The sequence below is a fragment of the Mycetocola zhujimingii genome (assembly GCF_003065425.1).
Classification (GTDB): Bacteria; Actinomycetota; Actinomycetes; order Actinomycetales; family Microbacteriaceae; genus Mycetocola_A; species Mycetocola_A zhujimingii.
Window position 1 is genome coordinate 229,026 of record NZ_CP026949.1, and the last position, 55,201, is coordinate 284,226.

Sequence of the window (55,201 nt, forward strand, 5' to 3'; positions counted from 1 at the left end):
ACCACCACGACCGTGACCACGGGCTGGACGCTCGACGAGACGTCCAACACGTGGGTCAAGGCCGAGCCGGTGACCACGGTGAAGGAAACCGTGCGGGACGCGACAGAGGGAGAATGCACTGTCGAGACTCCTCCGACGTCGGTGACACCGCCGGTCGAGGACACTCCTCCGACGCCCGCTTCGCCTCCGGTCGTTCCTCCAGCAGCGGTCACGCCTCCGGTAACTGTGCCGACGACCGCACCGGTCGACGACACCACCACCGTGTCTGACTCGCTCCCGGCCACCGGTTCCGACACGGCTTGGGCGATCCCGCTCGCGGGAGGCCTGCTCCTTGCCGGTGCCGCGCTGATGCTCGTGCGTCGTACACGCCGCGCCTAAGCACACAACTGAACGACAGGAACGGCCCGGGGAGCGAAAGCTCTCCGGGCCGTTCTGCGTTTGTGTAGTGCGTTACTTCTGCTGACGCGCCTTCTCGTCGGCGAGGGCGCGCTGCCCGGCCTTCTTGTCGTTGATGCGGCTGTTCTCGGCACGCACTTCGGCCTGGGTGGCGCGCTCGGCCACGAGCCATGCCGGGGGAGCCTCAAGCAGCGCGGTGATCTCGGCCGTCGTGAGTGCGGCGTCGTTCATCTCGGCGCGAGCGAGACCGGACACAGAGACGCCGAGCTTGCGCGCGACCTCGATGCGGGGGTGCGGGCCGTTCTTGCGGAGCTCGACGAGCCACTCCGGCGGTGAGGCGAGAAGCTCATTGAGCTGTTCGCGGGTGACCGGGTTTGACCGGAATTCCTCGGGCGTTGCCGGCAGGTAGACGCCCAGCTTCTTAGCGGCCGTCTCCGGCTTCATCGTTTGGGGGGTCTTGTTCGTTGCCATGTTCCCAGCTTAACCGCCAACCGCCAGGGTGGAGCGCGGGAGGAGGCATCCGTAATACCCTGAACAGACCGCCGCACGCCGATGCGGTGGGGATGGAAGAGGACCGATGGATGCTGCCGAGACGCCAGAACCGTCGTTCACCATAGCTTTTGTGCCTGGGGTGACGCTCGCCAAGTGGGCAACCGTCTGGCAGGAACGCCGCAAAGATCTTCCGCTCGCCTTCGCGCCAACCGCCGAAACGGATGCCGTGAGCGTGCTTCACGAGAGAACCGCCGACGTCAGTTTCGTGCGGATGCCGGTGGACGACACCGATCTCAGCCTGATCCCGCTGTACAGCGAGATCGCCGTCGTCGTTGTGCCCAAGGATCACGGCATCGCGAAGCTCGAATCGGTGACGGTGGCCGACCTTGCCGATGAACACCTGCTGCAGGACCCGGACGACGTGCCCGAGTGGCGTGACGTCGCGACCGAGCTGAGCGACGGAACCCGTCGGCCGTTGCCGGAGATGCGGTCGGTCGAGGACGCGATCGAGCTTGTTGCCGCCGGAGTTGGAATTGTCATCGTGCCGCAGTCCGTCGCGCGGTTGTACGGACGGAAGGATGTCGTCGCTCGCCCCGTGACAGACGTCGCCGAGACCCGGATCGGGCTGGCGTGGCTCGCCGAGGAGACGACCCCGGATATCGAGGACTTCGTCGGTGTGGTTCGGGGGAGGACCGCGCGGTCGTCTCGCGCCCCGCAGGAGGAGCCGGAGAAGGCTCCTCCGAAGGAGCGCAAGCCGCAGCAGAAGCCCAAGGCGAAGCCGTTTACCCCGCGCCAGGGCCGGGCCCCGAAGAAGCTGGGCAAGGGCCGCAACCGGGGTCGCGGCGGACGCTCCTAACCAGCGCTAGGCAACCGTCGTGCCGAAAGCCAGCCCCAGCAGGTAGGTGATCGCGGCGGCTCCATAGCCGATCGCGAGCTGACGCAACGCGCGCTTGAGCGGCGACGCTCCGGACAGCACGCCGACGATGGCGCCGGTCATCAGCAGCGCGATGCCAACGAGGACAGCGGCAACAGCAACGGCGGCGAGACCCGTCAGCCCGAACAGGTACGGGAGCACGGGGATGATCGCGCCAGAGGCGAAGAACAGGAAGCTCGAGAGCGCGGCGCCCCGTGCGGAGCCGATCGAGTCGCCCGGCTGGGCAGACAGGGTGCCGGTGTCGAGCCCGACATGCACGCAGTCGAGGTTGTTGAGCACCTCGTGCGCATGCTCAGCGGCCTGCTGGGGTGCCATCCCGCGCACCCGATAGACATACTGCAGCTCGTTCGCGTTGACGTCGAGCTGGGGGAGCACCTGTCTGGCGGACGGGTCAGGCGTCGTCGAGTCAAGCAGTTCGCGCTGCGAGCGGACGGAGACATACTCACCAGCGGCCATCGACAGTGCACCGGCGAGTAACCCGGCAACACCCGCGGCGAGCACGACACCGGTGCCGACGCCGGTCGCGCTCATGCCGAGCACGAGTGCGAGGTTGGAGACCAGGCCGTCGTTCGCTCCGAAGACAGCGGCGCGGAACGTTCCCGACATGTTGTTGCGGCCCCGGGCCGCCAGCCCGCGCACGATTTCGGTGTGCAGTCGTTCGTCAGCCGCCATCGCGTCTGTGGCATCGGCATCCGCTTCATAGGGCGATCGCGACTCGGTGCGCTGCATCAGGGCGAGTACGAAGACCGAGCCGAAGCGTTTCGCGAAGAAGCCGAGCAGTCTGGTGCGAAGCGCCGTGCGGGTTGGTTCGTTTGCGTGCTCGCCGAGCAGGTCGATCCAGTGGGCTTCGTGGCGGCGCTCGGCTTCGACGAGGCCGAGAAGGATCGCCTTCTCCTCGCCGGTGCGACGACTGGCGAGTTCACTGTAGACGGATGCTTCGGCGCGTTCGTCGGCAAGGTACTGCCGCCATCGTTTGATATCGGATGCCGTCGGTGCGTTGCGGGGTTCGGTCACGGTAGTGCTCCTGAATCGGGTGACCGACGATTCCAGGGTGCGGAAACTTCGGCCATCGTTGAGATGTGGCCGAAGGTCTCGCTCGCCCGCAGTGTGCGGGTGGGCTGCCGGGTCGAAAGACCAGTGTGTCGACAGACCGCGTCGCCGTTTCTGGAGTGAAGCGGCGGTGGGAACTACTCCCCTTCGCTGGGAGAGAGTCTACCCCAGCGAGTTCTGCGGGATCGGGGTTGGCGGGGCATCACCCCGGCGCACTTTCAACGTACGCTCATAGGTATGGCACGAAGCAAGAAGAAGCGGCCGAGCATCAGGGAATCCGGCGGCTTCACCAACTGGCTCAACAATTCGCTGCGGCCGTACATCGGGCCGCCACCTCTCGGCCCATACAACGAAGAGCCGCTGCCCCCTGCCTCTGGTTCCGCCTGTCCGCTCTGCGGTCGACCTATGTCTGAGCACGTCGTCGACCGCAGCGGTGAGCGCACCCAGCTGTACTGTCCGACCCGTCAGGACGAGTCGACCAGCACGTAGAACATGCAGAACGGATGCCATCCCGCTTGCGTGCGGGATGGCATCCGTTTCTGAAGTGGTGGCGTCTGAAGCGCCGCCCGGTCAGTCCGTGGAGGGGCCCTCGTCGTTCCGGTGATCGATCGCCGCGGTGAGGCGTTCGAGCTGTGCGGCGAAGCCCTCGAGTTCGTCAACCTCCCACTCCGTCAGGAGCGCGTGGGTGATCGACTTGCCGGAAGGATTGACGGCGCGCATGCGGCGCACGCCCTCCTCGGTGAGTACGAGGAACCGCGCGCGGCCGTCGGAGGGATCGGTGCGCGTTTCGACCAGCCCGAGTTCTTCGAGCTGGCGGATGTGCCTGCTCACGACACTGCGGTCAACGACGAGACGTTCCGCGGCGACGCCCGCCTGGACGGAGCCGCAGTGTTCGATCAGTCGAAGAAGCTGAAAGCCCGCCGGGGGAAGGCTCGGGTCGATCGCAGTTGCCGCGTTCTTCAGGACGAGCTGAAGTCGACGTGACAGGGCACCCATGCTGACTTCCACTGCCCCGATGGCCGCGGAGTGCCTGCCGGGCTCGGGGGTCCCGCCAGTCAGGCTGTCGGTCATCTCGACTGCACCGGCGTCGTGGTGTCGTCGTCGTCCGCCCTGGCCGCGGTAATCGGACCGGTGACCGGATGCGAGAGGCCCACGGGTGGCAGCGCCACACTCGCCGTCGAGACATCGATGAGGATGTCACTGGCGTCGTCACGGTCGTGCGACTTACCGACGGGCTGCTTCTTCAACTGCACGGCGTTGAGCTTACCGAGCGGGGCGTTCGGAATGAAGATCGTCGCGATGAGTGTGACGAGGGTGAGCGGAACCGCGCAGAGGAAGACGAAGCCAACTCCACTGCCGTATGCACTCTCGACGACGGTCTGCAGCACTTCGGGCAGCTGGTTGATCTGTGGAATCGTGCCGCTGCCGAGGTACGTTCCGGCGAGAGCCTGGTCTGCCGGCGCGAGGGCAGCGATGTTCTCCTTGATGCTCTGCGCGACGACGGTGCCGAGCACCGAGCCGAGTACGGAGACGCCGACGGTGCCGCCGAGGCTGCGGAAGAAGGTGACGGCGCTCGTGGCGACGCCGAGGTTGCGAACCTCGATCGTGTTCTGAACCACGAGGACGAGGTTCTGCATCAGCATGCCGAGACCGGCGCCCAGAACTGCCATGTAGATGCCGACGAGGACGAGGTTGGTGTCGTAATGGAGAGTGCCGAGGAGGACAGAGCCGATGACAGTGAGAACCGCGCCCGTCACCATGATTGCCTTCCACTTGCCGCGACGGCTGATCATGCCACCGAAGATCGTCGAGGAGATGAGCAGGCCGGCCATCATCGGGATGGTGAGCAGGCCGGACTCCGTCGGAGTGGCTCCCCGGGCGAGCTGCATGTACTGCGCGAGGAAGACTGACGTGCCGAACATGGAGACGCCGACCGAGATGCTGGCGATCACGGAGAGCGTGAACGTGCGGTTCTTGAACATGCCGAGAGGGATGATCGGTTCAGCCGACTTGAGCTCAACGATGACAGCGCCGACCAGCAGGATGACCGACCCGAGCACCATCAGGAGGCTGGGTACTGAAATCCAGTCGAACTGTGTGCCGGCGAGCGAGACCCAGATCAGGAGGAGCGAAACGCCTGCGGCGATGAGGATCGCGCCGAGGTAGTCGATGTGAACCTTGCGCTTCGGCTGCTTGGGCAGGTGGAGCGTGCGCTGCAGGAGGACGATTGCAACGATCGCAATGGGCAACGCGATGAAGAAGTTCCAGCGCCAGCCGAGGGCATCCGTCACCAGACCGCCGAGGAGCGGGCCGCCGACCGTGCCAACGGCCATGACGCCGCCGAAGAGGCCGGCGTACTTGCCACGGTCGCGGGGGCTGATGATGTCGGCCATGATGATCTGGCTGAGCGCGGCGAGCCCGCCGCCGCCGAGGCCCTGAAGCACTCGGAAGAGAATGAGGGTGTCGGTGTTCTGGGAGAAACCGGCCGCCGCTGAACCAATGACGAAGAGGCCGAGCGAGAGCTGGATGAGCAGCTTGCGGTTGAAGAGATCAGCGAACTTTCCCCACAGCGGGGTGGAGACGGTCGTTGCCAGGAGGGTCGAGGTCACGACCCAGGTGTAAGCCGACTGATCGCCCTTGAGCTCAGAGATGATGAGGGGGAGGGATGTCGCGACGACAGTTCCGGCGAGGATCGACACGAACATGCCCAGAAGCAGGCCCGAGAGGGCTTCGAGTACCTGACGGTGGGTCATGGTGCCGTCGGCGGAAGCGGTCCGTTGTGGTTTTTTCGGTGCGGATGACCGTGAAGCTCGAGGCATGTGACTCCTGATGACGCGGAAAAGCTTTGTTGACAAACATCAACTATAACATTGACAAACGTCAACTATAACCCCGGCTAAGGGTTCTGTCACCTTGCAGCGGGTGCGTCGATTGGCGCCGAGCCGCCGGGTCATGTAGTCTCTAATACGGCCTGCGGAGCGAGAGATTGTCTCCCGGCCAAGCCCATGCGCCCGTAGCTCAACGGATAGAGCATCTGACTACGGATCAGAAGGTTGGGGGTTCGAATCCCTTCGGGCGCACGGTATGCCCCGGAAAGACGCCGATTACGGCTGTCTCTCCGGGGCTCTTTCGTTGGTGCCCCATCAGCTTGACGCCGGTGTTCCGAAGTTGCTCGGCAGGTGGCACCGTGGCGGCCGTGCTAACGAGTGGGTTGAGGCAGTGGCTCAGCCACCATGTTGCGCTATAGCTGGCCGTACCATTCGAGTCTTTGGGTCGCGCGGCTGTTACACCCGCAGCGTCGCGGTCGCAATGGAGACCCCGGCCTCGCTGAATGAGTCGACGGCGACCCAGTACGGGGTTCCCGCGTTCAGCGAGCCCAGCTGCAGCGTCGTATCGCCGTGCAGATGCCAGGAGCTATAGAGCTTCTCGGGATGCGTTCCGTAGCGCACGTTGTAGCCCTGCGCGCCCGGCACCGGGTCCCAGCGCAGTTCCGCCGTCCGGGCGTCGTCGCGACGCGCGGACACCGCGGGGAGTGCGGGGAGTGGTCCTTCCCCAAGCCCAAAGACCCGGATGCCGCTCACGGCGAAGGGGGCGCCGTAGGGCAGCTCGCCCGCCGTGCAGCGTACGAACCGCGCCATCACGGCCTCCTCGAGAACGACGAGCGCGTGCGGCTGGTCGGCGCGCGCACTGCGGGTGTCGGAGACGACCTGCCACTCCTCGCCGTCCCCGGAGATTTCGATCACGATCTCGGTCGCGTGCTCCGCCGGATCGATCGATCGGTAGTTCGACCGCCAGCGGGCGCCGTCAGTCCTGCGGGGCGCGAAGGCGGCGACGTCCGGGTCCGCGAGATTGACTTGCACGGCCTCGACGCGCTTCAGCGCGCCCAGATCGACCGTGATCCACTCGCCCTGCTCCGCGGTGCTGGCGATCCACCACGTGCGCACATCCTCGTCGGTCGCGAGGCGGGCGGGATGCGCGTCATGCTGCGACGAGGCCGTCGCCGACGCGTTCAGCGAGAGGAGCATCCACTCGGGTGCGATGCGGTCCCATGGATCGATCGCGCCTGTGGGGATGCGACGGGGGTAGTCGGCGAAGTTTTGGTTGCAGAAAAGCACGCCCTCCTCGTCGAAGCCAGCGGGGAATAGGCCGATTCGCCGCTCGAAGGGGTGCGCGACGGAGATACGCATGGTAGCGACGTGCCACCAGTTGCCGTACGCGTCCTGGAACGTGCTGCCGTGCCCTGCTCCGGTGATGAAGCCGCCCGGCTTCGAGGAGAACGGGCTGCTGCTCGCATACTCGAAGGGTCCGAGCGGGCTCGTCGCCGTCACGTATCCGTCGGCATAGGTGTTGAACTCGGTCCCCGGGGCGGAGTACTGCAGGTAGTAGGTGCCATCGTGCTTGGTCATCCACGCCCCTTCGAGGTATGGCGCGTCCCCGATGGCCTCGGTGACATCCTTCCCGTCGAAGATGCGCTGCAAGGGACGATAGCTCTCGCCCGCGCGCTCCCACCCGCGCCGCGAGGTGTCGCTGACGATCAGTGCGGCGGCGGCGCCCACTGGACCCAGAGTCTTGGGGTCGAGCTGCACGCCGTAGATAGGCGTCTCAGCCGAGCACCCCCAGTACAGATACAGTGCCCCGTCGTGGTCCGGGAACAAGCTCGGATCCCAGAAGTCGAAGGAGCCGGCCGTGACCTGCTCAAAATCGTCCGCGAGCGGGTCGCGGCTGCGGAAAAAGGGGCACGGCTCTCCCTTGCGGGAGGCGCTGATGTAAAGTTCGTCGCCGATCGCGCGCACATCGGGCGCGTAGTCGAACGCGGGCAGCTTCTCCGTGGCCCGGAAGTGCCAGTCGACGAGATCGTCGGAGTACCAGAACCCGCGTGACATCGACACGAACATGAAATAGCGACCGCGATGCAGCACGACCGAGGGATCGGCGCCCTCTCGGAACACGACCCGGGCATCCGGATCGCCGTCGGGCACTACCTCCTGATAGCGGTAGGCCAGATCGACGGGGTTGCAGACGAGACGACCGCGGGCGCCGAGGACGGCGTCATCGAGCACGAGCGGCCTCCTGGTCCGCGGAGCCGGAGCCGGAGCCGGTGTCGGAGTCGGGGACCGGCGCATGATCCCGGACGAATTCCCGGACTATGTCCTCGATGGAGTCGACCGGATGCAGACCAAGTCCGGCGGCCCGCTCGGCGCGAAAGAGCGAGGGCCAACTGCCGACGATCGCCTCGATTTGCGGATCATGCGACCACTCGATGAGCCGGCTCGCGTCGTGCCCCGTCACGCGGTCGAGTGCCTCGGCCATCGCCCGGGGCGTCGTCGTAAGGGAGGGAAGGTTCATCGCGGTGCGGCTGCCCCATTTCGCGTCGGGCGTCTCCGCGGCACGGACGATACCGTCGATCGTCCGCTGCGGCGACGACAGCGCCACGGGCGTGTCCGACGGTACCGGGCACAGCGCCGTCTGCCCGGAGACAGGTTCGCGGATGATGCTGGACAGGAAGCTCGAGGCCGCCCCATTCGGGACGCCCGGGCGGACCGAGACGGTCATCAGACGAACGGTGCGCGCGCGCACAAAGCCGCGCCGGCCGTAGTCAGCGACCAGCTGCTCGCCGATGAACTTCTGGATCCCGTAGCTCGACGCTGGCGTCGGAAGCGAGCGATCGTGGATCTCACCAAGCGGTGCACCATCGGCATCGGTGCCGAACACGGCGAGCGAGCTGGTGAACACGAGCACCGGGGCGTTGCCCCGCGCTCGGGCCCACTCCAGCACCTGTCGTGTGCCGTCGAGGTTGGTGCGCATGCCGAGGTCGAAATCCGCCTCGGCGGCGCCGCTCACGACGCCGGCAAGATGGAAGATCGCATCTGCGTCGGGCAGCCGGTGGAGGTTCTCGGCCATGTCGCCCGTGAACGACCGCACGCGGGTCTCGTCGGCGAGGGGGCCGCGCGGCGCGGCGAGGTCAACGAGCAGCAGCTCCTCGACCTCGCGGCGCTCCTCTCCGCCGAGAGCGAGACCCTCGGCGAGGAGTCTCGTGGCGAGGAGTGAGCCGAGGAAGCCGGCACCGCCCGTGATCATCAGCCTCATCGCAGACCGCCCGCGGCGAGGACGACGCCCATCCGGTGCGCTGCGAGCTCGGGGTCGGGGTACAAGCCGAGCTCGTCGCCCAGTCGGAAGAGCTCGGTCAGGTGCTGCAGGGAGCGCAGACCTTCCCGGCCAGTCACCATGCGGAAGTGGTCCTGGTGGCCGGACAGCCAAGCAGTGAACACGGTGCCCACCTTGTAACGATCGGCGGGTGCCTCGAACATCTTCACCGCGAACGGGATCGTCGAGTTCATGATGCGGGCGAAGCCCTCCTCGTTCCCCGCATCGAGCGCTGCGAAGGCGGTGGACGCTGCGGGGGCGATCGGGTCGAGCACGCCGAGGAGGCCGTGGCTGTGGTGCGCGCCGTCGCCCAGGATGAGGTCGGTGTAGCCGTAGTCGTCGCCCGTGAAGACCTTGACGCTCGCCGGCAGCCGGCGGCGGAACTCCTTCTCGAGCTCTTCGTCGAGCAGGCTGAACTTGATCCCTTCCAGCCGCGACTCATTGTCGCGTGCCATCGTCACGACGACGTCCATGGCATCCTCGACGCCGCGGTGACCCCAGTACCCGTCGAGGGTTGGGTCGAAGCCCGTGCCGAGCCAGTGGACGATCGCGGGGCGGTCGGCGTGCGCGAGCACCCGGCGGTAAACTTCGAGGTAATCGTCGGCGCTCCGTGCCGCTCCGACCAGCGCGTGGCTCGCCCGGATCACGGCCGGGGCTCCCTGGCTCTGCACCCAGTCGACCTGCTCGGTATACGCGTCCACGATCGCATCCAGCGTCGGAGCGGCGTCCGACAGCTGATCGGTTCCGGCTCCGGCGACGACCGCGGCGCCCGCCTCGCGCGCCGCGGCGACACCCAGACAGATGAGTTCCTTGGCCTGGTTCCAGTCCAGACCGCCGGGGCCACGCTCGGTCGTGTCCATCGCCTCAGCGATGCCGATCCCGTAGCTGAACAGGTGCTGGCGGAAGGTGATCGTCGCTTCCCAGTCGATCGGAGGCGCGATGCCGGGTTGGTAGTCGGCCCGAGCATCTGCGACGACGTGCGCGGCGGCGAGTACGGTGCGCGATGAGAACGGGGTCGGGTGCCGGGCATACTCCACGGGTGCATGCATCGTGTGATCGGCGAGGGTGCCGTTGGCGGTGGGAAGTCGGACGATGGTGGGCATGTCTGGGGCTCCTAATGACGAAGGGGGATGTTCGGGGTCACGACCACGCAGCCGCCCGCGTGTTCTCGGTCCGATTCGCTGCCGATGACGCCGGCTCGCTTGAGCTGCGCGATCCGCTCTGGCTCGCCGCCGGCGTCGGTGAGCACGTCGTCGTTGTGCACACCGGCCTTCGGCAGCATGTACCGCAGGCTGGCTGGGGCCTCCGACAGCGAGAGGGGCATCCCCACGAAACTCACGGGTCCGATCTCCGCAGTTTTGCCCTCGCGGATCAGACCGTTGCCGCGCACCTGAGGATCGGCGAAGACGGCCTCGTACTCGTGCACGGGGGCGACGAGAACGTCCTCGGCCTCGAACCTTGCCATGATCTCGGCGCGGTCGAGGCGCGAGATTGCGTGGGCGAGCAGGCGATGCGTCTCAAGGGTGTGTTGCTGGAGGCCCTCAATGGTCTGGAAACGCGGATCCTCGACGACCTTAACGGGTAGCCCGCACGCGCGGGCCGCGCGCTGCCACGGCGTGTTGACGTAGAACTCGCCGAGGAGGGCCAGCCAGAGCCCGTCCGCGGTCTCGTAGTAGCCGTACAGGGCAGTGTTGTGCGCGTGGGCGATGCCGGCCGTCGGGCGCGGGTAGCGCTGCCCGGTGTTCAGATAGGTGGTTCCCTCCTGCAGATGCGTGGTGACTGCCGCGTTGAGGAGATTCGGGTCAACGACCTGCCCGTGGCCCGATTGCTCCCGCGCGGCGAGTGCGACCATCATCCCTTGTGCGAACTGCATCGACGCGACGTAGTCGATCATGAAGGTGCCGGTGGAGACGGGGCCGGTCTCATCTGTGCCGGTGAGCGCCATGAGGCCACTGATCGTCTGCGCGGCGAGGTCCTGCCCGCGCGCTGCTCGAGCAGCCCGGCTCCCCGCTCGGTCAACTCGGTCTCTATGCGGCCAGGGGCGACGGCGTTCGCCCGTAGCCTGCGTGGACCGAGCTCCTTCGCGAATGACTTCATTACGCTGAGCGCGGCTGCCTTCGAGGCTGCGTAGTCGATCGAGGACGTGTTCGGCAGATAACCCCGAATCCAAGCGGCCACGACGAGGACCCCACCGTCTCGGAGTGCCCCGGCCGCCGCCTCCAGCGTCAGGAAGAGGGGACATGGGCGTCACTCCTTAACTGGTTCGGTGGCAGGGCGGTGGAGGAGGCGGAGACGCACGGCGGTGATCCTGTTCGTGCCCGTGAGGAGGAGGCGCTCGTCGCCGTTAAGGTACCGGCTCGGGCGCATACCGTTTGAGGACGGGAGAACCTCGCGCGCCTCGTCGATCTCGGTCAAGAAGCCGGGGCGCGTCACATCGATCATGAATCGCTGGCCGATGACGACGAGCTCGTTTGAGTCCAGCACGATGACAACGCCGAAGGGTCGCTCGTCAGCGGGGTGTGCGCCGCGAGCAGCCTCGATGGTCTGGGTCGGTAGAGCGGCCGGTGGGTCGATAGAGACCCCCACGTCGAAGAGCATCCGCGAGTACTGGTGGAACGCGTCGCGCACGGTCAGTGACAGTCCGGCGACCTCGACGGTCTTTTCGGTGTCGCCCGGGGCGAGGGCGAATCCCACGATGCGGCCCTCGCCTTGCGCAGCGATCACCTCCTGCTCAAATCCCCTCAGGAAGATGGTGAGCTGCGCGTGCTGGTTATCGATGAGACCGTCGTCGAGTCCGAAGACGTGGTATCCGATCGCGCCGTAGGAGCCAACCGCCATCGCCATGTCGCCAGCGCGGAACCGGGCCTCGGGGACGAACAGTGGGTTGCCGTTGACGGAGTACTGCTGGAGCACGGGTTCGACGTCAGAAACGTAGATGTCGGGGGCGATGAGGTCCAGTGACGGCGCGAGCGCTCGCCAGAGACCGATCATAGATGCGACGGGCCCACCGCTTGGATACATGCCGGCGACCGGTTGGCCCGGCTGCGGTCCCAGCCAAGCGTTGGTAAAGGCGGGGAGAGGGTGCTCGCGCTTGCCCGCCGCGGCGAGGTCCTCGACGTAGGTCGCGAACCCCCAGGTCATGAAGAGCTCGTCCCCCGAACCGTCCGCGCCGAAGACGTCTTGCCACGATCGATTACCGGCTGCATCAGCCAGCCGCAGCGCCGCGTTCGCGGAGAGCAGCTCCGGTCGATCTCGGAGCTGCTGCAGCACCGATGGTGGAATAGCGGCGGTCCATCGCCGCTCGGCCTCGGGCGAGTGATCACGTCCGGCGCCTAGCAGGCCGACCTCGTTCTCAACCTGGGTCATGACGCAGGTGTACCCCTCGTCGTGCTCGGCGAGGTACCGCATCAGGGCCACGTACGCGGCGCGGTCCGCCTTGCGCAACGCGTTACTGAATACCGACAGCACCGGCTTGGACGTCGACCCGGGGTAGGAGAAGGGGAGCGGGAAGGCAACCGGGCCGAGATGGGCTCGAGGGAACCGCTCTGTGTCCTCCCGCACCCAGCGCGGCGCGTAAACGGAGGTGGCGTTCTTGAAGGCGCCGAACCAGATCAGGATGAGTCGCTGGTCCGACGATCGCGCGAGGCGCAATATTTCGTCGACGATCGTGAAGTCGAACCGCCCTTCTGCAGCTTCGACTTCGTTCCAAGCCACGGAGCAGATGATTGTGCTCGCACCGGATCGCGCCACCCCGTCCCAGATCTCTCGTAGAGATTCGGCCGAGGAGGCGCTGGAGTTGTGCAGTTCCCCGCCGAGGCAGAGGAAGGGCCTGTCGTCGACGAGGAGGGTCTGCCGGTCCGCGTTTCGCACGATTCGGGGTGGCTGATGCTGCGAATTCATAGGGTCGAACCCTTCCGATGGGGGTTGTGGTGTCCGGGGTGAGGCATGAGCGTCACCCCGGACACCAGCTCATCGATTGACGGTGAAACCTTGGCTCTCGCCGTATTCAGCGATCGCATCGGCCCACTCCTCGAGGGCATCCTTGATCTGCACTTCGCCCGTGTACGCGGGGCCCATGTAGTCGGCGAAGATGGTGTTCGCGTAGACCTGGAACGGTAGGTACTGCCACCCTTCACCAACGTTCGCTGACGATTCGGCGAAGACCTTGTTCGCCTGCTGGCCGCCGTAGAACTCGAGCTCGCTCTCGAGGAAGTCAGGGCTGTCGAGTACTTCGCGGCTCGCGGGGTATTGGCCGTTCTCGATGCGGACGTCGAGCCCTTTCAAAAGGTTGGCGTACCGCACGAATCCATAGGCGAGAGTCTTGTTTTCGCTTGCCTCCGTCACCGACATCCCGCTGCCGCCGAGCTCGGAGGTGACGTATTCGCTGTCGTCGAACTGGGGTAGCGGCGCGACGCGCCATTCCCCGCTGCTCTCGGGAAGTCCGGAAAGGAGGCTCCCTGTGATCCACGCACCCATCACCATCGTCGCGATGTTCCCGTTGCCCAGAGCCTGGTACCACTCATCCGAGTAGTCGCGGATGGGTGAGAGCAGATCCTCATCAAGGAGCGTCTGCCAAGTCTCGACGTAACGTTCCGTCCCCTCCTGGTCGAGATCGATCGTGACCTCACTGCCGTCGACCTCGAAGGGGCGCCCGCCGGCGGCCCAGATGTGGCTCAGGGTCTTCAGGGTGTCGGCGTTTTCCGCCAGGATCGAGGCGTCTGGATTGGCCGCTCGGATGGCTCTAGCGGCCTCCACGTACTCGTCCCACGTTTCCGGCACTTCCAGGCCGAGCTCGTCGAAGAGCACCTTATTGTAGACCATAACGCGCGGCCCGGAGTCGGTAGGCAGGCCGTAGACGGCGTCTCCGCTAATGACGGAGCTCCACGGTCCCGGTGGGAAGTTGCTCTCGAGGTCCTGCACGCCGAATGGAGTGAGGTCCGTGAGTGTCCCCGCCGCCACAAACTGGGGGATCGCGTAGTACGACAGCATCGTGACATCGGGTATTCCGGAACCCGCGGACGCAGCATTTTGCAGGGCGGTGAAGTGATCCACTCCCGACCCGACGTTCACCAGCTCTATGTCAACATTGGGGTAGTCCGCCCGGAATGCTTCGACGACGGGTTCGAGCGTGGGATCCCAACCCCAGACGAGTAGCTCGCCGCCCTCCTCGAGGGCAGCGTCGACGGCAGACTCATCTGCCTCTTCAGCGGTTCCGCCGGTGTCGGGCGACGGCGCGCACGAGGCGAGCGTCAGGGTCATGACCACGGCCGCCGCGATAGCGCCGCGACGTCGGAAGAATTTCTGCTTCATTGCGTTAGATCCTTTGACTGGTGTTGGTGGGCAAGGTTGGTATTTCTGAGGTGGGGCTGGGGGTGGAAATCATTCTTTGACCCCGCCGAGGGTGAGACCGGACTGCCAATACCGCTGCAGCAGCAGAAATGCGGCGACGAGCGGCAGGATCGCCAATAGGGATCCGGTGATGACAAGATCGAAGATCGGCGCGGCCCCCTGGATGTTGGCCTGCCCGCTCCACGATTCCAGCCCGAGAGTCAGCGGGTACCACTGGGGGTCGTTGAGCATGATCAGTGGAAGGAAGAAGTTGTTCCATCCCGACACGACGTTGAAGAGCAGCACGGTGACCAGTCCAGGCGCGAGCACAGGCAGCGCAATCTGAAAGAGAATCCGGAACTCTCCGGCACCATCGATCCTTGCGGCCTCTACGAGCTCGTCCGGCACGGACTCTGATGCGTAAATCCACATCAGGTAGAGGCCAAAAGGCTCGATCAGGGCGGGGATGATGACTGCCCACGGCGTATTCGTCAGCCCGACCTCGGCGAACATGAGGAAGGTCGGAACTGCGAGCGCGGTCCCCGGAATGGCGATGGCGCCGAGGATCACGGCGAAGACCGCGCGGCGTCCGAAGAAGGCGAACTTTGCCAGACCCCAACCACCGAGGAGGCCGAGGAGGGTGGCGCCACCCGCGCCAACAACAACATAGAGCAGGGTGTTGCGCAGCCAGAGGACGAAGACACCGTCGTCGTAGGTCAAGGTCCGGCGGATGTTCTCGAACAGGTTGAAGTCACTGCCGAACCACAGCCCAAAGCTGTTGAGCAGGTCGGGCTGCGATTTCGTGGCGCTCACGACCAGCCAGAACAGCGGCAGCAGGCTGTAGATGAGCAGCACGAGCGCGAACACGCTGAGTACGACGCTTTTGCGCACGTGAATCGGTGAGCGCCGCGGCGCAGCGGATCGGGAAGCCACAAAGATGGGCCGCGTCTTTGTTGTCGAGATGCTCATGTCATAACTCGCTTCGTGCCTCGTGCTTGTATGAGGTAAGCGATCACCGAGACGAACACACCCATGACGATCGCGACGGTCGCCGCGTAGGGCTGCTGTTGGCCCTGGAACGCTAGGGAGTAGGCGTACAAATTGGGGGTGAAGTAGCTGCTGACCACGTTGGGGGCTAGTGTCTGCAGAATGCGCGGCTCATTGAATAGCTGGAAGCTCGCGATGATCGAAAAGATGAGTGCGATCACCAGCGCGCTCCGGATCGCGGGTAGCTTGATCGATTTGATAACGCGGAATTGACCTGCCCCATCGATGTGGGCGGCCTCGTATAGCGACATCGGGATCACGCGCAGAGCTGCGTAAAAAATGAGCATGTTGTAGCCGATGAACTGCCACGTCACAATGTTGCCGATCGCGGGAAGGATGAGCCCGGATGAGAACGGATCGGGCAACGTAACGCCGAAAACGTTGCCGAAGTCGTTCACAAGGCCAAAACGAGGCCCGTACATGAAGCCCCACATCAGCGACGCGACAACACCGGGAACCGCGTACGGCAGGAACACGGCGAGCCGGAAAAAGTTTTTGCCGTAGAGCCGTCCGCTGTCGAGAGCAAGAGCGGCAAAGAGCGAAATGCCGAGCATCACGGGCACCTGCACTGCGGAGAAGAGCACCACCCGCCCGACGGCGCTGAGGAACCGGTCGTCTTGGAAGACGCCGATGTAGTTCTCGATGCCGACAAACTGGGTTCCGCCGATGAACTGGAAGCGGAAGAACGACAGGTAGATCGCGTAGACCACCGGGGCGATGAACACGACAAGGAACACCAGCATGAACGGGCCGATGAACCACCACCCGCGCTGAGACGCTCGGTCGCCGGAGCGGCGCTGCGAGGCGCGAGGCAGGAGCGTGGGTGAGCTCGTCATGCGTCGGTCCCCCCGTCGGCGACGATGTTCAAAGCCGAGTGCAGCGGCATCGTCGGCAGCATTGCTCGCGGCACCTTCTCGAGCTGGGAGACGACTTCGGCGAGCAGTGGGAGCACCTCTTGGACGCGCTCGGGGGTGAGCTGCACGGTTGGCCCGGCGATGCTCACAGCGCCGAGCGGCCGGCCGGACTCCCGATCAACAACGGCCTTGGCCACGGCAGAGATGCCAAGCTCATAGCTGTCGTGCACCGAAGCCCAGCCCTGCGACCGAGCACGGCTGAGCGTCTCGAGGATCTGCGAGACGCTCGCGGGAAGGTTCGGCCCGGTCTCGTGGCGCGGCGCCACATGGCGACGCAGGGCGAGGCTCATGGCCTCCTCCTCAGGCAGGCGCGAGAGCCAGGCGACCCCGGTCGCCGTTGAAACGAGCGGCACCTCGGCGGCGTGGTCGGGATCGAACCGCAGACCCGATCGGGCCCCTTGCCGCTTGGCGACCCACACGAGGCGGTCATCCTCGGCGAGGGCCAGACGAACAAGCTGTCCGGTGTCGTCGGCGAGCGATTCCAGAAGCGGGAGGGCAAGACTCGTCAAGGAGTTCGTAGAGAGGAACTGCATCCCGAGAATCGGTAGGGCGAGGGTCAGCTGGTAGTTGCCTGTCATGGCATCTTGCCGCACGTAACCATCGACGATGAGGTTTTGGAGCGTCCGATGTGCGCCGCTTTTGGGCGTCTCGAGCAGTTCGGCGAGATGCATGAGCGGTAGACCTTCGGGCGCCTCCGCGAGTATCGAGAGGACCGCCAGTCCTTTGGAAAGTGCGCCTTGACCGCTCATTGTCCTCGCCATTCTTCCGGGCCTCATTGCTGGCTGTGCAGAACGCTAGCCGAAAATGGAATTAAGTTCTACTGTGAAACCGAGTTTCACTCTGAAACAAAGTTCCGGTTTTACCTCATGCTACGAAACTCTGGCAGCGGGTACCGTCATGGGCGTGGCTCGCCGGAGGACGCTGAAGGCCCACGAAACGGACCGAGGGTATGCGACGGCCGCAAAGAGTGCCGCGGGTATCTCAGTTTTGGGCGGAGGAGCATTCAAAGCTGACGGTGGGTTCCCCCGCTGGTTCGGGAACGACCATCGACGCACCGATAGTTCGGATATTGACTGAGGCGAAGTGACGGTTTCGCGCCACGAGGTGACGTGGACCTGGGCAATCGCAGGTGCGTCATCGGGATGAGCGGGGCGTATCCGGATCTCGGTCATAGGGACACCGTAGCCATCGGCCACTCGCGAGTGACCTGTCCCACTGAATGAAACGCCCACAACCCTTCCCTGTCCAACAGGGCAGGGTTATCAACGACCTTCCATTCCGGGGGAGTCCCACCATGCGCGAAGAGCGTCACTGGTCGGATCGGCGCTGCCGGGGCGCACGGCTGCCCGCCTCCGACGAGAAAGGACGTCATGACGAATCAGACGCCAGAAACCCAGACGACGATTTCCGATGAGATCGCGGCGCTGCACGCTGAGCACTCTGCCCGGGCTCGTAACGCAGGCCGTGTGCTTGCGCCGCACCCACCGCGCAACTTCGCGCCGTATCGCAGCACCGTGCTCCGGCATCCGACCCACGAACTCGTGCGAGCAGATCCGGAAGAGATCGAACTGGTATCGCCCGCTTTTGGTCACACGGATGTGGCCGCGGAGGAGAACGACCTCACGATTCAGCATGCGGGCGAACCGCTCGGTGAACGCATCATTGTGACCGGCCGTGTGATGGACGGAGACGGCCGCCCGGTGCGAAACCAGCTCGTCGAGATCTGGCAGGCGAATGCGTCGGGGCGTTACGTCCACAAGCGCGACCAGCATCCGGCTCCCCTTGACCCGAACTTCACCGGGGTCGGGCGGTTGATCACAGGCGACAACGGCGAGTACCGGCTCACGACCATCAAGCCGGGCGCCTACCCCTGGAAGAACCACCGCAATGCCTGGCGGCCGGCGCACATCCACTTCTCGTTCTTCGGTTCCGCGTTCACGCAGCGGCTGATCACCCAGATGTACTTCCCCGGCGACCCGCTGTTCGGGCTGGATCCGATTTACCAGTCCATCGTCGATCCCGCCGCGAGGGACCGCCTGGTCGCGCGCTATGACCACGACGTCAGCGAACCGGAATGGGCGCTCGGCTATCGCTGGGACGTGGTGCTCACCGGACCCCGATCAACCTGGATGGAACCGGAGGATTCCGATCATGCCTGAAACATCACCAGGCCAGACGCCGTCACAGACGGTCGGCCCGTTCTTCGGTTACGCCCTGCCGTACCCCGGTGGTCCGCAGGTCGCAGCCCCGTGGCACGCCGACGGCATCCGTTTTCACGGCACTGTCTCCGACGGCGCGGGTGATCCCATTCCCGACGCCATCGTCGAAATCTGGCACGCGGATGCCTCGGGGCAGGTGATTTCCGAGCGAGGGAGCCTCGACCGGGACGGTTACACAGTGACAGGTTTCGGTCGCACCGCCGTCGACAGGGCAGGCAACTACAGCTTCTCGACCATCAAACCGGGTCCGACCCGGCCGGATGCCGCGCCCTATATCCTCGTCACGGTCTTTGCCCGCGGCCTGACCCACCACCTGTTCACCCGCGCGTACTTTGGAGACGAGTCCGAACGCAACGACGCTGACCCTCTCCTCGGTCGAGTGGATCCGGCGCGTCGGGACACGTTGATCGCCGCCCGGGATGCCGAGAGGAGCTACCGTTTCGATATACGACTGCAGGGCGACGGCGAAACCGTCTTCCTGAATTTCGATGCGGAGATTCATGGCTGAGCATCCGACTGCGGAGGCGACGGACTGGGGACTGCTTGAACCCCTCGCCGTCACCGCTGCGGTCACATCGGACGACGCCGTCCTCGAGGCTCTCGTGGAGGTGGAGCGCGCTTTGGTTCTTGCGCGTGGCCGCATCATTGGCAAAGACCTCAGCGAGGTGGCCCAGGCGTTGCAGGGCGCGCAGCTCGACCGGGCCGAGTTGATCTCGGGGGCCCGCACGGGCGGTGTGCCCGTCATCCCGCTGGTGATCCAGCTCCGTGCGCTCGCCGAGTCAGCGGTCCCCGGCTCTGGCGCTCACGTCCACCAGGGTGCGACGAGCCAGGACATCCTCGATACCGCTCTGATGCTCGTCGCGAAGAGGGCTCTCGGCGTTGCCCGGGAGCGCCTCCGCACCGCCGGCGAGAGCCTCGTTGCACTGGCCATCGGCGAGCGATACACGATTTCGATCGCCCGAACGCTCGGGCAGCACGCCGCCCAGAGCACGGTGGGGGTGTCTGTCGCCGGCTGGCTCGACGGTATCGCCGCGGCGATGGATGCTTTGGCCGAGGCCGGTTTTCCGGTGCAGCTCGGTGGTGCGGTTGGCACCGGCGAGGACTTCGACCGTGAGGCAGACGTTCCGCACACGGCAGACCGAGTGCGCTCCGCGCTGGCTGAGCAGCTGGGACTCGACGACCCCGAGCGCTCCTGGCACACGGAGCGGAGCCACGTTCTCCGTGTTGCATCGGCCGCTGCCCTTGTCACCACCGCCCTCGGGCGTATCGGACGGGACGTGGCATTTCTTGCGCGCACCGAGATCGGCGAAGCATCGCTCGGCGCGACGGGGGGATCCTCGGCGATGCCGCACAAGCGCAACCCGGTTGATGCCGTGCTTCTCACGGCAAACGGGTTGCGGGTGCCTGGCCTGGTGGCGACCGTGCACTCAGCAGCGCTCGCGCAGGACGCCAGACCGGCGGGGGAGTGGCACGCCGAATGGTCAGCATTTCGTGGTCTCCTGCGGCTTGCCGTCGAGAGTTCGGATGCCGCTGCATCGATGTTCGCGCGCCTCAGCTTTGACCGGTCAGCGGTCGAGGCGAATCGCCTCCTGAGCCCCGATCTCGAGCGGGATGCCGCAGCCACTCGCGTCGCATCCGACCGCATCATCGAGTCGGCCATCGGCCGCTTTCGAGCCGTAGAACGCAAGGAGCAGCGATGACCGTTCCCCGCCTGATCGGCTCGATCACGCCGGCCGCACCCGTAGCCACAGCGAGCGAACTGCTCGTGCTGTTGCCGTCGCTCGGCACAACCACCGCGGTGTGGGACGGCGTCGTTGCGGAACTCTCTCGGGCGTTGCCTCACGTCCGCATTCTCCGCGTCGACCTCCCGGGGCATGGCGCCAGTCCATCGACGCGCGAGCCGTTCGGCATCGCTGACCTCGCCGAGGCGACGCTCCGAATTGTCGACGAACTCGGCGGCGGCCGGTTCCATGTCGCCGGGATCTCACTCGGCGGCACGATCGCCCTCGAGCTCGCCGCGACCCATCCGGAACGGCTGCTGAGTCTGGCGTTATTCTGCAGCGGTTCCCGCATCGGCGACGCCGACGGCTGGGCAGAACGCGGAGCCGAGGTCCGACGGTCAGGAACGGCATCCCTCGTCACCGGCAGCGCCGCACGCTGGTACGCACCGGGCTACCTCGAGAACAACCCCAACGGCCAGGGGGCCAGGGGCCTCGGCACTCTCGTCGAGGTGGACGACGAGTCATACGCTCTGTGCACGGATGCCCTGGGGCGTTTCGACCGGACATCCTCACTCGGCGGTATCGAGGTAGACGCTCTGCTCGTGAGCGGGGAGCACGACCAGGTCACGACCACCGCCTCGATGAAAGCCGTGGCAGAGGCGATGCCCCGCGCACGTTTCGCTGAGCTGCCCGGCGCATCACACCTCGCTCCGCTCGAAAAGCCCGCCGAAGCGGCGTCGCTCCTGATCGGGCTCGTGCACATTGCGGGCGGCCCTTCGCCGGCGACACCGTACGACACAGGAATGGCGGTTCGCCGGGCTGTCCTCGGCGATGCCCACGTCGATGCTGCGCTCGGGGCGATCACTCCGGAGACCGCCGCATTCCAAGACTTCATCACCCGCTACGCCTGGGGTGAGATCTGGGCCCGGACCCAACTGTCCCGCCGCGAGCGGAGCATCGCCACCCTGGCGGCCCTCGTCACCGGTGGGCACGAAGCCGAAATCCGGATGCATGTGCGTGCTGCTTTGCGCAACGGGCTCAGCCGCAACGACATCGGCGAGGTGATCCTCCACACCGCCCTCTATGCGGGACTGCCGTCGGCGAACGCTGCGCTCGCCATCATGCGCGCGGTGTTTGCCGAGTCTGATGACCCCGAGTCGGGTGATGACAGCAGCCACGGGGGGGACTAGCTTGCTCGGTTGTGTCCCATTCGGCGAGACAACTCTCCACCCACCTCACGCTTGCATCCAGAGTCAGAGAGTGAGCGCACGCGTGCGCTTCACAACCCCGAATTGCCAGAGAGGTTGACCATGCTCCGTGATCCCATGTCGAGCTGGCGTGACGGCGTCGCGCCCTCGGGCTCGTCGGTCCTTGCCGGGGCGGAGGCGGTGTGACCCAGAACGAGCCGGAGGACCCGGACCGCTCTGTGGAACCCGCCACCACGCCCGCGACCGCCGAGGTCCCGTCCGATCCCGCATTCATCCGGGTGCTCTCCGCAGTGGAGATTGCGATCAGCGTTGTGCTGCTCGCACTCGTCATCATCGGCGTGATGTACCAGGTACTCGGCCGCTACATTCCCGCGCTGGGCTGGGTCGGTGCCGGCGAACTCGCCCTCATGTCGATGGTCGCACTGACGTTCATGACCACGGGATATCTGGTCGGCCGCAACGGTCACATCGTGATCGAGGTCTTCGACCAGGTGTTGGCCGGCCGAAAGCTCTTTGCCGTGCTGCGCATCATCTCGGCCCTGATCATGGTCGTCACCTGCCTCGCGCTTGCCTATGAGGCTTTCGTGAAACTCGAGGTGGAATGGACGCGGACCAGTGCCGCCATGCACATTCCGCTCGGGATGCTGTACGCCTTTGCCCTCTTCGGATTCGCGTCTGCAGCGATCCATTCCGCCTGGAAGATTCCTCACGCCAACCGCCCGGAACGCAAACTCGACATTTCAGAGATGGACGCCTGACCGATGGACCTCTGGCTTTACGTACTTCTGCTTGTCGTTTTGCTGTTGCTTCGGGTGCCTGTCGCATTCGCCATGATTGCGCCAAGCCTCGTGTATTTCTACAGCCAGGGCCTGTCGCCCGGCTACGCGATCTCGTCGATCGTCAACGGAATCAACAGCTTCCCGCTGCTCGCCGTCCCCCTGTTCATCTTCGTCGGCACCATTGCGAACCATCTCGGCATCGCGACGAGGCTCTATGACTTTGCCAAAGCGCTCCTTCCGCGGCTCCCCGGCAACCTGGCGTACGTGAACCTGGGCACTGCAATCGGTTTCTCCTGGATCAGTGGCTCGGCGCTCGCGGATGCCGCGTCCACCAGCAAGATTCAGATTCCACAGATGCTCAAGGCCGGTTACCCCTACGGGTTCTCGGCGGGCCTGACCGCGTCCGGCTCTCTCATGAGCACAGTCATGCCGCCGAGCATCCCGGCGGTCCTCTTCGCAGCGACCGCCTCGATTTCCACAGGAGCCCTCTTCGCGGGCTCCATCCTGCCCGCCGGCCTGATGGCCGCCGGCCTCGCCGTGTACATCTTCATCTGGGTGAAGAGGCACCCTGAGGTTGCGACCAGCCGCGCCTTCGATGGCGCTGCGCTCCGCAAAGCGGTGGTTCGGGTCATCGGCCCGATGCTGTTGCCGGTGATTATCCTCGGCGGCATCTTCAGTGGGCTATTCACCCCGACGGAGAGTGCGGGCATCGCTGCCGCGTACATGCTCGTGCTCGGGGTGTTCTACCGGACGCTGACATTGCCCGTGTTCTGGCGGGCGGCCAAGGAAACCGTGGTCATCTCGGGAGGCATTCTCCTGATCCTCGGTGCGTCGAACCTCATGGGTCAGGTGCTGGCGCGTGAACAGGTGTCGCGCAACCTGGGTGAGTGGTTGACGGCGCTGACCGACAATCCCATCGTCTTCCTGTTGCTCTTGAATGGGCTCCTCATCATTCTGGGAATCTTCCTCGAGGCACCCCCGGTCATCCTCGTGCTGGTGCCGATACTCATGCCGATCGTCGCCGACTTCGGTATCGATCCCGTTCACCTCGGGGTCATCATGATCCTCAACCTGATGATCGGCTCCCTGACACCGCCCGTTGGTGCCGTTCTGTTCGTCGTCGGCTCGATCACTCGAAGGCCGATGGGCGAACTCTTCCGCGGCATCCTGCCGTTCCTCATCCCGCTGGGTGTCGTGCTGCTGTTGCTGACGGTGTTCCCGTGGATCGTGACGATAGTTCCGACCTGGCTCGGTTTGTTGTGATGCAAGGGATGTTGGTGACCACGTCCATGAAACGCGCGATCGTCGGCCAGACGAACGGAACCGGGGCACCCGCGCTCCTGGAAAGGAACCTGCTGTGACCCGAAAGCTGTACGTCCTGAACGGCCCGAATCTCAACATGCTCGGTCGGAGGCAGCCGGAACTGTACGGCACCACATCGCTGGACGATGTCCGGACCAACTGCCTCAGGGTCGCCGATGAGCTCGGCTTCGACCTCTTCTTCGAGCAGTCCAACGCCGAGTATCAGATCGTCGAGTGGCTGCACCAGGCATATCGCGAGAAGGCAGCCGTCGTGATCAACCCGGCAGGGCTCAGCTTCGGTTCTGTCCCGGTGCTCGACGCTCTCCTGATACTGGACACTCCTGTCGTCGAGATCCATATCACCAACATTCATGGCCGAGACGAGGCCCATCGGCATTCGCTCACATCGACCGCGGCGCGCGCCGTGATCGCGGGCGCTGGCGTGTTCGGGTACGAACTTGCCATCCGTGCGGCAGACCGGCTGACAGCGATCGACGGAGCCTGAGCCGGCGCTGGTGGAGGCCGTCACAAGCGCCTCGTGACGGCGGCTAGGCTCCCTGGTGTTCGGCTCTGAACTCGGCGACGTCGACGGTCTGATGGCGTTCCGCTGCCCGTGCTGATGCCTCGACCAGGGCGAGGGTGCGCGACGCATCCTCCGCCGAAACCAGCGGTTCTGCGCCTCGAACGACCTCGACGAAGTGCGCGAGCTGGGCGTGGAACGAGCTGTGCCCGGCGGCGGGAAGGTACGTGCGTGAGAGCGGGGAATGCCAGTCGGCGGGTACGTCGGCCGCATATGAATACCTGGCGAGGTTCGGTACGGACAGTGCGCCGCTCGTGCCGACCAGCTGGTACGCGACCCCGTCGGGCAAGTACGGGAAATCGGCGGTGTCCTCGGTCGATTGGTCCCAGCCCCACGGTGAGACGGCGGCGTCGGATGCAAAGAAACTGCCGAGGGCTCCACTCGTGAACCGCAGGTTCACCACCGCGGTGTCTTCGACCTCATGACCGCGGATGTGTGAGCTCGTGATCGCCTGGACAGAGCTGACTTCGCCGCACAGGTAACGCAAAAGATCGAGGTCATGCACCAGATTGATGAGCATCACACCCGCGCCGCTCTGGCGGTGCCAGGGCGTGTCTGTGAAGTACCCCTCCTCTTTCCGAGCCGCCCAGATGCCGTTGACTCCGACAAGCTGGCCGATCTCGCCGTCGACGAGCGCTGCGCGCGCGGCCGCAACCGCGGGATGATGCCGCCGGTGGTGCCCGACGAGTAATCGGCCGTTGAGGCGTTCGACCGCGGCGACGAGTCGGAGCGATTCCGCGTAGTTCGCCGCGATGGGCTTCTCAAGGAGCACCGCAACGCCCTCGGAGAGGCAGTCGATCGCTGTCTCTACGTGAAGCGCGTTCGGACTCGCGATGATCACGGCATCGAGCGACACGGCCCCGAGCATGGAGCGTGCGTCGGCATACGTCGGGCATCCGAAGGCTCCACCAGACGCCTGCGGATCGGCGACGGCCGCCAGGTCAGCGTTCGGTGCGCGACGAATGAACTCAACGTGCTGGCGCCCCATGAAACCGGTGCCAACGACGCCGATACGGACGGGGTCAGACACTGCAGGCGGCACGAGCGCTCCTTTGTCATCGTCATTCAGGCCGGTCGGGCACAGCGTATGCAAGCATGAGTCGTCACGTGCGACATGTTCCACTCACCGGCCTGACGTGGGCTTTCACACCAGGCGGGGTGTGTTCCACTCGCCGGGACGTCGCTTTACGAATGGATGCGGCTGGACGAAAGTCGGCATTGCCACAGGGCCGCTTCATTGACTGTGTGGTCGACGATGTCCTCATCGTGACAGCGTTCGTCGATCCAACGCCACTACGTCCGACCCGAACGACCATTACCCAGAGCACGAAGACGTGCTGAGAAAGAGGAGAGTCACATGGGCACAGCAGCCCGATCGACGCGTCGAGGCCTGATGGCCGCGTCCGTGCTCGCAGTCACAACGCTCGCCGTCACCGGCTGCGCCGGCGGCGGCAGCCCCGAAAACACCACAGAAGCGTCCAGCTCGGAGAATGAAGCAGTCACGATCACCGTCGCGACCAGCCAGAACGAGCAGACGCCGAACTACTACTGCGGAGTCGAACTGCTCAAGGAGCGGCTCGAAGACGCGGATATTGGACTGACCGTTGAGCTGTATCCGGCGAGCCAGCTCGGGCCGGACGCCGACCGGTTCCCGCTCGTCCAGGCTGGCGACATCGACATCGATCTGCAGGGTGCCTCCGCGCTCAGCTCCACGTTCGAGCCGATCGGTGTCGTCGATGCGGCGTACGCGTTCGACGACGTGGACCACGCCTTCGACTGGACCGACAATGGATCCGAGGACCTGTTCTCGTCGTTCCAGGAAGCCACAGGCGTCAGCATCGTCGACGGATGGTTCTTCGGTAACCGCACATTTACAACGAAGGATGTTGAAATCCGCAGCCCCGAGGATCTCGACGGAGTTCCGATCCGTTTCCCGAACTCGCCGGCGTTCCTCGCGAACGCCGAGGCTTTGGGAGTGGACAACCCCGTCTCGGTTGCCGTTGAAGAGGTTTACACCGCGCTTCAGCAGGGCATCGCCGTCGGTCAGGAGAACCCCATCGTGGCAACCCGCTCGTCGAGCTACGACGAGGTGCTGAACGTTGCTGTTCTCAACAACCACAACGTCGGCATCCACTGGATCCTCGTCAGCGACAAGACCTACGAAAAGATGAGCGAGGAGCAGGCCACGCTGCTCGAGGAAACTATCCACGAGATTCGCCCCGAGAACCGTGACTGCGTTGACGAGGCGACCGAAGAGATCCTCGATGAGTATCGGGCTGACGACAACTTCACGGTGATCGAAACCGACGACATCGACATGGATGCGTTCATCGGCGACGCAGAGTCCTACTTCGGGGAGTACTTCACCGGAGAGACCCTCGAAGCGTATGAGGCGATTCGGGAAATGGCCGACTAGGTCGGACTCCAGCGGCGGAAGTTTCATCGCCAGCGAACTGGGTGGTTGCGATTTCGCGGCCACCCAGTTTTCGTGTGTCCGGTGTCAGCGGCTGGTTCCGAGGCGGCGGCTGACGTTCGCTGCGGTGGCGCGGACAGCCGGGGCCAGCCGGTCGATGTCCAGTTCTTCGGCGGACCCGGCGATCGAAATCGCGGCGAGAGGAACGGAGCCGTAACCGAGGACAGGGCTCGCCACGCTGGCGCTGTCACTCGCGTACTCCTCGCGCTCGGTTGCTGTCCGGGTTTTCCGTGTTTCCGCCAGCTCCCTGAGAAGGTGAGCTGGATCGCAGATGGTGTGAGGCGTGCACGGCTGGAGTCCGTCGCGCAGGACTTCCGCAACGACCGCGTGCGATGCGAAGGCGAGCATCGCCTTGCCTGGCGCGGTCGCGTGAGCTGGGCGCCGTGCGCCGATCCGCTCGGAGGGGTGGTCACTGTGCGACCCGCGGAGGACCGCAACGAACACGACATTTGTTCGGTCGAGTACCGTGAGCTGCACGTTCCGCCCGGTGGCCAGCCTCAGGTCGTTCAGTAGCGAAAGCGCGGCTTCCCTGAGCTTCCTCGGCCTGCTGACCGTTTGGCCGAGCTCAAAGAGGCGGACTCCCAGGAACAGTTTGCTGCCCTCCCGATCGAGAAACCGTTGGCTGACGAGCTCGGCCACGATCCTCGATACCGTCGATTTCGGAAGGTTTGCGCGCCGGGCAAGCTCGGAAACACCGATGCCGTCTCCGTGTTCTCCGAACGCGTCAAAGATGGCGGTGACGCGATCGAGAACACTCACCGTTGAGGTCCAGTCGGCGTTTCGCATGGGCTGGCTAGGCCGCCGTGAGTCGGCGGGTCAGCGCCACACCAGCGGCCCGGACAAGCGGCGCCACCTGTTCCGGATCCATGGCACCGCTGGGCCCCGCGAGCGAGATCGCCCCGAGAACGACCCGGTCGGCCGAAATCACCGGTGTCGCAACAGCAAGAATCCCGGGATACGCCACCCCTCGGTCCGTGGCTATGACCGTGGCGCGGACCTGACTCAGCTCCTCTCTGAACTGATCGGCCGCGCCGTCGATGAGCGGGGCAGTTGCCCGGTCGACAACCGCGCTGTCCGCGCAAAATGCCAGATAGGCCTTTCCGCTGGCCGTCTTGAGAGCCGGCGATCGCATCCCAGCCCTGGTCGGCAGCATCGGAAGCCGCCCGGCCACCGCCGCTATGGAGATCATGTCTGTGCCCTGGTACACCCAAAGGCCGACCCGCTCCCCGGTGAGCTCAACAAGCTCACGAATCACCGGCGCAGCGGCCGTAAGCAGGCGGCGGGGGAGACCCGCGCGTGCGCCAAGCTCAAAGAGTCGAAGACCCAGCGTCACCCCATCGTCCGTGCGCTCGAGATAACGGTGCTCGACCAGCTCTGCGACCAGGCGGGACACCGTGGACTTCGGCATACCCGTGAGATCGGCCAGTTGGGTGATGGACGGGTTGGAGCCAGCTTCCTTGACCGCGTTGAGAATTGCCACGATGCGTTCGAGCACCGGCGCTGACGTGACTCCTGGCCCTGCTGGGGTGTTCCACTCGGCGAAACTCATCATCGAACGTCTCCTTAGAGCGGGTTAGATCATCCTTGACCGCCTGCTGCGGTCGAACGTACTAGTTAGTACCTTTTTCCGCAAGCAATTCTGAGAGCCGCTCGGGCAGTGCTCCCGGTGCCCGCTGGAGGCAACATGCGAACATCCATCGCCACCGTCTGCCTCAGTGGCACGCTCGATCAGAAGCTGGCCGCAGCCAGCGAAGCAGGCTTCGACGGGGTAGAGATATTCGAGCCGGATCTCATCGCCTCGCCCGAGTCTCCCGAGGCCATCAGGGCACGAGCGGACGAGCTCGGCCTGTCGCTCGACCTCTATCAGCCGTTTCGGGATTTCGAAGGGGTTGGACCCGATCTGCTCGAGCACAACCTCCGGCGAGCAGGTGCAAAATTCTCGCTCATGAATCGCCTGGGTATCGAGACGATGCTGTTGTGCAGCAATGTCGCGACGGCGCGAAGCGGGGATGAGCAGCTCGCGGCGACGCAACTCCGCGAGCTTGGGGAGCTCGCGGAACGCTTTGGTGTTCGCGTTGCGTATGAGGCGCTGGCCTGGGGGCGGTTCGTCGACGATTACGAGCAGGCAGCCCGGATCGTACGCCTCGCGGACCATCCGCGGATCGGGGTATGCCTGGACAGTTTCCACATTCTGTCGAGGGGGCACGACCCGCAAGCAATCGAGACGATTCCCGCAGACAAGATCTTCTTCGTCCAGTTGGCCGACGCGCCGATCCTGTCGATGGACGTGCTTTCGTGGAGCAGGCACCACCGGCTCTTCCCCGGCGAGGGCGGATTCGACCTCGCCGCGTTCATGGGGCACCTGGTGAGGACAGGATACGACGGGCCGATCTCGCTCGAGATCTTCAACGACACGTTCCGCCAGTCGGACGCCGCATCGACCGCCGTCGATGCCCGACGCTCACTGCGACTGCTCGAGGACGAAACCCGGGCCTGGCTTGGGCGGTCATCACGCGGACGCACCGAGCAGATGACGGCCAGACCGCTCCCGGTCGTAGAGCCGCCAGCCGATATCAACTACGTGGAGTTGCGCACCGACGCGATCGACGAGATGCGCACACTTCTCGCGCAACTGGGTTTCGCGGCGCACGGCCGCCACCGTACGAAGAGCGTCGAACTCTGGTCACAGGGCGCCGCACGAATGGTGCTCGGAAGGCCCGAGACCCAACCGCCACCACCGACCGTCGCGGGAATCGGATTGTCCGTCAGCAATCCGGATGCTGCGCTCCGGCGGGCAACCGATTTGTTCGCACCCGAGATCCACCGCTCGGAGGGCCCGGGTGACGAGTCTCTCGTTGGCGTGAGGGCGCCGGACGGATCAGAGGTTTTCTTCGGGCTGGAGGGCAGCACGGAACCAAAGTGGGTGCGGGAGTTCCCGGTCCCAGACCAACCGGGCGCCGAGCTCGTCGAACGGGTTGACCACATCAATCTCGCTCAACCCTGGCAGCACTTCGATGCCGGGGTGCTTTTCTTCCACTCGGTGCTTGACCTGCGGTCGCAGCCGTCGATGGAAGTGGCCGCACCGGTGGGACTCGTGCGCAGCCAGGTGCTTCGCGCCGCGGACGGTGTCGTGCGCATCGCGCTCAACCTGGTGCCGTCGGGCGCGCACGACGACGCGATCCTTCCGCAGCACATTGCCTTCGCTTCGACCGATGTTCTCGCGCTGGCGCGACAGGCGCGAGAGCGAGGGTTCCATCCCCTCGACATCCCGGCCAACTATTACGACGACATCGAGGCTCGGTTCGACATTGAGGCATCACTGCTCGCGGAGCTGAAGGAGTTGAACGTCATGTACGACCGAGACGAGGCAGGGGAGTTCCTCCACTTCTATACCCAGGCGATCGGGACTGTCTTCCTCGAGGTGGTCGAGCGTCGCGACGGTTATGAGGGGTATGGAGCGCTCAACGCTCCCGTCCGTCTCGCCGCCCAGTATCAGCAGCGCCGCGACGCGGAAGGCGTGCCGGCGTGATCCGCCACGTCGCCGTTTTCCGGTTCGTGCCGGAGTTCACCGCCGACGAGCGGGAGCACTGGATGGGTCTGCTGCGTGCTCTCCCCGCGCAGATCCCCTCGGTGCGCAGCATGAGCGTCGGTCCGGATGTGCTCGGCGGTGCGGCATCCCACGACCTTGCCATCGTTGCCGATTTTGATGACCTCGATGGGCTCGACCTGTACAGCCGGCATCCGGCGCACGCCGAAGTCCTCAGGATCTCCGCCGGTGTCAAGATTTCGCTCGCGACGGTCGACTTCGAAATCCCGGAAAGCTGATGGGCGCCCGGCGGCCAGCCAGCTTCCCGCAGGCCAGTGGTGGTTATCTCGTCGGACTGATCGGTGCGGGAATCTCGGCATCGTTCACCCCGCAGCTGCACGAGGTCGAGGCAGCGGAACTCGGTCTCGACTATGAGTACCGCATTCTCGACCTGATTGAACTCGGCAGGCGAGCGGACGACGTTGGCGCGTTGCTCGGTGAGGCGCGCAGCCGCAACTTCTCGGCGATGAACATCACTCACCCCTGCAAACAACTGGTGGTCGACGTCGTGGATGAGCTGGATCCGCGGGCAGAGCACCTGGGCGCTGTCAATCTCGTCGTTTTCGAGGACGAGAAACTGGTCGGCTACAACACCGACTGGGTCGGGTACCGGGACGGCCTCGTCGCCGGGCTGCCCGGCGCATCGCTCGAACGTGTTGTGCAGATCGGTTGCGGCGGCGCTGGATCGGCGACCGCCTATGCGCTCCTGTCGAGCGGTGTCACACGGCTTGACCTGTTCGATGTCGACGAGGCCCGCGCGCGGGACATCGCGGAGCGCATGCGCCCCCATTTCCCGTCGCAGGTCATTGCGACTGTCCCGCATCACAATCTCGAGGTGATGATCACCAGGGCCAACGGGGTCGTCCACGCCACCCCGATGGGGATGCTTCATCATCCGGGAGTGGCATTCGACGTCGATCTCCTCCAGGAAGGCGCATGGGTCTCGGACGTTGTGTACCGGCCCCTGGAAACGGAACTCATCCGTCAGGCTGTCGAGCGGGGTCATCCGGTGCTCGATGGAGGCCGAATGGCCGTCGGACAGGCCTACGCTAGCCTTCAGATCATCACGGGCCGAGAGCCCAATCGGGAAAGGATGGAGGAGCACTTTCGCACCCTCATCCGACACGAAGAGTCTTCGGGTCCGCCCGCCCGAAGGTGAAGGAAGCAGAGCATGGCTGACGAGTTGCATGAGGTTCAGGACGGCGGATCGACCCTGCGCGCTGAGCGGACGAAGGAAGACATTCTCGAGGTCGCGACGGCAGAATTCGCGGCGAACGGATACGCCGGTGCGCGCGTCGACGAGATCGCCGCGCGGACCCGAACGACCAAGCGAATGATCTACTACTACTTCGCCTCGAAGGAAGGCCTGTATCTCCGGGTGCTGGAGCGCGTGTATGCCCAGATCCGTCAGGTGGAGCGCGGGGTGCAGATCGATGAGCTCTCGCCGCGTGAGGCGTTGCGCAAACTGGCGGAGACTACCTTCGATCACCATACGACGCACGAAGAGTTCATTCAGCTCGTCAGCATCGAGAACATCCACCGCGCTGAGCACCTTCTGCAATCGCCGACGATCCTCAGGGAAAACGCGACAGCAATCACCGTGCTCGAGAGCGTCATCCGGCGCGGGGTCAGCGAAGGGGTCTTCCGTGACGACGTCGATGCGCTCGACGTGCACATGATCATCAGCGCATTCGCGTGCTTTCACGTCGCCAACCGGCATACCTTCGCGGCGATCTTCGATCGCGACATGCTCGACCCTGGGCTTCGAGAGCCTCATCGGCGTCTTATCGGCGACATGATCGTGGCGACCATGACCTCGAGTGAGGCCTGACCGCCGCTGTTCCATTGAATGGAATGCGGGGCACAGCGTCGATGACGACGGAGCAGGATGGGCTTTGACCCTCCAAGCAGAGAGACAGCACCATGCCCCGATCCACGAGCGCTCGCCCCGGCTGTGGGGAACATCCCCGTGGATAAGACTGTCGAAACGGTAAGCCTGGCCGTCGCGGACATCCCAACCGGCTCATCGCTGGCGGTGGGCGGGTTCGGGCTGTCTGGTGTCCCCATTTCGCTCATCCGTGCCTTACTCGCCCAGGGAGCGAGCGGACTCGAGGTGGTGTCGAACAACTGCGGCGTTGACGGGTGGGGGCTTGGCGAACTGCTGGCCGCGGGACGCATCCGTCGTGTCATTGCCAGCTACATCGGGGAGAACAAGGAATTCGCCCGTCAGTACCTGTCCGGTGAACTCGACGTCGAACTGACCCCGCAGGGTACGCTCGCCGAACGGCTCCGCGCGGGTGGCGTTGGCATCCCCGCGTTCTACACGGCAACCGGCGCGGGGACCGCCGTATCCGACGGCGGGATGCCGATCCGGTATGCCGCTGACGGCACGGTGGAGGTGATGAGCGAGCCGAAGGAGACCCGCACGCTCGAGACGTTCGGGGCGGAAAAGGAATACGTTCTCGAGACGGCGATACGCACCGACTTCGGTCTGGTTCGCGCCGCGGTCGGCGACCGCCACGGAAACCTGCGCTTCGAAAAGGCGGCGCGAAACTTCAATCCGCTGGCGGGCATGGCTGGACGCATCACCATCGCCGAGGTCGACGAACTGGTCGAGCCGGGAGAACTTGGCCCTGACGACATCCACCTTCCCGGCATCTACGTCGACCGGATCGTCGAGCTCACCCCGGCCCAGGCGTCCGACCTGCCGATCGAGAAGGTCACCGTACGGAGCAGGGAAGGGTCGAGCTGATGCCGCGCACACGCGACGAAATGGCGGCAAGGGCCGCCGAAGAGCTGATCGACGGCAGCTACGTCAATCTCGGTATCGGACTGCCGACGCTCATCCCCAACCACTTGCCCGATGGCATCCATGTCGTGCTGCACTCCGAGAACGGAATACTCGGGGTCGGCCCGTATCCATGGGAGGGGGAGGAGGACCCGAAGCTCATTAATGCGGGCAAGGAGACAGTGACGGTCCTTCCCGGCGCCAGCTACTTCGACTCGGCCGCGAGTTTCGGCATGATCCGCGGTGGACGCGTCGCGACCGCGGTACTCGGAGCGATGCAGGTGTCCGCCGGCGGCGACATCGCGAACTGGGCAGTCCCGGGCAAGATGGTGAAGGGAATGGGCGGCGCGATGGACCTCGTCAACGGCGCTGAGCGGGTCATCGTGGTGATGGATCACGTCGCGAAGGATGGCTCGCCGAAGATCGTGCCGGAGTGCACGCTTCCGCTCACGGGTCGCGCCTGCATCGACCGCATCATCACCGATCTCGCGGTCATCGACGTCACGGCCGACGGACTCGTTCTCCGTGAACTCGCGCCGGGCGTGACCGTCGGGCAGGTGACCGAATCGACCGCAGCGCCGCTGACGATTGACCCGGACGTCAAGGAAGCATCGTGAGTCTCCTGCGTGAGGTCGTCATCTGCTCACCCATCCGCACTCCGGTGGGGCGCATGGGTGGAGCGCTGGCGCCCCTGAGCGCTCTCGACCTCGCCACGACCGTGCTTCGGGCGCTCCTCGAACGAACCGGCCTGGAGCCGGGAGCAATTGACGGGGTGATCGGTGCCCAAAGCTACCCGACCATGGAGGCGCCGGCTTTCGGGCGGGTCGCAGCGCTCGATTCGGGTTTCCCGACCACGACCGGCGGTTACCAGCTGGACCGGCGGTGTGGAAGCGGCCTGCAAGCCGTGATGAACGCCGCGATGGAAGTGCAGACCGGCGTCAGTGACGCCGTGGTCGCGCTCGGGGTGGAGTCCATGTCGAACGCTCCGTTCTACACCGAGGAGGGACGGCGGGGTGCGCCCCGCGGTGGGTACTTCTTCCGCGACGCCCTCGCTCGCGGCCGTGAGACGGTGGGTGGCCGTTTCTACCCGACGCCTGACGGAAACGTCGGAACCGCCGAAACCCTCCGCGCCGAGTACGGCATCGGGCGCGACGCTCAGGACGCTCTCGCACTCCGGTCACACCAGCGCGCTGTCCAGGCGCAGGCCTCGGGTGCGTTCGATGCGGAGATCGTCCCCGTGACGGTACCCGGCCGACGAGGTGACGTACTCGTCGATCGCGACGAGCATCCTCGCGCCGATTCGACACTCGAAGCGCTCGCCGCACTCACCCCTCTCCTGACGAAGAAGGATCCGGATGCGACGGTGACGGCCGGTAACGCGAGTGGCCAGAACGACGCTGCCGCTGCCTGCATCGTCACCACCCCGGAGCATGCGAGGGCGCTCGGACTCGTGCCGGCCCTTCGCCTTCGATCCTGGGCTGTCGCCGGGGTGGACCCGCGGCGCTTCGGGATCGCCCCGGTGCCGGCAACAGAGCTGGCACTCGCGCGCGCCGGACTCGGCCTGGCAGACCTCGATGTCATCGAGCTCAACGAGGCGTTCGCGGTGCAGGTCCTCGCCTGCCTGGCTGACTGGGGTATCGATGCCGAAGACCCGCGCCTCAATCCGCGCGGCAGCGGAATCTCGATCGGGCACCCGATAGCCGCAACAGGCATCCGTATGCTCGCCACCCTCGCGAACGAGCTGCCCGACCTGGACGGTACCCTGGCACTCGAGACCATGTGCATCGGCGGTGGGCAGGCGCTCGCCGCTGTGTTCGAGCGGGTCGACTGACCTGCGGTGGCGCGGTTCCGTTGAACCTCAGTTCGGTGTGCGTGCCGCCCCGATGACCGCGGCATAGGCAACGCGCAATCTCCCGGCGATTTCCTCGGGGTCGCTGAGGTAGCCATTGACCATGGCGCCGTCCCGCAGCATCATCAGTTGCCCGGCGATAGTGTCGGGGTCGCTGGCGCCGGCATCCGTCGCGATTGCGGTGAACAGCTCGAGGGTCCACGTGCGGTGCGCATCGACAACGACTCTGACGGGGTCATCCGGGTCGGCGATTTCTGCGGCGGCGTTGATAAACGGGCATCCCCTGAATCCCGGCATGCAGCTCGCCGATCCGATGATCTCCGCAATGTTCTCAAGCGCATGTGCAGGGTCTGACTGAGAGCGAGCAGTCGTCAGCGCCTCCCGCTCTCCGGCGGCCTGCCGCTCGAGATAGGCAACAACCAGGTCGGTCTTGGTTTTGAAGTGGCGATAGAACGTGACCTTCGTGATCCCCGCCTGCTCGATGATCCGGTCGGCGCTTGTTCCGCGGATGCTGTTCGCATAGATCAACTCGGTCGCGGCGTCCAGGATGCGAGCACGCGTGGCGTCGCCCCGCCGGCTACCGGTCACCCCAGGCGTCATCGGCGTTGTTTCACCCACGGTGCTCCTTTTTTTGAACCTTTTACTTGCGTTGCTGTCGGTATCGACTCTAGAGTGTCCATGGTAGGGGTACTAGTTCGTCTACATAAAATCTGTGAAAGGAATTCTGGTGACAACCATCGATACCCGTGCGGCCGTGCCTCTTGCGAGGACACTGCGCCGGGTCTATTTCTCCCGCTTCGGTTTTGCCCTGATCTGGGCAGTGCTGCTGGCGTTTGTGGCTCCGAACGCGGCGCCACTTCTCACCGTGCTCGTGATCATTTACCCGCTGGTTGACGCATTCTCCGTGTTGACCGAGCTGCGGGCAGCTGGAACAACCTCACGATCACGGGCGAGCGAAATCATCAACATCGTTAGCAGTGTGCTGGCCGCCGTTGCCCTTGGCTGGGCCTCCTTCGTATCCCCAGGCGCGGTACTCGCGGTGTGGGGCGTGTGGGCGGTGCTTTCGGGCGCCTCGCAGTTGGTCACCGGCCTGATCCGTCGCAAACTGGGTGGCCAGGTGCCGCTGATCTTCAGCGGCGGTTTGTCGGTCCTGGTTGGTTTCGCGTTCCTCGCTCAGGGGCTTGGCGGATCCACAATGGTGACCTCAATCGCTGGCTACGCGGCCCTGGGCGGCGTGCTCTTCCTGATTTCCGCGCTCCGCCTGACTCGATCGGCGCGTGCCTGATGGCCGGCGCATTCGAGGGCTCGCCCCCTGACTACGACCTGATCGTGATCGGGGCAGGCCCCGTCGGAGAAAATGTGGCTGATTACGCCGCGAAGCGTGGCATCCGTGTCGCGATCGTCGAATCCGAGCTCGTCGGTGGCGAATGCTCCTACTGGGCGTGCATGCCTTCCAAGGCGCTGCTGCGCAGCGGGCACGTTCTGCGTGCCGCCCAGCGACTGGATGGCACTCGGCAGGCGGTCACCGGTGAACTGGATGTTCCGGCGGTTCTTGCCCGCAGGAACACGTTCACGAGCGAGTGGAAGGACGACGGCCAGGTCGACTGGTTGAACTCCGCCGGTATCGATCTGATCCGGGGTCACGCTCGCCTCACGGGTCCACGCACCCTCGCCGTGAACGGCCGGGACTACACAGCGAGGGCCGTCGCGGTCGCGACAGGCTCCGTCCCCGTGTTGCCCGACATCCCAGAGCTCGCCGCGGCCAACCCGTGGGGAACCCGGGAAGCGACCAGTGCGTCGGCCGCTCCGGCCCGGCTGCTGGTGCTCGGCGGAGGTGTCGCCGGCACCGAACTCGCCACCGCCTGGGCATCCCTCGGCTCCGACGTGACCCTCCTGTCCCGGGGTCCTCTCCTGGAACGCGAAGAACCCTTCGCTGGCGAACTCGTCACGAAGGCGCTCAGGGAGATGGGTGTCGACGTGCGCATCGGCGTCAGTCCGACGGGTGTTCACCGCGACGAGGCCGGTGTTGTAACGACCACACTCGACGATGGCAGCACGGTGGTGACGGATGAAATCCTCGTCTCCACTGGCCGCCGCCCGAACACGCTCGACCTCGGCGTCGACACGGTCGGCTTCATCCCCGGGGAGAAGCTGAGCGTCGATGACACCATGCTCGTCACGGGCACCGACTGGCTCTACGCCGTCGGTGACGTGAACGGACGCGCGCTTCTCACGCATCAGGGCAAGTACCAGGCCCGCGCCGCGGGGGAGGTCATCGCTGCCAGGCTCAGCGGCGGCGACGTGCATGATGCTCCCTGGGGCGGCCACGTCGCAACCGCTGATCACGCCGCCGTGCCCCACGTGATCTTCACAGATCCCGAGGTCGCCGGAGTCGGATTGACCGAAGCCCAGGCGCGGGCCAGGGGGCTGAATGTGACGACCGTGGAATATGACCTCGGCTGGGTTGCGGGAGCGAAATTGCACGCCGATGGTTACGAAGGCCACGCGAAACTCGTCATCGATGAGGACCGCCACATCATCGCCGGGGCAACCTTCGTCGGCCAGGATGTCGCAGACCTGCTGCACTCGGCAACCATTGCGATCGTCGGTGAAGTCCCGATCGACCGGCTCTGGCACGCCGTCCCCTCCTATCCCACCATCAGCGAGGTCTGGCTCCGACTCCTCGAAACCTACGGTCGGCCGAACTGAGCCCCAACCACACCCAACGAACAAACACCCATTGGAAGGAAAGAAGCAAATGCCTACGAAGATCACCATCATCATCAATAACCCCACCGACGCGGATGCGTTTGAAGCGGGCTATCCCGAGATCGTCTCGCTGGCCCAGCAACTCCCCGGCCTGCGCCGCACGGAATCCGCGAAGGTCTGGCCCAAGGAAGACGGAACTCCCACCCCGTCGCATCGCACCCTCGATCTGTACTTTGACAGCTACGACGACGCGTCAGCCGCTGTCTCTACTCCCGCCGCTGGTGAGTTCTTCCAGCGCCTCGTCGGTACAGGAACACCTTTCACCGGGCTTTTCTCCGATATCGAAACGCTCTAGAACCAACCGAGACCGCGCCCGACGTAACCTGCGTCGGGCGCGGTCGCCCGCATGTCGAAGAGGGGCTCATGCGGAGCGGGTATCGTCAAGTAATGAGCCAAACGCAAGGATCCGCGACAGCCCACACCGGACCCGAATGGGTGGACCACGTGATCTGGTGGCGGGTGTATCCGCTGGGCTTCGTCGGTGCGTTTCCTGAGTCAGACGCCGGGCCGGCCACGCCGGATGAGCACCGGTTGCTTCGCCTGATTCCGTGGCTCGACCATGTGATCGAGCTCGGTGCTTCCGGTATCGCGCTCGGCCCGGTCTTTGCGTCATCAACGCACGGGTACGACACCATCGACCACTTCAGTATCGACCCGCGCCTGGGTACCGATGAGGACTTCGCAACCCTCGTTGGTGAAGCGCGGGCGCGAGGCCTTCGCATCCAGCTCGACGGCGTCTTCAACCACGTCGGACGCGAGCACCCGCTCGTTGCGCAGGATTCAGAGGCGCTCAAGCGAACCAGCGACGGCGGCCTGGTGGCGTTCGAGGGCCACGATGCGCTGGTCGAACTCGACCCGGCGCAGCCGGAGACCAGGCGCCTCGTCGTCGACGTGATGCGGCACTGGCTCGATCGCGGTGCTGACGCGTGGCGGCTCGATGCCGCGTACCGGCTGCCGCCAGACTTCTGGGCGGCGGTCCTGCCCGAGGTGCGCCGTACACATCCGGATGCCTGGTTCGAGGCGGAGGTGATCCACGGCGAATACACCGCGTTCGTCAATGAGGGAACCGTCGACAGCGTCACCCAATACGAGCTGTGGAAGGCGATCTGGTCGAGCATCGACGAGGGTAATTTCTGGGAGCTGGCCTGGGCACTCGGCCGCCACAATGAGATGCTCAGCTCGTTTGTGCCGACGACCTTCATCGGAAACCACGACGTCACCCGGATCGCGTCGGCGATCACGGATGCCCGGCATCACCCGCACGCGATCGTGCTGTTGGCCACGCTCGGGGGCACTCCGACGGTCTACGCAGGTGATGAGTGGGGCTTCCGCGGGGTCAAGGAGGAGCGCGCTGGCGGTGATGACGTCATTCGCCCCGAGTTCCCGATTGACGGGCCCGCCTCCGTGCAGGTCGAGGACCCGGCAATCGAGCCGCTCTACCAGGAGCTCCTTGGCCTGCGGCGGCGCCACCCGTGGTTGCACCGCGCCACGACTGCCGAGCCGCGGGCTCTCAGCAACGAGCACCTCGAGATCGATGTGGTCTGTGAGGGGGAGCGCCTGACTGTCGCCTTGAACCTCGGCGATGACACGTTCCCGCTCGCTGAAGGCAGCGTGCTCGCCGCGGATCCGGCCACCCGGGAGACCCCGGGCCAGCTCGCGGCGCACGGGTGGGCCATCGTCGGTTGAGGTGACGAGCCGGGCAGTGCCCCTTACTCCTGACGGGGCCGCATCCTCTCGGCCGTAATAGCGACCGCAGCGGCGACGAGCTCGGCATTCCCGTGCGCTAAGGAACCGTCGGGCAGCTCGAGGGTGTCTTCGAGGCCGATTCTGGTGTCCAGCCCCGCGGAGACCGCCATCCCGAGGATCGGCCACGCCGAGCGTTCCTCGCCGTGGAGCAGGATCGGAATGGTCGGATCCGCACGTCGTACGAGCGCGATGAGCTCCTCCGCCGCCGGTTTCCCCACCTCGCCGGGCAGATCCGCAACCTCGATCAACGTGCGCAGGCACGAGGAACGGATCGGCGACGACGCCCATCTGCGAGCACCGTCGATGTTCCAGATTCCTGCCTCCACGCCCACGCCGCGATCGAGGAGCAGGCGCGCCACGTCTTCCGCACCGTCTTCGTGCCAGTTGACCGAAGCGAAATCCGGCAGAACCGACCAGGCCGAGATCATCGCCAGCCGGGCCGTGGCATCCGGTGCGGTCCATTCGCCAGTGGTGACCCCGATCGGGATGCCGGGACACGACGCACGCAGGGCGGCAACCCACGAAGCGACATCCGTGGATTCGAGGCTGTCATCCCCGCGGCTGTTCCTGGGGTGGACGTGAAGCGAGTGTGCTCCGGCCCTCACCGCTGCGATCGCCTCGGCGGTCATCGGTGTTGCACTGAGCCTGGGGTGCTCGTTGGCCGGCCTCGCGCCATTCAGGCACGCCTGGAGCAGGGAACGGTCCATCTGGTTCAGCACGTCCCCGCCTTACATCGCCGACGAAACGACACCGTTGGTGAAGGCCCACACGACGGCCTGCAGCCGGTCTCGCGCACCGGTCTTTGTGAGGATGCCGGCGAGGTGGTACTTCACCGTCGTCGGTTCGATGAACAACCGCTCGGCGATTTCCTGGTTGGAGAGCCCCTCGCTCAGGAGTGCCAGAATTTCCAGTTCCCGGGCGGTGAGCGGCACTGAGGGTGGCGTCTGGATGCGATCCGGTCGCCTCCTTCGGTTGGCGAACTCGGAGATCACCCGGCGGGTCAGGCGCTGGTCGAGGGTTCCATCACCGCGGGCCACGGAACGGATGGAACCGAGCAGCGTCTCCTCGTCGGCGCCCTTGAGCAGGAACCCGGCCGCCCCGGCCTCCAGCGCCCCGAAGACGTAGTCGTCGAGATCGAATGTGGTGACGACGAGCACGCTCGTGGTGTTCGAGGGATCCGACATGATCGCTCGTGTTGCCGAAATACCGTCGAGCCCCGGCATCCGGATGTCCATGCAGATAACGTCCGGGTGCTGCTCCTTCGCGAGCGCTACGGCCTCATAGCCGTCTTTGGCCTCACCGATAACCTGGATGTCGTCCTCCTGGTCGAGGATCACGGACAGGCCGGCGCGCACGATTTTCTGGTCGTCGGCAATGGCAACGGTAATCATGACTGCACTCCGTCGTAGGGGATCTCGAGGATATTCGCCCAGCCGCCGTCGGCGCTCGGCCCGGTTGTGAGCCTGCCGCCGATCAGGTCGGCGCGTTCCGCCATGCCCACGAGCCCGAATCGAGGTCGCGAACCGGACTCCGGAGCCACGGCCTGCGACGCAGGCCCGTTGCGTACCGTCACGCGCAGGGCGTTCTCGCCGTACTCCAGCTCAACGGAGCGAGGCGAGCCGGGCGCGTGCCTGGCGGCATTCGCGAGTGACTCCTGCACCATTCGGTACACGGTGATGCCGGTGAGCGGGCCGATATCGACCGGAGTTCCGGTCTCCGACAGGGCCACAGGGCTTCCCGCGGCGGATGCCTCGGTGATGAGGCCCGGCAGCTGCTCGATCGACGGAACGGGGGCGAGCGAACCCTCTCCGTCGGCGCGGAGCAGGCCGACCGTCTGGCGAAGGTTATTCAGCGTGGTTCGAGCGTCACTCTGAACGCGGCGGATGTATTTCCCAGCGCGGTCCGGATCCGTCGCCCGCAACGCGTCAGCGGCCTGGGCGCTGACGATGATGCCCGTCAGGTGGTGGGCCGCGATGTCGTGCAGTTCCCGTGCCATGAGTGCGCGCTCCTCGCGCACGGCATCCTGCGCCAGGCGTTCTCGTTCTCTCTCGGCGGCATCCGCCCGCTCGCGCAACGCCTCAACGAGTCGAGCGCGACCATCGACGACCTCGGCAAGGATCACTGGCAGGCCGAACGTGAGAGCCGCACGCAGTAGTGCGAACGGCAACGCCAGCTCGCCGGGCACTTCGAGGCTGGACTGGACGGTGATGATCGTGAGGACGACGGATGCCACAGCGATGGCAGCGGGAAGCAGGTAATGGGATGCCTCACGGCGCTCGCGGGTGTACGAATAGACGGCGATGATGACCGCGAATGTGCCGGTGCTCGCCTCCCCGGAAGAGATGAGCAACATCACACCGTCGAGCGCCGCCGTAACGATCAGTACGACCACGGGGGCGCGGTACCGCCCCAGCAGGACCACCGCCTGGGCGAGCACGATCACGCCGGGAAGCCAGGGGTATCTCTGGCCGGCGGACTCGCTGTCGACGACCGCCACTCCGATCACGTAGCCGATGCCGAGGAGAGCCGTCAGCACAACGGGAGTACCCCGCCAGAGCGCGTTGCGAACGCTGCTCTGGCGGGGCGATGTGGTCATCCGACCATTGTCCGGCACGGGGTGCTCAGATGTCACGGGATCGCATGGCCGCTCCCGCCGCTGCCGTCACCACGGCGATGAGCGCCGCGAGTGCCGCAACGGCGATGAGAGGCGGGATGCTGCCCGCCACGCCCGGAGAGACGGCAGCCTGTCCGAGTGACAGCGGCATCAGCTGCGCCCAGACCGGCAGGGAGCCGGTGACGAGCTGGATGGTGGCCTGCGCGATAAGTTCGAACAGGAGCACGCCGAGCGTGATGAGCACGCCCCCCAGCTGATTGCGAGCGAGGATGCCGATGGCCAGCCCGAGAAGCCCAAGCAGGGGCACCACGAGAGCACCGCGTCCCAGAACTCCGAGGAGGTCCGGAATGCTGACGGCCAGGTCGGTTTGCGCGAGCGTGAGCGAGATCAGCAGCGTCGCAACGCTGACGACCGCGTACGCGACCCCGACAACCGCCCCGACGATGGCCATTGCGCCCACCTTCGCCGCGAGGATCCGTCCGCGACGGGGTTCTGCCAGCGCGGTGGGGACGATCCCGCCGAACCGGTAGTCCGTGGTGCCCGCGAGGACGCCGAGCATGAGCACCGCGAGCACCGCGATACCGATGGAGCCAGCGCCCGTTGAAGAACCGAGCGGACTGACCGCGGCGAGTTGTGCTGCCGCAGAGGTGAGCTCGAACGCGGGAAGGTCATCTCCCAGCGCTTCCCGGCCAGGGCCGATGGCGCCGCTCGCGAGGGCGGGGAGAACGGTGACGAGGGTGACCTGTGTTGCGATGAGACCGGCAATGCCGACGCCGATCGCTGCCTTGGTTGCTCGAGTCGTGGTGACTTTGAGCAGTTCTGCGCGGATCATCAGCGCACCCCCGCACTTGTCGAGGTGAGATCGAGATAGTAGCTCTCGAGGTCTCCTCCGTGGGCGTCGACCGTGGAGCGAAGGTCGCCGGATGCCGCGACCCTGCCCGCTGCGATCACGACGATGTCATCGGCGACAAGCGCCACCTCCGACAGGACGTGGGACGACAGGAGGACTGAGCCGCCGGCATCCGCGAAGGAACGGATGAGCTGGCGAAGCCAGTGCATCCCCGCAGGGTCGAGGCCGTTTGCCGGCTCGTCGAGGATCAGGATGGACGGCTCGCCGAGCAGTGCTGCGGCCAGCGCCAGTCGCTGCTTCATGCCGAGCGAGTAGCCGCCGATCCGCCGGTCGGCCGCTGTGCTCAGGTCAACGTCATTGAGCACGGCGTCGATCCGGGGCTGAGCAACGCCGATCTGCGCTGCGGCGATACGGAGGTGCTCCCTGCCGGTGCGGCCCGGGTGCAGTCCTGCCGAATCGAGGAGCGCCCCGATGGTCTGTGCAGGCTGCTCGAGGTCGCGGTATCGGCGTCCGTGGATGAGTGCCTCCCCACTGTCGGGAGCGGCGAGGCCGAGGATCATGCGGGTGGTGGTGGTCTTGCCGGCGCCGTTCGGGCCGAGGAGACCGACAACCCGACCGTCGAAGACGTCGAATGAGACGTCCTCGACGGCGGGGTGTCCGGAGAAGGACTTACTCAGCCCGCGAATCGCGAGGGCTGGTGATGTGGAATTCGTCATGTCCCCAGCGTGCTGCGGCCCGTCGGTCGGCGCCCCATCCTCAAGGACAGTCATGATCCTGTCCCTCCGGGCGGGGCGCGAGCGTATGTATCTGGCGAGGCTGGACCTGTCCGATTCGGACAGCGGAAGTCTCAACACGATCCAGCTCACTCAGCCTGGAGCACCTCAATCACAAGGGAAGAAACGACATGTCCATGAATCAGCAGGAATCACAGAACACCGTTGAACCAGCGGCGATCCAGCCGAGCAGGCGCCGTGGCGTCATCATCGCGACGACCAGCGTGCTGGCCGTTGGAGCGTTGGTCGCCGGCGCGTGGGGTGCCGGTGCGTGGTCGGATGCCGCGCCGGTGGAAAAAGAGGCGACCGCTAAGAACTCTGTCATCCAGGAACACCTCGACGACCTGGTCGATCTCGGTTTTCCCGCAGCGCTCGCCTCGTTCACCAACCCCGACGGGGAGCACGAGGACTACGTGGCCGGGGTCGGGAACCTCACGACCGACGAACCGGTACCCGTCGACGGGGAAGTGCGGATGGGGAGCAACACGAAGACGTTCACCTCCGTCGCTGTGCTGCAGCTCGTCGAGGACGGTCAGGTTGCACTTGATGAGCCCATCGACACCTACCTGCCGGGTCTGGTCACGGGTGATGGCGTCGACGGCACGCGCATCACCGTGCGTCATTTGCTGCAGCAGATGTCAGGACTCCCCGAATACGCCGACGAGATCGCGATGGACTTTGAGAAGGTACAGAGTGTCTACACATCGCCACGGGACCTCCTCGATATCGCGCTCAGCAAGCCGGCGGGCTTTGCCGCCGGTGAGCGCTGGGAGTACAGCAACACGAACTATCTGGTGCTCGGCCTTCTGATCGAACGCGTGGCCGAACGGCCGCTCTTCGAGGTGATCACCGAACGGATCATTGAGCCGCTGGGGCTTGAACACACCTACTTCCCGACGGTCGGCGAGAAAACACTCCGCGGCGAGCACCCTTCGGGGTACCACATCAATTCGGATGGTGACTTCTATGACGTGAGCGCGCTTGACCCGTCATGGGGCTGGGCCGCCGGTCAGATCGTCGCAAGTCCGAGCGACCTGAACGAGTTCACGAGGGCCGTCCTCGACGGGCGGCTGCTGGGCGAGGAGATGACAACCGAGATGCAGAAGACGGTGCCGGCCGAGGAAGGCCTGTGGCCAGGAGCGGGGTACGGTCTCGGTTTGCAGAGCTACCCGCTGAGCTGCGGCGGCGTGATCTGGGGGCACGGTGGCGACATCCACGGCTTCCAGACGCGCAACGGTGTGGCCTCCGACGGAACAGCATTCACGGTTGCCGTCACCGCTCTGCCCTGGGCCTTCATCGCTGAGGAGGACGAGCCGCGGATGATGGACACCTACAAGGCGGTAACGGATGCCGTCGATGCGGCCTTCTGCGAAGACTGACGCCGAGCATCCGGTCACCAGCGCTTCCGGCGCCAGCCTCTTGAGGTTGGCGCCGGAAGTTGTTGGGTGCGAACCGCACGATGCCACGCTAAGCTCCAGCCAGGATGCTCGCAGCCGAGTGCCAGAGGTGGGAAATGATGCTTCAGACTATGAAACCGAAAGTTCAGGTCGTGAGTCTCTGGCCAGCCGCCCCGGCGCGACCGCCTCTCACCCGCCGGTTGATGCGTTTGATCTCCAGTGCTGTCCTGGCCCCCTTGGGTATCGCCGCGCTCGGCGCGGCTCTCGTCGGCTGCGCGGAGGCTGTTCCCGAGGCCGTCGCCGACCCCCGCCCTGCTGTCGACGCCACGGCCGTGGTCAGTAAAGCTCTCGGTCAGGCCCAAAGTGCAGCGTACGAATCGCAGGTGGCCCTCCTCAGCGATGGATCTGTAACGCTCGAGGATTATGAAACGTCGGTTCAGAGTTACGTGGCGTGCATGACTGAACGGGGCTTTGTGGTTGATGGCCCCATGCTCAACCCGGCAGACAACCAGCTTTTCCTGATGCAGGCCCTCGACGGAGATATTTCGACGGGGGCATCCGCTCGGGCTGATACCGACTGCCGAAAGAAGCACGTCGATCTGGTGGAACACGCGTACAGGACTCTGACTGAACCACGGATGGATTCGGCAGTTGCCGAAGAGACCCGCCGCTGTTTGGGCGACGCAGGCCTCGAGTACGCGGGGGACGAATCCAACTTCGAGGACTTCGTCCCCGGTGGAGTCGAGGATGAGGAACGTTTGACGGCGGTCAGCTCGTGTGTCGACCAGGCGGTGAGGAAGATCTACCCGGATATTCCACTCGTCGCGTTGGGATTCTAGCCGTTCGAGCACACGGGAAAATGCGTCGGCCCCTGGCCGGTATTCCCCACCCGGGGCCTTAGCCGATGTGGCCTACGGAACGATGTGGCCCGCCGCGCGGAACAACTCGTACCATTCGGCGCGGGTCAGCGGAATCTCAGAGCCGAGGGCAGCCCCGGTAACGCGCTCAGGGCTCGTCGTTCCGAGCACCACCTGCATCTGGGCCGGGTGACGGGTGATCCACGCCGTAGCAATCGCGATCGGTGGCACGTCGTACTGGGCGGCCAGTCGATCGATAGCGGCGTTCAGCTCCGCGTACTCGGGTGATCCAAGAAAGACCCCGGTGAAGAACCCGGCCTGGAACGGTGACCAGGCCTGGATCGTGATGTCGTTGAGGCGGCAGTAGTCGACGATCCCACCACCGTCGAGCGTGACCGACTGCTGCTCGCCGAGCATGTTCGCGGCGACGCCCTGCGTCACGATGGGCGCGTGGGTGATTGACAGCTGCAGCTGGTTGGCCACGATCGGCTGCCGTACATACCGCTTCAGCAGGTCGATCTGCCGCGGGGTGTGGTTCGAGACGCCGAATGCCTTGACCTTGCCTGCGCTTTCAAGTTCGTCGAAGGCGCGGGCGACTTCTTCCGGTTCGACGAGGGCATCGGGACGGTGAAGGAGCAGGATGTCGATCCGGTCCGTTTGCAGTGCCTCGAGCGATCCGTTGACCGACTCGATGATGTGCTCGTAGGAGAAATCGAAGTACGGGCCCTCCCGCACGATCCCGGCCTTCGTCTGGATGGTGATGGCGTCACGTTCCGACGCGCTCAGCTTCATCGCCTCAGCGAATCGGCGCTCGCATCCGTGCAGATCGTTTCCGTAGACATCCGCATGGTCAAAGAAGTCGATGCCGGCATCCCGGGCGGTGTGCACGAGCTCCCGGACCTCATCGTCCGTCTTGTCGGGAATGCGCATGAGTCCGAGGACGACGTTGGGGGCGACGATTTCGGTGTTCGGCAGGGTGAAGGTCTTCACGGTGATTCCTTTCGCTGGCGCGGCAACTCCGACGGTGACGCATGCCTACCTAACCACTCACCGGTGCGCAGAGTCCACCACGTGGACGATGTGGAAGAGGCGCTCGCGCATGCCGAGCGGCTGGGTGGCACTCGAGTGCTCGGGCCAGCGCAGAATCCCAGCGGCGCGCTCGCGGTCGGCCACTTCGCCGATCCGGAGGGCAATCTGATGGGTGTTGCCGGCCCGAGGTAGGTCCTCGGTACAGCGGCCCGGGTGAGATGAACAGCCTGAACGGCGTACAACAAATGGTGTGCGACTAGCGCATAGTGTGTGACGCACACTATAGTGTGAGCATGGACGACGACCTCTTGAGTGGACACCTGCAGGAACTGCGGCGGGGCACGATCGTGGTGGCGTGCCTGTCCGTGCTGAAGCGCCCCGGATACGGCTACGGCCTCCTCGAAGCTCTCGAGCAGGCCGGGTTTGCCGTCGAGGCCAACACCCTGTACCCGCTCTTGCGCCGACTCGAAAAACAGGGGCTGCTGACCAGCTCCTGGGACACAGACGAGGCGAGGCCCCGCAAGTTTTACACCACCAGTGAGAAGGGCAGCGAACTGCTCGACCTGCTCCTCGCGGAGTGGGATGACCTCCACTCCTCCATTCACCAGCTCAACGAAGAAGGACGATCATGACGACTCTCACCGACCGCTACGTCTTCGCCGCCCTCAAGTCCATCCCCGAAGAGAACCGCGACGATATCGATCGCGAACTGCGTGGATCAATTACGGATGCCATCGAAGCGCGTATTGACAGTGGCCAGGCGCCCGCCGAAGCGGAGAGCACTGTGCTCACCGAGTTCGGTGACCCTCGTCAGCTGGCCGCGCGCTACGCCGAGCAGCCGCTGTACCTGGTCGGGCCGGACCTCTACCTCTCCTGGTTGCGCGTTCTGAAACTTCTCCTCTGGATCGTGGGTGCAACATCCTTCGTTGGTGTGCTTGTCATCCGGATGGCCATCGAGCCGCAAGATCCGATCATCGCCTTCAGTGCCGCTCTCAGTGCGTGTATCGGTGCGCTGATTCAGGTGGCGTTCTGGGTGACCCTCGTGTTCGCAATTCTGCAACGCACAGGAGTCCGACGCAGCTCGCTCGGGCTCAAGACGTGGGCTCCTGAGATGCTTCCGCCGATCGAGCGCCACAAACAGGTCTCGCTCGCTGACACGATCGCGACGGTGATTCTCCTTGCCTTCTCCATCGGTCTACTGCTCTGGCAGCGGGTGGGCTCGCTGCTGTATCTGGAGGGAAAACCGGTTCTGGTTCTGCAGGAGCACCTGTGGAATTTCTGGCTGCCATACCTGATCGCTGTGCTGGTTCTCGAGGCCGTCTTCGCCGTGGTGCTCTTCGCGGTTGGGCGCTGGACGCTCCCGCTCGCTGCCGTGAACCTCGGAGTCGCCGTGTTGTTCGTGATTCCCGCACTCTGGTTGCTCGCGACTGACCAGGTCTTCGACTGGTCGTTCCTGTCGAGCGTCGACTGGGATGTTGCCACCGCGCGGTGGATCGCGGGCATCACCGCCGCGGCAGTTGTGGTGCTCGGGCTGTGGGATATCGCGAGTGGTTTCCTGAAGGCGTCGAGAAGTGACGCGCAGGTCGTCTCGACTCGGTAAGGGCGTGCTCGGCGGGGTGTGACTCTCGGCAAAGGCACGGTGTTCTTCTGCACCCACCTCCGCGACGCCGATGTCAGTGGTTGGGTGTGTACTGGAGTCATGAACATCCCGGTCAGCAGCCCGATCCGTCACCGTTCTGGTGCGGCATTCGGATGCCTGCAGCGGCCCGGGCGGGATGCCGTTGGCGCGGCAGGTCAATGTCAGTGGTTGGGTGTGTACTGAAGTCATGAACATCCCGGTCAGCAGTCCGATCCGCCATCGTTTCGGTGGAGCGTATTCGGGTGTGGCCGTGCCTTGTGTCCTTGACTCGGATGGCTCGACTGGTGGGGGTGTGCGGGTGCTATGAGTCTCGCGGTGAGTGACTTTCCGCCGGCATCGGTGCCGGAGGGTGAGAGTGCGCTCACCGGGTTGCTCACACACCTGGGCCAGGTCGTCGATGTTCTCGACCTGGATCATCTCGACCGGTTGACCGGCGAAGAGGTGTTGACGCAGCTGGGTCAGGTTGCCGGGGTGGTGCGAGCCGGTGAGGCGGTGCTCGCGGCGTTGAGTGCGGAGGTCGCTGGCCGGTCCGACCCCGCCCGCGGTAACGAGGGGTTGGCGGTGAAGCATAACTACCAGCGTCCGTCGCATCTGATTGAGGTGATTACCGGGGTGTCGTCCGCGGCAGCGTCCCGGTTGATCCGGGTCGGTCAGCGGACCTGTCGCCGCGTCAGCGATGCCGGGTTCCCGTTGCCGCCGTTGTTCCCGGTGGTGGGGGAGGCGTTCCGGCGGGGTTTGATCGGGGTGGAAACAGCCGAGGCGATCACCCGTGAACTGTCGTTGGCTGCACCCCGCGCAGAAGTCGAGCACCTGACTATCGCGGAGCGCACTTTGGTCACTGAGGCGGTCGGTGCGGGCTGGCGCGACGGGTTGCCCATGTCGGCCGATCTGGTGGGTATTCAAGCCAGGCAGTGGCGGGACCGGTTGGATGAAGACGGGATTGAACCCAATACCGACAAAGCGTTCCAGAAACGCGATTTCTGGATCGCTCGTGCGGCGAAGGACGGGTTGGTGAAGTTCGGTGGCCAGGTCACCGTTGACGTCGGCGCGAAACTCCACGCCCTGTTGGATGCGGTACTGAGTCCGAAGACCGCGGACCGATACGAGACAACCGACCCCGCCGGGGCAGACGGTGCGCCGAATGCCACACCGGGCGAGGCGCACGACCAGGCGCAGGATCAGACGCAGGATCAGACGCAGGATCAGACGCACGACCAGACGCACGACCAGAGGCAGGACCAGACGCAGGATCAGGCGCCGGATGAGCCGATCCGGGCCCGCCGGACCGCCGGGCAACAGCGTGCGGACGTGTTCGCGGCCATGATCGACGCCCTCGCCCGCTCCGCCGACGCACCCAGTGTCACCGGCGCGGCACCCACTGTCGTGGTCACCGTCAACGCGGAGGTCATCGACTCGAAGACCGGCACCGGGCAGATCGTGGGAGTGAACAGCCCGGTGGCGGCGTCAACGATCACCCAGATTCTCTGTGATGCCAGCATCATCCCGGTATTTATCGACCCTGACGGCACCGTCGTTGCCCTTGGTAACGACCAACGCGGGTTCAACCGGTCGCAGCGGATGGGAATGATCGCCCGTGACGGTCCGACTTGTGGGATGCCGGACTGTCAGATCCCGGCGACCGGGTGCGAAGCGCACCACGTCATTCCCCACTCCGAAGGCGGCCCCACTCACATTGATAATGGTGTGTTGTTCTGTTGGTTCCACCACCGGATGGTCGACACCGGGGTGTTCACCGTCACCATGGTGAACGGCAAACCCAAGGTCGCTATCGCCGAGTGGATCCGCCGCAAACCATACTTCCGCTGAAGACCACAACTTCGGCTCCAGACAGCACAGCACCCGGCACGTGCGCATGAACGCTCGTGCCGGGTGCCGGGTAACGGAACCCCAGCGAACTCAGCACTGGTTGAAGGGTGTCAACGGCTACCTCCGGCCTTCGTCCTGTCGGGAGCCGTCGAGATGCTGCCAGGAAAAACCATTAGCGCTCGATTTGGTGCGCACCTAGTATGGGTGTGTAGCTGATTCCCCCGGACCCTGGGACGTGCAAACGGACGATTTCAGGAGATTTCTATGGGTACTCTTACCTACGACGGCGGCACCCCTATCGAGTTTGACGACCGCACGCTTGCGCATCTTCAAGTGGTGATCGGTGCCAAATTACGGCGAGGCGAGTCCTGCTACTTCACCTGGCCAGCCCCGGAGGGTGGACGAACGACCATCTGGATGCACCCCACTCTTTCCTTGCGATATGACTACACCGCCAATGAAATGCCGGCGCTGAATCGAGCATGGATTGAGCGGCTGACTCAGTCGTCGTTTGGTCCGGGAGGGCTTGTTCTTCTGGCTGAGCCCGAAACGGTCGACGAACCAGGGCACCAGAAAGCACCCGAGGGCGAACACAAGGCCCCTGAGCGCGAACACGACGTTCGCGTCAGAGTCCCAGTGGCTAGTCGCTAGCGCGATTCGGGCAAGGTCGGCGACGACCCCAGAGAGTTCAGGTCGTGATGCGCTGGGCCCGCTCGAGGTTGCGGATGAGTTCGTCGCGACTCTGTCCGTCGACGTGATGGCGCCACATCGGTGTGCCGGGCGCACTGCGCCACGATTCGCTCAGCGGGCTGTTATCGACGGCGTCGAACCCGAGATCGTCGTAGAAGCGAGTCACCAGCTCGACAGCATCCGGGTAGTTGCTCGAGACCACCAGCGCCTTGCGGTCGGGTGCACCGGCTGGCCTCGCCAGCCGGAGTAACGCAGGCAGCGCATCGCTTGGAACGCGGATCAGGTGGCGCTCGTGAAACTGGACGTGCGTGAACGCCTTCGTGACCTTGGATTCGGGCAGTTGTTCCTGCCGTAGTTCGTGAATCGTCTTCCGTCCGGAATCCACCTCGGGAAAGTTACCGTCGCGCCAGGGCATGTAGTTGTTGTTGTCGATCACGACCTTTCCCGCGAGTTCCGCGACCGGCAGCGCGTCGCTCGGCGTGTACCGGAAGGCGGCCACCGCGAAGTCCGCGGCGGCGGCAGCGTCCGCAGCGGACGCGGCACGCGCCATCGGACCCAGCGCTCGGACGAGGCCCCTCAGCGTCTCCGGCCCACGGGAGTTGGCGATGACGACGTCATAACCCGCCGCAATCGCCGCGCGAGCGAGCGTACTTCCCGCCTGGCCGGCGCCGAGAATTCCGATTGTGGTCATGAACGGCTCTCCCTGTGTTGTCGTCGTGAAGCTTTCTGCGGCTCACGACGTCAGCCTAGGTCGCTTCAACGAAAACACTCGGGGCCCTGTTGTACCCCCGGCTTTGCGGGGACTCGTTCGCGAAAAACCACGAAGCGCGATACCAGTCGTGCCTCTAGCCGAGCAGCTCGTTTCGCCGCTCGTCGGTGATGAATGCCGAGTTGATCGCATTCGTCGCGAGCGTGTCGAGGTCTGAGGCCGACAGGCCGAGCGCCGCTTCAATCTCGCGATGGTTGTCATCGATGTAACCGCCGAAGTACGCGGGATCGTCGGAGTGAATTGAGACGTTGAGGCCGGCATCCAGCATCCGCTTCAACGGGTGGCCAGCAAGATCCGCCACCGCGCGCAACCGCACGTTCGAGAACGGGCAGATAGTGAGGGGCGTCTGATCTCTGCGCAGACGCTCGACCAGCTCCGGGTCTTCCAGCGAACGGATGCCGTGATCGATGCGTTCGGCCCGCAACACGTCGAGTGCCTGACTGACGTATTCAGCCGGGCCCTCTTCGCCGGCGTGGGCCACAGTGCGGAGGCCCAGTTCGCGGGCGCGCTCGAAGACCTCGGCGAAGAGGTGCGGCGGATAACCGACCTCCGCCGAATCGAGCCCGACACCGAGCAGATCGCCCGCGCGGTGTGCTGCTGATTCAAGCGTTGCTGCTGCCTCGGCGACCGGACGATCGCGAAGGAAGCACAGGATGAGTCCGGCTGTCACCTCGAGATCGTCGCGCGCTGCCGCGATGCCGTCGAGCAGCCCATCGATGACGTCGTCGACGGGCACGCCTCGGAGGGTGTGCGTCTGTGGGTCGAAGAAAATCTCGGCGTGTGCGACACCGGCCGCAGCTGCCCGACGGAGGTACGCCACCATCAGGTCACGGAAATCCTCGCGAGTGCGCAGGACCGCGCAGCACTCGTAGTAAAGGTCGAGGAACGAGGGGAGGTCATCGAACTCCATCAGTTCGCGCAGGGCGTCGACACTGGCGTAGGGGAGCGCGATGTTATTTCTGGTCGCGAGGTCGAACACCATTTCTGGTTCGAGGGTGCCTTCGATGTGGACGTGAAGTTCGACGAGCGGTTTCATGTGTTGCCTTATTCGGTGGAGCTCTGCCTCAGGGCGGCGAGACGGGTAGCGATGTCGGCGAACGGATGCCCGTTCACCCTGTCGAGTGTGGTGACGAGGTCCGTGTCGATGGACGAGAACCCTCCAACCGCTCCCGCCAGACCAACGGCCATAGCCCCGATCGTGTGGGTATCGTCACCGAGGTTTGCGGCGAGGAGCGCGCAGCGGTGCGGATCAGCCCTGGACCTGACAGCGAGGGCGATCGCGGCTGGCACGGACTGTGTGGATTCCGTACCACCGCCGACAATATTGTAGAGGTTTTCGAGAAACGCATCGTCGTCGATGCCCACGTCGGCGACGCTCCGACGCGTCTATAACGGCCCGAACTCAATAAAGTCCTGGACCGCTGTGTGCAACCACTCGTCCATCGACGGGTATTCCCTCATCACGTGGCGTCTCACCACTCCGTTGTCCCGCATGAGGTCGTAGTCGTCGATGAGTACGACGCGATGACCGTCCCAGCACGCGACGTCATCATTGTCGGTCCTCCTCGCGAAAGGCACGATTTCCCAGCCGGGGAAGACCTCCTCAATATGAGTGGCGCGGTGTTCCCACTTGTCTCCGAGGAGGAGGGCCCACGGATGTATCTCCGTGAGCTCGGCCTCGACCATGCGCTCGTACAGTTCGGGCAGCGCGGGACGTTGCGTCATCGGGTGGTCATCTCCTCGTGCTGCTGAATCATCAGCCATCAGGGTGATGGCCGACCTCCAGTTAACAAGGTCTGACCGGCATTTGCGGCCAACCATTCGGTGCGCCGGTTGCACGGTCGAGGGGGAAGTCTGCAGACTTACCGCATGGCGTCGTGCGGATCACCGTATCGGCGGGCTCTTCGAAGGATGTGGGCAGCATGAACGACGACGACGAGGTTGACCTGCTCGTTGATGCCTGGGCTGCGCGCATTCCGGAGGTCGACTTCACTCCGCTTGACGTCATGTCGAGACTGCGCCGGGTAGCTCTCCGGCTCAACGAGCTTCGGGCAGACGCATTCCGCCGATCCGACCTGAGCAGCTGGGAGTTTGATGTTCTTGCCGCGCTTCGGCGCGCTGACCCTCCGCACGAAATGAGTCCAATGGCGCTGTCGCGAGCGACCATGATCGGCACTCCAGCGATGACCAACCGCCTCGAAAACCTCCACGAGCGCGGTTTGATCGTGCGTAAGCCCAATCCCAATGACGGCAGAAGCAACCTGGCGCGTTTGACGGACGACGGCACGGCGCGCGTCGATGCCGCGATGGTCGCGCTCGTGCGGCTCGAGGCCGACGAGCTCGAATTGCTCACGGGGGCGCAGCGCGCCCAACTGGCCAGTTTGCTCCGCCTTCTTGGTAGCCCAGCCTCCTGACCCGTTCCCCCCGAGTCAGGAGGTGCGCACAACCAGGGTTCAGCCGATGACGGGAACGTGCAAGTGCGTCTCCGTTAGGACATCCGCCCGTCTCCATGATGCAGGCGTCTCGCCCCGACCCGCCGCGCGGAATGCGAGAACCGCTGCTCCGATGCGAGCTCCTGAGGTGCCTAGTACCGACAGGCGGATCTCTGGAGCATCCCGCCAGGACAACGATTTCTGTAGCTCGGAACGCACCGGGTCGAGCAGGAGAGCTCCAGCGCGCGACACCCCTCCGGTGAGGACGATGATCGCCGGGTCGACGAGCAAGGTCAGCGAGGCGAGTCCGAGAGCAAATGCGCGCACTCCCTCCGCCCACACGCGAGCAGCAACAGGGTCCGAGTCGAGTCGGCTGGAAATCGCAGCAGCATCGAGGCTGGGCTCGCCTCCGGCCGCGGCGTACCGGCGAGCAAGACCAGCACCTGAGAGATAGACCTCGAGGCAGCCCCGCTGGCCGCAGACACAAGCTTCACCGTCGGGAATGGCGGGGATGTGACCAAGTTCGCCCGCGGTCGTGATCGCCCCGACAACGGCGTGGCCACCACTGAGTATGGATGCGGCGACGCCGGTCCCGATAGCGACGAGCACAGAATGACCGGCATCGGCTGATGCCCCGAACATGCTCTCGGCGAGTCCGCTCGAGCGGACGTCATGGCCAATCTCGACAGGGACGCCGAGCCTGGCTGACAGGATCGGGCCGAGCGGAAGGTCGGTCCAGTCAAGTGACGACGCGAATCGCACGATTCCGTTGCTCGCATCGACCATTCCGGGCGTAGCCACTCCCACACCGATCACCGTGTGTCCGGCCCTCTGGGCGCGGTCTCGCAGGAACACCAAGAGCTCGACGATTCGTTCGAGCGATTCGGTGCCGGTGCTGCCAGCTCCAACCGAACGCGACGCGATGGTCCTGCCAGCGACGTCGACGATCGCTGCCTTGAGGTTTGTCCCACCCACGTCCAGCGCAAGGACGACGGGCCT

The 55,201-nt window shown here is 65.0% G+C and carries 58 protein-coding genes, 1 tRNA gene and 1 pseudogene (2 of these 60 only partly in view); 31 read left to right on the forward strand and 29 right to left on the reverse strand.

Translation table 11 applies throughout. The features are described from left to right. Nucleotides 1–378, forward strand: the end of a protein-coding gene (locus C3E77_RS01065; RefSeq protein WP_108389952.1) for an LPXTG cell wall anchor domain-containing protein. Its footprint begins 483 nt before the window's first position; the window shows 378 of its 861 coding nt (coding positions 484–861); the start codon falls outside the window, past its left edge; its stop codon occupies nucleotides 376–378. A 72-nt stretch (nucleotides 379–450) separates the two neighbouring features. On the opposite strand, the gene C3E77_RS01070 is transcribed toward C3E77_RS01065, so the two are convergent. After that, a complete protein-coding gene (locus C3E77_RS01070) occupies nucleotides 451–867 on the reverse strand; it encodes a DUF5997 family protein (protein ID WP_108389953.1) in 417 nt (138 codons plus the stop codon). 106 nt (nucleotides 868–973) lie between these two features. On the opposite strand from C3E77_RS01070, the gene C3E77_RS01075 reads away from it, so the two are divergent. Then, nucleotides 974–1,744, forward strand: coding sequence for a LysR family substrate-binding domain-containing protein (locus C3E77_RS01075; protein WP_108389954.1), 771 nt, complete (start codon nucleotides 974–976; stop codon nucleotides 1,742–1,744). Nucleotides 1,745–1,750: 6 nt separating this feature from the next. Here C3E77_RS01075 and C3E77_RS01080 read toward each other — a convergent pair whose 3' ends face one another. Next, the gene (locus tag C3E77_RS01080; RefSeq protein ID WP_108389955.1) at nucleotides 1,751–2,836 is read right to left on the reverse strand and encodes a VIT1/CCC1 transporter family protein; all 1,086 of its coding nucleotides are present in this window, start codon (nucleotides 2,834–2,836) and stop codon (nucleotides 1,751–1,753) included. Between the two features lie 273 nt (nucleotides 2,837–3,109). Here C3E77_RS01080 and C3E77_RS01085 point away from each other — a divergent pair, with 273 nt between their 5' ends. Continuing rightward, entirely contained in the window at nucleotides 3,110–3,361 is a 252-nt protein-coding gene (locus tag C3E77_RS01085) for a hypothetical protein (protein WP_108389956.1), read from the forward strand. A gap of 81 nt (nucleotides 3,362–3,442) precedes the next feature. Here C3E77_RS01085 and C3E77_RS01090 read toward each other — a convergent pair whose 3' ends face one another. Together C3E77_RS01090 and C3E77_RS01095 are read right to left on the reverse strand one after the other, a co-directional pair. Next, nucleotides 3,443–3,943: a MarR family winged helix-turn-helix transcriptional regulator gene (locus C3E77_RS01090; RefSeq protein WP_108389957.1), complete on the reverse strand. Its 501-nt coding sequence runs from the start codon at nucleotides 3,941–3,943 to the stop codon at nucleotides 3,443–3,445. Further along, nucleotides 3,940–5,625: an MDR family MFS transporter gene (locus C3E77_RS01095; RefSeq protein WP_108389958.1), complete on the reverse strand. Its 1,686-nt coding sequence runs from the start codon at nucleotides 5,623–5,625 to the stop codon at nucleotides 3,940–3,942. Before C3E77_RS01095 ends, C3E77_RS01090 begins: the two co-directional genes overlap by 4 nt. A gap of 254 nt (nucleotides 5,626–5,879) precedes the next feature. On the opposite strand from C3E77_RS01095, the gene C3E77_RS01100 reads away from it, so the two are divergent. Next, a tRNA-Arg gene (locus C3E77_RS01100) sits at nucleotides 5,880–5,952 on the forward strand. Between the two features lie 204 nt (nucleotides 5,953–6,156). Here the strand turns inward: C3E77_RS01100 and C3E77_RS01105 are convergent. The 10 genes and pseudogenes from C3E77_RS01105 to C3E77_RS01145 form a co-directional block, all read right to left on the reverse strand. Next, nucleotides 6,157–7,932 (reverse strand): family 43 glycosylhydrolase, encoded by a 1,776-nt coding sequence (locus C3E77_RS01105; RefSeq protein WP_198412172.1) that lies wholly within the window; start codon nucleotides 7,930–7,932, stop codon nucleotides 6,157–6,159. After that, nucleotides 7,922–8,950, reverse strand: a complete 1,029-nt coding sequence (gene denD, locus C3E77_RS01110; RefSeq protein ID WP_198412173.1) for a D-erythronate dehydrogenase — start codon at nucleotides 8,948–8,950, stop codon at nucleotides 7,922–7,924. The genes C3E77_RS01105 and denD overlap by 11 nt, the downstream gene beginning before the upstream one ends. 5 nt (nucleotides 8,951–8,955) lie before the next feature. Beyond that, nucleotides 8,956–10,119 carry a DUF993 family protein gene (locus C3E77_RS01115; RefSeq protein WP_108389961.1) on the reverse strand — a complete coding sequence of 388 codons (1,164 nt, stop codon included), beginning with the start codon at nucleotides 10,117–10,119 and terminating at the stop codon, nucleotides 8,956–8,958. An 11-nt stretch (nucleotides 10,120–10,130) separates the two neighbouring features. Beyond that, nucleotides 10,131–10,997 (reverse strand): annotated as a pseudogene (locus C3E77_RS01120) (CoA transferase); the annotation flags it as partial. After that, on the reverse strand, nucleotides 10,907–11,245 hold the full coding sequence (locus C3E77_RS15790) for an SDR family oxidoreductase (RefSeq protein WP_162925043.1): 339 nt from the start codon (nucleotides 11,243–11,245) through the stop codon (nucleotides 10,907–10,909). The gene C3E77_RS15790 and the pseudogene C3E77_RS01120, both read right to left, overlap by 91 nt. Nucleotides 11,246–11,263: 18 nt before the next feature. After that, a complete protein-coding gene (locus C3E77_RS01125) occupies nucleotides 11,264–12,730 on the reverse strand; it encodes a DUF5597 domain-containing protein (RefSeq protein WP_162924871.1) in 1,467 nt (488 codons plus the stop codon). A gap of 255 nt (nucleotides 12,731–12,985) precedes the next feature. Further along, on the reverse strand, nucleotides 12,986–14,326 hold the full coding sequence (locus C3E77_RS01130) for an ABC transporter substrate-binding protein (protein ID WP_108389964.1): 1,341 nt from the start codon (nucleotides 14,324–14,326) through the stop codon (nucleotides 12,986–12,988). 69 nt (nucleotides 14,327–14,395) lie between these two features. Next, the gene (locus C3E77_RS01135) at nucleotides 14,396–15,313 is read right to left on the reverse strand and encodes a carbohydrate ABC transporter permease (RefSeq protein ID WP_108389965.1); all 918 of its coding nucleotides are present in this window, start codon (nucleotides 15,311–15,313) and stop codon (nucleotides 14,396–14,398) included. Further along, on the reverse strand, nucleotides 15,310–16,227 hold the full coding sequence (locus tag C3E77_RS01140) for a carbohydrate ABC transporter permease (protein WP_108389966.1): 918 nt from the start codon (nucleotides 16,225–16,227) through the stop codon (nucleotides 15,310–15,312). The genes C3E77_RS01135 and C3E77_RS01140 overlap by 4 nt, the downstream gene beginning before the upstream one ends. Further along, nucleotides 16,224–17,081: an IclR family transcriptional regulator gene (locus C3E77_RS01145; RefSeq protein WP_108389967.1), complete on the reverse strand. Its 858-nt coding sequence runs from the start codon at nucleotides 17,079–17,081 to the stop codon at nucleotides 16,224–16,226. Before C3E77_RS01145 ends, C3E77_RS01140 begins: the two co-directional genes overlap by 4 nt. 594 nt (nucleotides 17,082–17,675) lie before the next feature. Between C3E77_RS01145 and pcaH the strand changes: the two genes are divergently transcribed. The 7 genes from pcaH to C3E77_RS01185 all read left to right on the forward strand — a co-directional run bounded on the left by pcaH (nucleotide 17,676) and on the right by C3E77_RS01185 (nucleotide 24,039). After that, nucleotides 17,676–18,464, forward strand: a complete 789-nt coding sequence (pcaH, locus tag C3E77_RS01155) for a protocatechuate 3,4-dioxygenase subunit beta (RefSeq protein ID WP_108389968.1) — start codon at nucleotides 17,676–17,678, stop codon at nucleotides 18,462–18,464. Then, nucleotides 18,457–19,032: a protocatechuate 3,4-dioxygenase subunit alpha gene (gene pcaG, locus C3E77_RS01160; protein ID WP_108389969.1), complete on the forward strand. Its 576-nt coding sequence runs from the start codon at nucleotides 18,457–18,459 to the stop codon at nucleotides 19,030–19,032. Before pcaH ends, pcaG begins: the two co-directional genes overlap by 8 nt. Then, on the forward strand, nucleotides 19,025–20,224 hold the full coding sequence (locus C3E77_RS01165) for a lyase family protein (protein ID WP_162924873.1): 1,200 nt from the start codon (nucleotides 19,025–19,027) through the stop codon (nucleotides 20,222–20,224). The genes pcaG and C3E77_RS01165 overlap by 8 nt, the downstream gene beginning before the upstream one ends. Next, complete coding sequence (gene pcaDC / locus C3E77_RS15555; RefSeq protein ID WP_108389971.1) at nucleotides 20,221–21,435, forward strand: bifunctional 3-oxoadipate enol-lactonase/4-carboxymuconolactone decarboxylase PcaDC; 1,215 nt, start codon at nucleotides 20,221–20,223, stop codon at nucleotides 21,433–21,435. The genes C3E77_RS01165 and pcaDC overlap by 4 nt, the downstream gene beginning before the upstream one ends. A gap of 200 nt (nucleotides 21,436–21,635) precedes the next feature. Next, nucleotides 21,636–22,211, forward strand: coding sequence for a TRAP transporter small permease (locus C3E77_RS01175; RefSeq protein ID WP_108389972.1), 576 nt, complete (start codon nucleotides 21,636–21,638; stop codon nucleotides 22,209–22,211). Between the two features lie 3 nt (nucleotides 22,212–22,214). Then, complete coding sequence (locus tag C3E77_RS01180) at nucleotides 22,215–23,495, forward strand: TRAP transporter large permease (RefSeq protein ID WP_108389973.1); 1,281 nt, start codon at nucleotides 22,215–22,217, stop codon at nucleotides 23,493–23,495. A 94-nt stretch (nucleotides 23,496–23,589) separates the two neighbouring features. Then, entirely contained in the window at nucleotides 23,590–24,039 is a 450-nt protein-coding gene (locus tag C3E77_RS01185) for a type II 3-dehydroquinate dehydratase (RefSeq protein WP_108389974.1), read from the forward strand. Nucleotides 24,040–24,082: 43 nt separating this feature from the next. Here C3E77_RS01185 and C3E77_RS01190 read toward each other — a convergent pair whose 3' ends face one another. Next, the gene (locus C3E77_RS01190; RefSeq protein WP_198412174.1) at nucleotides 24,083–25,156 is read right to left on the reverse strand and encodes a Gfo/Idh/MocA family protein; all 1,074 of its coding nucleotides are present in this window, start codon (nucleotides 25,154–25,156) and stop codon (nucleotides 24,083–24,085) included. A gap of 315 nt (nucleotides 25,157–25,471) precedes the next feature. Here C3E77_RS01190 and dctP point away from each other — a divergent pair, with 315 nt between their 5' ends. Then, a complete protein-coding gene (gene dctP, locus C3E77_RS01195; RefSeq protein ID WP_108389976.1) occupies nucleotides 25,472–26,530 on the forward strand; it encodes a TRAP transporter substrate-binding protein DctP in 1,059 nt (352 codons plus the stop codon). Between the two features lie 84 nt (nucleotides 26,531–26,614). Here the strand turns inward: dctP and C3E77_RS01200 are convergent, their stop codons facing one another. Both C3E77_RS01200 and C3E77_RS01205 read right to left on the reverse strand, forming a co-directional pair. Beyond that, nucleotides 26,615–27,373: an IclR family transcriptional regulator gene (locus C3E77_RS01200; protein ID WP_108389977.1), complete on the reverse strand. Its 759-nt coding sequence runs from the start codon at nucleotides 27,371–27,373 to the stop codon at nucleotides 26,615–26,617. A 7-nt stretch (nucleotides 27,374–27,380) separates the two neighbouring features. Then, nucleotides 27,381–28,139 (reverse strand): IclR family transcriptional regulator, encoded by a 759-nt coding sequence (locus tag C3E77_RS01205; protein ID WP_108389978.1) that lies wholly within the window; start codon nucleotides 28,137–28,139, stop codon nucleotides 27,381–27,383. 132 nt (nucleotides 28,140–28,271) lie between these two features. Here C3E77_RS01205 and C3E77_RS01210 point away from each other — a divergent pair, with 132 nt between their 5' ends. From C3E77_RS01210 to C3E77_RS01240, 7 genes are all read left to right on the forward strand, one after another. Further along, entirely contained in the window at nucleotides 28,272–30,116 is a 1,845-nt protein-coding gene (locus C3E77_RS01210; protein WP_108389979.1) for a bifunctional sugar phosphate isomerase/epimerase/4-hydroxyphenylpyruvate dioxygenase family protein, read from the forward strand. Beyond that, nucleotides 30,113–30,412, forward strand: a complete 300-nt coding sequence (locus C3E77_RS01215; RefSeq protein WP_108389980.1) for a Dabb family protein — start codon at nucleotides 30,113–30,115, stop codon at nucleotides 30,410–30,412. The genes C3E77_RS01210 and C3E77_RS01215 overlap by 4 nt, the downstream gene beginning before the upstream one ends. After that, nucleotides 30,412–31,332: a shikimate dehydrogenase gene (locus tag C3E77_RS01220; RefSeq protein WP_108389981.1), complete on the forward strand. Its 921-nt coding sequence runs from the start codon at nucleotides 30,412–30,414 to the stop codon at nucleotides 31,330–31,332. Before C3E77_RS01215 ends, C3E77_RS01220 begins: the two co-directional genes overlap by 1 nt. A gap of 12 nt (nucleotides 31,333–31,344) precedes the next feature. After that, entirely contained in the window at nucleotides 31,345–32,004 is a 660-nt protein-coding gene (locus tag C3E77_RS01225; protein WP_108389982.1) for a TetR/AcrR family transcriptional regulator, read from the forward strand. Between the two features lie 138 nt (nucleotides 32,005–32,142). Next, the gene (locus C3E77_RS01230; protein ID WP_108389983.1) at nucleotides 32,143–32,925 is read left to right on the forward strand and encodes a CoA transferase subunit A; all 783 of its coding nucleotides are present in this window, start codon (nucleotides 32,143–32,145) and stop codon (nucleotides 32,923–32,925) included. After that, entirely contained in the window at nucleotides 32,925–33,578 is a 654-nt protein-coding gene (locus tag C3E77_RS01235) for a CoA transferase subunit B (protein ID WP_108389984.1), read from the forward strand. The genes C3E77_RS01230 and C3E77_RS01235 overlap by 1 nt, the downstream gene beginning before the upstream one ends. Then, nucleotides 33,575–34,792: an acetyl-CoA C-acetyltransferase gene (locus C3E77_RS01240; RefSeq protein ID WP_234031249.1), complete on the forward strand. Its 1,218-nt coding sequence runs from the start codon at nucleotides 33,575–33,577 to the stop codon at nucleotides 34,790–34,792. Before C3E77_RS01235 ends, C3E77_RS01240 begins: the two co-directional genes overlap by 4 nt. A gap of 27 nt (nucleotides 34,793–34,819) precedes the next feature. On the opposite strand, the gene C3E77_RS01245 is transcribed toward C3E77_RS01240, so the two are convergent. Then, nucleotides 34,820–35,428: a TetR/AcrR family transcriptional regulator gene (locus C3E77_RS01245; protein ID WP_234031250.1), complete on the reverse strand. Its 609-nt coding sequence runs from the start codon at nucleotides 35,426–35,428 to the stop codon at nucleotides 34,820–34,822. 109 nt (nucleotides 35,429–35,537) lie between these two features. Here C3E77_RS01245 and C3E77_RS01250 point away from each other — a divergent pair, with 109 nt between their 5' ends. The 4 genes from C3E77_RS01250 to C3E77_RS01265 all read left to right on the forward strand — a co-directional run bounded on the left by C3E77_RS01250 (nucleotide 35,538) and on the right by C3E77_RS01265 (nucleotide 39,265). Further along, a complete protein-coding gene (locus C3E77_RS01250; RefSeq protein WP_108389985.1) occupies nucleotides 35,538–36,095 on the forward strand; it encodes a hypothetical protein in 558 nt (185 codons plus the stop codon). Further along, on the forward strand, nucleotides 36,095–37,519 hold the full coding sequence (locus C3E77_RS01255; RefSeq protein WP_108389986.1) for a dihydrolipoyl dehydrogenase family protein: 1,425 nt from the start codon (nucleotides 36,095–36,097) through the stop codon (nucleotides 37,517–37,519). The genes C3E77_RS01250 and C3E77_RS01255 overlap by 1 nt, the downstream gene beginning before the upstream one ends. 49 nt (nucleotides 37,520–37,568) lie before the next feature. Next, nucleotides 37,569–37,874: an EthD family reductase gene (locus C3E77_RS01260; RefSeq protein WP_108389987.1), complete on the forward strand. Its 306-nt coding sequence runs from the start codon at nucleotides 37,569–37,571 to the stop codon at nucleotides 37,872–37,874. A gap of 92 nt (nucleotides 37,875–37,966) precedes the next feature. Continuing rightward, nucleotides 37,967–39,265: an alpha-amylase family glycosyl hydrolase gene (locus C3E77_RS01265; protein ID WP_108389988.1), complete on the forward strand. Its 1,299-nt coding sequence runs from the start codon at nucleotides 37,967–37,969 to the stop codon at nucleotides 39,263–39,265. A gap of 23 nt (nucleotides 39,266–39,288) precedes the next feature. Here the strand turns inward: C3E77_RS01265 and C3E77_RS01270 are convergent, their stop codons facing one another. Genes C3E77_RS01270 through C3E77_RS01290 form a run of 5 tightly spaced genes read right to left on the reverse strand, consistent with a single transcriptional unit; the run spans nucleotide 39,289 to nucleotide 43,505 of the window. Then, nucleotides 39,289–40,044: a 3-keto-5-aminohexanoate cleavage protein gene (locus C3E77_RS01270; protein WP_234031251.1), complete on the reverse strand. Its 756-nt coding sequence runs from the start codon at nucleotides 40,042–40,044 to the stop codon at nucleotides 39,289–39,291. A gap of 9 nt (nucleotides 40,045–40,053) precedes the next feature. Then, complete coding sequence (locus C3E77_RS01275; RefSeq protein ID WP_108389989.1) at nucleotides 40,054–40,716, reverse strand: response regulator; 663 nt, start codon at nucleotides 40,714–40,716, stop codon at nucleotides 40,054–40,056. Then, the gene (locus tag C3E77_RS01280) at nucleotides 40,713–41,921 is read right to left on the reverse strand and encodes a sensor histidine kinase (RefSeq protein ID WP_108389990.1); all 1,209 of its coding nucleotides are present in this window, start codon (nucleotides 41,919–41,921) and stop codon (nucleotides 40,713–40,715) included. The genes C3E77_RS01275 and C3E77_RS01280 overlap by 4 nt, the downstream gene beginning before the upstream one ends. Before the next feature lie 25 nt (nucleotides 41,922–41,946). Beyond that, nucleotides 41,947–42,771, reverse strand: a complete 825-nt coding sequence (locus C3E77_RS01285; protein WP_108389991.1) for a hypothetical protein — start codon at nucleotides 42,769–42,771, stop codon at nucleotides 41,947–41,949. Then, complete coding sequence (locus C3E77_RS01290; protein ID WP_108392898.1) at nucleotides 42,771–43,505, reverse strand: ATP-binding cassette domain-containing protein; 735 nt, start codon at nucleotides 43,503–43,505, stop codon at nucleotides 42,771–42,773. Before C3E77_RS01290 ends, C3E77_RS01285 begins: the two co-directional genes overlap by 1 nt. Before the next feature lie 188 nt (nucleotides 43,506–43,693). On the opposite strand from C3E77_RS01290, the gene C3E77_RS01295 reads away from it, so the two are divergent. Continuing rightward, nucleotides 43,694–44,941 (forward strand): serine hydrolase domain-containing protein, encoded by a 1,248-nt coding sequence (locus tag C3E77_RS01295; RefSeq protein WP_198412175.1) that lies wholly within the window; start codon nucleotides 43,694–43,696, stop codon nucleotides 44,939–44,941. A gap of 170 nt (nucleotides 44,942–45,111) precedes the next feature. Next, nucleotides 45,112–45,798 (forward strand): hypothetical protein, encoded by a 687-nt coding sequence (locus tag C3E77_RS01300; RefSeq protein WP_162924874.1) that lies wholly within the window; start codon nucleotides 45,112–45,114, stop codon nucleotides 45,796–45,798. A gap of 72 nt (nucleotides 45,799–45,870) precedes the next feature. Here C3E77_RS01300 and C3E77_RS01305 read toward each other — a convergent pair whose 3' ends face one another. Further along, complete coding sequence (locus C3E77_RS01305) at nucleotides 45,871–46,806, reverse strand: aldo/keto reductase (RefSeq protein ID WP_108389993.1); 936 nt, start codon at nucleotides 46,804–46,806, stop codon at nucleotides 45,871–45,873. A gap of 81 nt (nucleotides 46,807–46,887) precedes the next feature. On the opposite strand from C3E77_RS01305, the gene C3E77_RS01310 reads away from it, so the two are divergent. From C3E77_RS01310 to C3E77_RS01330, 5 genes are all read left to right on the forward strand, one after another. Then, nucleotides 46,888–47,037, forward strand: coding sequence for a VOC family protein (locus C3E77_RS01310; RefSeq protein WP_198412176.1), 150 nt, complete (start codon nucleotides 46,888–46,890; stop codon nucleotides 47,035–47,037). A gap of 101 nt (nucleotides 47,038–47,138) precedes the next feature. Next, nucleotides 47,139–47,477, forward strand: a complete 339-nt coding sequence (locus C3E77_RS01315) for a PadR family transcriptional regulator (protein WP_108389994.1) — start codon at nucleotides 47,139–47,141, stop codon at nucleotides 47,475–47,477. Continuing rightward, nucleotides 47,474–48,445 (forward strand): permease prefix domain 1-containing protein, encoded by a 972-nt coding sequence (locus C3E77_RS01320; RefSeq protein ID WP_108389995.1) that lies wholly within the window; start codon nucleotides 47,474–47,476, stop codon nucleotides 48,443–48,445. The genes C3E77_RS01315 and C3E77_RS01320 overlap by 4 nt, the downstream gene beginning before the upstream one ends. A gap of 354 nt (nucleotides 48,446–48,799) precedes the next feature. Beyond that, nucleotides 48,800–50,311, forward strand: a complete 1,512-nt coding sequence (locus C3E77_RS01325; protein ID WP_162924875.1) for an HNH endonuclease signature motif containing protein — start codon at nucleotides 48,800–48,802, stop codon at nucleotides 50,309–50,311. Nucleotides 50,312–50,575: 264 nt separating this feature from the next. After that, nucleotides 50,576–50,962, forward strand: coding sequence for a DUF7882 family protein (locus C3E77_RS01330; protein WP_234031252.1), 387 nt, complete (start codon nucleotides 50,576–50,578; stop codon nucleotides 50,960–50,962). Between the two features lie 37 nt (nucleotides 50,963–50,999). Here the strand turns inward: C3E77_RS01330 and C3E77_RS01335 are convergent, their stop codons facing one another. The 4 genes from C3E77_RS01335 to C3E77_RS01350 form a co-directional block, all read right to left on the reverse strand. Beyond that, nucleotides 51,000–51,692 carry an NADPH-dependent F420 reductase gene (locus C3E77_RS01335; protein ID WP_108389997.1) on the reverse strand — a complete coding sequence of 231 codons (693 nt, stop codon included), beginning with the start codon at nucleotides 51,690–51,692 and terminating at the stop codon, nucleotides 51,000–51,002. A 154-nt stretch (nucleotides 51,693–51,846) separates the two neighbouring features. After that, entirely contained in the window at nucleotides 51,847–52,806 is a 960-nt protein-coding gene (locus tag C3E77_RS01340) for an adenosine deaminase (protein WP_108389998.1), read from the reverse strand. Between the two features lie 8 nt (nucleotides 52,807–52,814). Further along, on the reverse strand, nucleotides 52,815–53,135 hold the full coding sequence (locus C3E77_RS01345) for an ADP-ribosylglycohydrolase family protein (protein WP_108389999.1): 321 nt from the start codon (nucleotides 53,133–53,135) through the stop codon (nucleotides 52,815–52,817). Nucleotides 53,136–53,156: 21 nt separating this feature from the next. After that, nucleotides 53,157–53,495 (reverse strand): hypothetical protein, encoded by a 339-nt coding sequence (locus C3E77_RS01350; RefSeq protein ID WP_108390000.1) that lies wholly within the window; start codon nucleotides 53,493–53,495, stop codon nucleotides 53,157–53,159. A 197-nt stretch (nucleotides 53,496–53,692) separates the two neighbouring features. Between C3E77_RS01350 and C3E77_RS01355 the strand changes: the two genes are divergently transcribed. After that, a complete protein-coding gene (locus tag C3E77_RS01355) occupies nucleotides 53,693–54,184 on the forward strand; it encodes a MarR family winged helix-turn-helix transcriptional regulator (protein WP_108390001.1) in 492 nt (163 codons plus the stop codon). Nucleotides 54,185–54,223: 39 nt separating this feature from the next. On the opposite strand, the gene C3E77_RS01360 is transcribed toward C3E77_RS01355, so the two are convergent. Then, on the reverse strand, nucleotides 54,224–55,201 hold the 3' portion of the coding sequence (locus C3E77_RS01360; protein ID WP_108390002.1) for a copper homeostasis protein CutC. The gene runs 831 nt beyond the window's last position; the window shows 978 of its 1,809 coding nt (coding positions 832–1,809); its start codon lies beyond the right edge, outside the window; it ends in the stop codon at nucleotides 54,224–54,226.

What these genes read in the sequence shown, in the direction of transcription:
- pcaG (WP_108389969.1), top strand. Translation starts at nt 18,457, where the DNA reads ATGCCTGAAACATCACCAGGCCAGACGCCGTCACAGACGGTCGGCCCG.
- C3E77_RS01115 (WP_108389961.1), bottom strand. Translation starts at nt 10,119, where the DNA reads ATGCCCACCATCGTCCGACTTCCCACCGCCAACGGCACCCTCGCCGAT.
- C3E77_RS01145 (WP_108389967.1), bottom strand. Translation starts at nt 17,081, where the DNA reads ATGAGGCCCGGAAGAATGGCGAGGACAATGAGCGGTCAAGGCGCACTT.
- C3E77_RS01290 (WP_108392898.1), bottom strand. Translation starts at nt 43,505, where the DNA reads ATGACGAATTCCACATCACCAGCCCTCGCGATTCGCGGGCTGAGTAAG.
- C3E77_RS01285 (WP_108389991.1), bottom strand. Translation starts at nt 42,771, where the DNA reads ATGATCCGCGCAGAACTGCTCAAAGTCACCACGACTCGAGCAACCAAG.
- C3E77_RS01095 (WP_108389958.1), bottom strand. Translation starts at nt 5,625, where the DNA reads ATGACCCACCGTCAGGTACTCGAAGCCCTCTCGGGCCTGCTTCTGGGC.
- C3E77_RS01275 (WP_108389989.1), bottom strand. Translation starts at nt 40,716, where the DNA reads ATGATTACCGTTGCCATTGCCGACGACCAGAAAATCGTGCGCGCCGGC.
- pcaH (WP_108389968.1), top strand. Translation starts at nt 17,676, where the DNA reads ATGACGAATCAGACGCCAGAAACCCAGACGACGATTTCCGATGAGATC.
- C3E77_RS01320 (WP_108389995.1), top strand. Translation starts at nt 47,474, where the DNA reads ATGACGACTCTCACCGACCGCTACGTCTTCGCCGCCCTCAAGTCCATC.
- denD (WP_198412173.1), bottom strand. Translation starts at nt 8,950, where the DNA reads ATGATCACGGGCGGTGCCGGCTTCCTCGGCTCACTCCTCGCCACGAGA.
- C3E77_RS01260 (WP_108389987.1), top strand. Translation starts at nt 37,569, where the DNA reads ATGCCTACGAAGATCACCATCATCATCAATAACCCCACCGACGCGGAT.
- pcaDC (WP_108389971.1), top strand. Translation starts at nt 20,221, where the DNA reads ATGACCGTTCCCCGCCTGATCGGCTCGATCACGCCGGCCGCACCCGTA.
- C3E77_RS01085 (WP_108389956.1), top strand. Translation starts at nt 3,110, where the DNA reads ATGGCACGAAGCAAGAAGAAGCGGCCGAGCATCAGGGAATCCGGCGGC.
- C3E77_RS01335 (WP_108389997.1), bottom strand. Translation starts at nt 51,692, where the DNA reads ATGACCACAATCGGAATTCTCGGCGCCGGCCAGGCGGGAAGTACGCTC.
- C3E77_RS01235 (WP_108389984.1), top strand. Translation starts at nt 32,925, where the DNA reads ATGCCGCGCACACGCGACGAAATGGCGGCAAGGGCCGCCGAAGAGCTG.
- C3E77_RS01210 (WP_108389979.1), top strand. Translation starts at nt 28,272, where the DNA reads ATGCGAACATCCATCGCCACCGTCTGCCTCAGTGGCACGCTCGATCAG.
- C3E77_RS01090 (WP_108389957.1), bottom strand. Translation starts at nt 3,943, where the DNA reads ATGACCGACAGCCTGACTGGCGGGACCCCCGAGCCCGGCAGGCACTCC.
- C3E77_RS01220 (WP_108389981.1), top strand. Translation starts at nt 30,412, where the DNA reads ATGGGCGCCCGGCGGCCAGCCAGCTTCCCGCAGGCCAGTGGTGGTTAT.
- C3E77_RS01130 (WP_108389964.1), bottom strand. Translation starts at nt 14,326, where the DNA reads ATGAAGCAGAAATTCTTCCGACGTCGCGGCGCTATCGCGGCGGCCGTG.
- C3E77_RS01165 (WP_162924873.1), top strand. Translation starts at nt 19,025, where the DNA reads ATGGCTGAGCATCCGACTGCGGAGGCGACGGACTGGGGACTGCTTGAA.
- C3E77_RS01180 (WP_108389973.1), top strand. Translation starts at nt 22,215, where the DNA reads ATGGACCTCTGGCTTTACGTACTTCTGCTTGTCGTTTTGCTGTTGCTT.
- C3E77_RS01135 (WP_108389965.1), bottom strand. Translation starts at nt 15,313, where the DNA reads ATGAGCATCTCGACAACAAAGACGCGGCCCATCTTTGTGGCTTCCCGA.
- dctP (WP_108389976.1), top strand. Translation starts at nt 25,472, where the DNA reads ATGGGCACAGCAGCCCGATCGACGCGTCGAGGCCTGATGGCCGCGTCC.
- C3E77_RS01265 (WP_108389988.1), top strand. Translation starts at nt 37,967, where the DNA reads ATGAGCCAAACGCAAGGATCCGCGACAGCCCACACCGGACCCGAATGG.
- C3E77_RS01350 (WP_108390000.1), bottom strand. Translation starts at nt 53,495, where the DNA reads ATGACGCAACGTCCCGCGCTGCCCGAACTGTACGAGCGCATGGTCGAG.
- C3E77_RS01295 (WP_198412175.1), top strand. Translation starts at nt 43,694, where the DNA reads ATGTCCATGAATCAGCAGGAATCACAGAACACCGTTGAACCAGCGGCG.
- C3E77_RS01315 (WP_108389994.1), top strand. Translation starts at nt 47,139, where the DNA reads ATGGACGACGACCTCTTGAGTGGACACCTGCAGGAACTGCGGCGGGGC.
- C3E77_RS01255 (WP_108389986.1), top strand. Translation starts at nt 36,095, where the DNA reads ATGGCCGGCGCATTCGAGGGCTCGCCCCCTGACTACGACCTGATCGTG.
- C3E77_RS01225 (WP_108389982.1), top strand. Translation starts at nt 31,345, where the DNA reads ATGGCTGACGAGTTGCATGAGGTTCAGGACGGCGGATCGACCCTGCGC.
- C3E77_RS01340 (WP_108389998.1), bottom strand. Translation starts at nt 52,806, where the DNA reads ATGAAACCGCTCGTCGAACTTCACGTCCACATCGAAGGCACCCTCGAA.
- C3E77_RS01200 (WP_108389977.1), bottom strand. Translation starts at nt 27,373, where the DNA reads ATGCGAAACGCCGACTGGACCTCAACGGTGAGTGTTCTCGATCGCGTC.
- C3E77_RS01330 (WP_234031252.1), top strand. Translation starts at nt 50,576, where the DNA reads ATGGGTACTCTTACCTACGACGGCGGCACCCCTATCGAGTTTGACGAC.
- C3E77_RS01355 (WP_108390001.1), top strand. Translation starts at nt 53,693, where the DNA reads ATGAACGACGACGACGAGGTTGACCTGCTCGTTGATGCCTGGGCTGCG.
- C3E77_RS01205 (WP_108389978.1), bottom strand. Translation starts at nt 28,139, where the DNA reads ATGATGAGTTTCGCCGAGTGGAACACCCCAGCAGGGCCAGGAGTCACG.
- C3E77_RS01280 (WP_108389990.1), bottom strand. Translation starts at nt 41,921, where the DNA reads ATGACCACATCGCCCCGCCAGAGCAGCGTTCGCAACGCGCTCTGGCGG.
- C3E77_RS01070 (WP_108389953.1), bottom strand. Translation starts at nt 867, where the DNA reads ATGGCAACGAACAAGACCCCCCAAACGATGAAGCCGGAGACGGCCGCT.
- C3E77_RS01140 (WP_108389966.1), bottom strand. Translation starts at nt 16,227, where the DNA reads ATGACGAGCTCACCCACGCTCCTGCCTCGCGCCTCGCAGCGCCGCTCC.
- C3E77_RS01075 (WP_108389954.1), top strand. Translation starts at nt 974, where the DNA reads ATGGATGCTGCCGAGACGCCAGAACCGTCGTTCACCATAGCTTTTGTG.